This is a genomic window from Bradyrhizobium sp. HKCCYLRH2047 (assembly GCF_051168175.1).
In the GTDB taxonomy this organism is placed as follows: domain Bacteria; phylum Pseudomonadota; class Alphaproteobacteria; order Rhizobiales; family Xanthobacteraceae; genus Bradyrhizobium.
Map to the genome: position 1 here is coordinate 732,961 of NZ_JBNPUM010000001.1, position 57,671 is coordinate 790,631.

At 63.3% G+C, this 57,671-nt stretch carries 37 protein-coding genes and 1 pseudogene (1 of these 38 running past the window's edge); 21 read left to right on the forward strand and 17 right to left on the reverse strand.

The window, feature by feature from the left end; genetic code table 11:
- Window positions 1-35: 35 nt before the first annotated feature.
- Entirely contained in the window at window positions 36-545 is a 510-nt protein-coding gene (tnpA, locus tag ACQR1D_RS03285; protein ID WP_316215252.1) for an IS66 family insertion sequence element accessory protein TnpA, read from the reverse strand.
- Window positions 546-1,787: 1,242 nt separating this feature from the next.
- Here tnpA and ACQR1D_RS03290 point away from each other — a divergent pair.
- Both ACQR1D_RS03290 and ACQR1D_RS03295 read left to right on the forward strand, forming a co-directional pair.
- A complete protein-coding gene (locus ACQR1D_RS03290; RefSeq protein WP_316215251.1) occupies window positions 1,788-3,914 on the forward strand; it encodes a type I secretion system permease/ATPase in 2,127 nt (708 codons plus the stop codon).
- Entirely contained in the window at window positions 3,901-5,355 is a 1,455-nt protein-coding gene (locus ACQR1D_RS03295; RefSeq protein WP_434838187.1) for an HlyD family type I secretion periplasmic adaptor subunit, read from the forward strand. The genes ACQR1D_RS03290 and ACQR1D_RS03295 overlap by 14 nt, the downstream gene beginning before the upstream one ends.
- Before the next feature lie 38 nt (window positions 5,356-5,393).
- Here ACQR1D_RS03295 and ACQR1D_RS03300 read toward each other — a convergent pair whose 3' ends face one another.
- Window positions 5,394-6,338 carry a sulfotransferase domain-containing protein gene (locus ACQR1D_RS03300; protein ID WP_434838186.1) on the reverse strand — a complete coding sequence of 315 codons (945 nt, stop codon included), beginning with the start codon at window positions 6,336-6,338 and terminating at the stop codon, window positions 5,394-5,396.
- 593 nt (window positions 6,339-6,931) lie between these two features.
- On the opposite strand from ACQR1D_RS03300, the gene ACQR1D_RS03305 reads away from it, so the two are divergent.
- The 3 genes from ACQR1D_RS03305 (at window position 6,932) to ACQR1D_RS03315 (ending at window position 21,520) form a co-directional block, all read left to right on the forward strand.
- Window positions 6,932-7,180: a response regulator transcription factor gene (locus ACQR1D_RS03305; protein WP_434838185.1), complete on the forward strand. Its 249-nt coding sequence runs from the start codon at window positions 6,932-6,934 to the stop codon at window positions 7,178-7,180.
- A 1,099-nt stretch (window positions 7,181-8,279) separates the two neighbouring features.
- The gene (locus ACQR1D_RS03310; RefSeq protein WP_434838184.1) at window positions 8,280-8,660 is read left to right on the forward strand and encodes a hypothetical protein; all 381 of its coding nucleotides are present in this window, start codon (window positions 8,280-8,282) and stop codon (window positions 8,658-8,660) included.
- 707 nt (window positions 8,661-9,367) lie between these two features.
- Window positions 9,368-21,520, forward strand: a complete 12,153-nt coding sequence (locus tag ACQR1D_RS03315; protein WP_434838183.1) for an FG-GAP-like repeat-containing protein — start codon at window positions 9,368-9,370, stop codon at window positions 21,518-21,520.
- 776 nt (window positions 21,521-22,296) lie between these two features.
- On the opposite strand, the gene ACQR1D_RS03320 is transcribed toward ACQR1D_RS03315, so the two are convergent.
- From ACQR1D_RS03320 to ACQR1D_RS03330, 3 genes are all read right to left on the reverse strand, one after another.
- Window positions 22,297-22,530: a hypothetical protein gene (locus ACQR1D_RS03320; RefSeq protein WP_316238044.1), complete on the reverse strand. Its 234-nt coding sequence runs from the start codon at window positions 22,528-22,530 to the stop codon at window positions 22,297-22,299.
- A 447-nt stretch (window positions 22,531-22,977) separates the two neighbouring features.
- On the reverse strand, window positions 22,978-24,852 hold the full coding sequence (locus tag ACQR1D_RS03325) for a chloride channel protein (RefSeq protein WP_434838182.1): 1,875 nt from the start codon (window positions 24,850-24,852) through the stop codon (window positions 22,978-22,980).
- A gap of 80 nt (window positions 24,853-24,932) precedes the next feature.
- The gene (locus ACQR1D_RS03330) at window positions 24,933-26,129 is read right to left on the reverse strand and encodes an FAD-binding domain (RefSeq protein WP_434838181.1); all 1,197 of its coding nucleotides are present in this window, start codon (window positions 26,127-26,129) and stop codon (window positions 24,933-24,935) included.
- A gap of 209 nt (window positions 26,130-26,338) precedes the next feature.
- On the opposite strand from ACQR1D_RS03330, the pseudogene ACQR1D_RS03335 reads away from it, so the two are divergent.
- The 3 genes and pseudogenes from ACQR1D_RS03335 to ACQR1D_RS03345 form a co-directional block, all read left to right on the forward strand.
- Window positions 26,339-26,616: pseudogene (locus ACQR1D_RS03335) on the forward strand (MFS transporter); the annotation flags it as partial.
- A 104-nt stretch (window positions 26,617-26,720) separates the two neighbouring features.
- The gene (locus ACQR1D_RS03340) at window positions 26,721-27,926 is read left to right on the forward strand and encodes an MFS transporter (protein ID WP_434838180.1); all 1,206 of its coding nucleotides are present in this window, start codon (window positions 26,721-26,723) and stop codon (window positions 27,924-27,926) included.
- An 844-nt stretch (window positions 27,927-28,770) separates the two neighbouring features.
- Window positions 28,771-30,468, forward strand: coding sequence for a methyl-accepting chemotaxis protein (locus ACQR1D_RS03345; protein WP_316215243.1), 1,698 nt, complete (start codon window positions 28,771-28,773; stop codon window positions 30,466-30,468).
- Window positions 30,469-30,491: 23 nt separating this feature from the next.
- On the opposite strand, the gene ACQR1D_RS03350 is transcribed toward ACQR1D_RS03345, so the two are convergent.
- The 5 genes from ACQR1D_RS03350 to ACQR1D_RS03370 all read right to left on the reverse strand — a co-directional run bounded on the left by ACQR1D_RS03350 (window position 30,492) and on the right by ACQR1D_RS03370 (window position 35,691).
- Window positions 30,492-30,953 (reverse strand): NUDIX domain-containing protein, encoded by a 462-nt coding sequence (locus ACQR1D_RS03350; RefSeq protein ID WP_434838179.1) that lies wholly within the window; start codon window positions 30,951-30,953, stop codon window positions 30,492-30,494.
- Window positions 30,954-30,957: 4 nt separating this feature from the next.
- Window positions 30,958-32,199 carry a DUF763 domain-containing protein gene (locus tag ACQR1D_RS03355; protein ID WP_434838178.1) on the reverse strand — a complete coding sequence of 414 codons (1,242 nt, stop codon included), beginning with the start codon at window positions 32,197-32,199 and terminating at the stop codon, window positions 30,958-30,960.
- 87 nt (window positions 32,200-32,286) lie between these two features.
- Entirely contained in the window at window positions 32,287-33,267 is a 981-nt protein-coding gene (gene metA, locus ACQR1D_RS03360; protein WP_434838177.1) for a homoserine O-succinyltransferase MetA, read from the reverse strand.
- Between the two features lie 12 nt (window positions 33,268-33,279).
- Entirely contained in the window at window positions 33,280-34,584 is a 1,305-nt protein-coding gene (locus ACQR1D_RS03365; RefSeq protein WP_434838176.1) for an O-acetylhomoserine aminocarboxypropyltransferase/cysteine synthase family protein, read from the reverse strand.
- 150 nt (window positions 34,585-34,734) lie between these two features.
- Window positions 34,735-35,691 (reverse strand): alpha/beta hydrolase, encoded by a 957-nt coding sequence (locus ACQR1D_RS03370; RefSeq protein ID WP_434838175.1) that lies wholly within the window; start codon window positions 35,689-35,691, stop codon window positions 34,735-34,737.
- 141 nt (window positions 35,692-35,832) lie between these two features.
- Between ACQR1D_RS03370 and ACQR1D_RS03375 the strand changes: the two genes are divergently transcribed.
- Window positions 35,833-36,720, forward strand: coding sequence for a branched-chain amino acid aminotransferase (locus tag ACQR1D_RS03375; protein WP_434838174.1), 888 nt, complete (start codon window positions 35,833-35,835; stop codon window positions 36,718-36,720).
- A 1-nt stretch (window position 36,721) separates the two neighbouring features.
- On the opposite strand, the gene ACQR1D_RS03380 is transcribed toward ACQR1D_RS03375, so the two are convergent.
- From ACQR1D_RS03380 to ACQR1D_RS03390, 3 genes are read right to left on the reverse strand one after another with little or no spacing between them, the layout of a single operon-like run.
- Window positions 36,722-37,603, reverse strand: a complete 882-nt coding sequence (locus tag ACQR1D_RS03380) for an acyl-CoA acyltransferase (protein WP_434838173.1) — start codon at window positions 37,601-37,603, stop codon at window positions 36,722-36,724.
- Window positions 37,604-37,642: 39 nt separating this feature from the next.
- On the reverse strand, window positions 37,643-38,605 hold the full coding sequence (locus tag ACQR1D_RS03385; protein ID WP_316179339.1) for an amino acid--[acyl-carrier-protein] ligase: 963 nt from the start codon (window positions 38,603-38,605) through the stop codon (window positions 37,643-37,645).
- 42 nt (window positions 38,606-38,647) lie between these two features.
- The gene (locus ACQR1D_RS03390) at window positions 38,648-39,874 is read right to left on the reverse strand and encodes an acyl-CoA dehydrogenase family protein (RefSeq protein ID WP_434838172.1); all 1,227 of its coding nucleotides are present in this window, start codon (window positions 39,872-39,874) and stop codon (window positions 38,648-38,650) included.
- 345 nt (window positions 39,875-40,219) lie between these two features.
- On the opposite strand from ACQR1D_RS03390, the gene ACQR1D_RS03395 reads away from it, so the two are divergent.
- The 3 genes from ACQR1D_RS03395 to mtnA all read left to right on the forward strand — a co-directional run bounded on the left by ACQR1D_RS03395 (window position 40,220) and on the right by mtnA (window position 42,578).
- The gene (locus ACQR1D_RS03395; RefSeq protein WP_315801779.1) at window positions 40,220-40,492 is read left to right on the forward strand and encodes a phosphopantetheine-binding protein; all 273 of its coding nucleotides are present in this window, start codon (window positions 40,220-40,222) and stop codon (window positions 40,490-40,492) included.
- A gap of 90 nt (window positions 40,493-40,582) precedes the next feature.
- A complete protein-coding gene (locus ACQR1D_RS03400; RefSeq protein WP_434838171.1) occupies window positions 40,583-41,458 on the forward strand; it encodes an S-methyl-5'-thioadenosine phosphorylase in 876 nt (291 codons plus the stop codon).
- 13 nt (window positions 41,459-41,471) lie between these two features.
- Complete coding sequence (gene mtnA / locus ACQR1D_RS03405) at window positions 41,472-42,578, forward strand: S-methyl-5-thioribose-1-phosphate isomerase (RefSeq protein ID WP_434838170.1); 1,107 nt, start codon at window positions 41,472-41,474, stop codon at window positions 42,576-42,578.
- Window positions 42,579-42,667: 89 nt separating this feature from the next.
- On the opposite strand, the gene ACQR1D_RS03410 is transcribed toward mtnA, so the two are convergent.
- Window positions 42,668-43,303 (reverse strand): HAD-IA family hydrolase, encoded by a 636-nt coding sequence (locus ACQR1D_RS03410; protein ID WP_434838169.1) that lies wholly within the window; start codon window positions 43,301-43,303, stop codon window positions 42,668-42,670.
- A gap of 109 nt (window positions 43,304-43,412) precedes the next feature.
- Between ACQR1D_RS03410 and ACQR1D_RS03415 the strand changes: the two genes are divergently transcribed.
- The gene (locus ACQR1D_RS03415; protein WP_434838168.1) at window positions 43,413-44,183 is read left to right on the forward strand and encodes a S1 family peptidase; all 771 of its coding nucleotides are present in this window, start codon (window positions 43,413-43,415) and stop codon (window positions 44,181-44,183) included.
- 108 nt (window positions 44,184-44,291) lie between these two features.
- Window positions 44,292-45,794 carry a flavin-containing monooxygenase gene (locus ACQR1D_RS03420; protein WP_434838167.1) on the forward strand — a complete coding sequence of 501 codons (1,503 nt, stop codon included), beginning with the start codon at window positions 44,292-44,294 and terminating at the stop codon, window positions 45,792-45,794.
- Window positions 45,795-46,024: 230 nt separating this feature from the next.
- Here the strand turns inward: ACQR1D_RS03420 and ACQR1D_RS03425 are convergent, their stop codons facing one another.
- The gene (locus ACQR1D_RS03425) at window positions 46,025-46,936 is read right to left on the reverse strand and encodes a response regulator transcription factor (protein WP_316179431.1); all 912 of its coding nucleotides are present in this window, start codon (window positions 46,934-46,936) and stop codon (window positions 46,025-46,027) included.
- Window positions 46,926-50,300, reverse strand: a complete 3,375-nt coding sequence (locus ACQR1D_RS03430; RefSeq protein WP_434838166.1) for a hybrid sensor histidine kinase/response regulator — start codon at window positions 50,298-50,300, stop codon at window positions 46,926-46,928. The genes ACQR1D_RS03425 and ACQR1D_RS03430 overlap by 11 nt, the downstream gene beginning before the upstream one ends.
- A gap of 183 nt (window positions 50,301-50,483) precedes the next feature.
- On the opposite strand from ACQR1D_RS03430, the gene urtA reads away from it, so the two are divergent.
- The 7 genes from urtA (at window position 50,484) to ACQR1D_RS03465 (ending at window position 57,463) form a co-directional block, all read left to right on the forward strand.
- Window positions 50,484-51,746, forward strand: a complete 1,263-nt coding sequence (gene urtA, locus ACQR1D_RS03435) for an urea ABC transporter substrate-binding protein (protein ID WP_315801686.1) — start codon at window positions 50,484-50,486, stop codon at window positions 51,744-51,746.
- 249 nt (window positions 51,747-51,995) lie between these two features.
- The gene (gene urtB, locus ACQR1D_RS03440) at window positions 51,996-52,922 is read left to right on the forward strand and encodes an urea ABC transporter permease subunit UrtB (RefSeq protein ID WP_434838165.1); all 927 of its coding nucleotides are present in this window, start codon (window positions 51,996-51,998) and stop codon (window positions 52,920-52,922) included.
- Window positions 52,923-52,960: 38 nt separating this feature from the next.
- Complete coding sequence (gene urtC, locus ACQR1D_RS03445) at window positions 52,961-54,100, forward strand: urea ABC transporter permease subunit UrtC (RefSeq protein ID WP_316215233.1); 1,140 nt, start codon at window positions 52,961-52,963, stop codon at window positions 54,098-54,100.
- A gap of 10 nt (window positions 54,101-54,110) precedes the next feature.
- Entirely contained in the window at window positions 54,111-54,866 is a 756-nt protein-coding gene (gene urtD, locus ACQR1D_RS03450; protein WP_315801683.1) for an urea ABC transporter ATP-binding protein UrtD, read from the forward strand.
- A 200-nt stretch (window positions 54,867-55,066) separates the two neighbouring features.
- Complete coding sequence (gene urtE / locus ACQR1D_RS03455; protein WP_316179352.1) at window positions 55,067-55,756, forward strand: urea ABC transporter ATP-binding subunit UrtE; 690 nt, start codon at window positions 55,067-55,069, stop codon at window positions 55,754-55,756.
- Between the two features lie 36 nt (window positions 55,757-55,792).
- Window positions 55,793-57,022 carry a formamidase gene (fmdA, locus tag ACQR1D_RS03460; protein ID WP_009031409.1) on the forward strand — a complete coding sequence of 410 codons (1,230 nt, stop codon included), beginning with the start codon at window positions 55,793-55,795 and terminating at the stop codon, window positions 57,020-57,022.
- 99 nt (window positions 57,023-57,121) lie between these two features.
- Window positions 57,122-57,463 carry an FmdB family zinc ribbon protein gene (locus ACQR1D_RS03465; RefSeq protein ID WP_434838163.1) on the forward strand — a complete coding sequence of 114 codons (342 nt, stop codon included), beginning with the start codon at window positions 57,122-57,124 and terminating at the stop codon, window positions 57,461-57,463.
- Window positions 57,464-57,492: 29 nt separating this feature from the next.
- Here the strand turns inward: ACQR1D_RS03465 and ACQR1D_RS03470 are convergent, their stop codons facing one another.
- A protein-coding gene (locus tag ACQR1D_RS03470) for an MlaD family protein (protein WP_316215232.1) crosses the window boundary here: on the reverse strand, window positions 57,493-57,671 show its 3' portion. The gene runs 643 nt beyond the window's last position; 179 of the gene's 822 nt are visible here — the last part of the coding sequence; the start codon falls outside the window, past its right edge; its stop codon occupies window positions 57,493-57,495.

The window sequence follows — 57,671 nt, forward strand, 5'->3', positions numbered from 1 at the left end:
TTTGGGCGCCGCCGGATCGCCGACTTCGGCAGCTGTCAAGCGGCGTTCGGGCTGTGAGTTCCTAGCACTAGTGCTAACGGCCGGACGGGCGGAGGGATGAAGATGGGCGCGCCAGTCGATTGTGACCTCGCCGGCCGCCAATCGGTCGCGCCATTTGCGCAGCGAATGCGGCGACAGCTGCATCGCCGCGGCATAGGGAGCTCTATCCCGCTCCAGTTCAGCGCCTCGACATGCATCGACCAGAACGCCTGAGAAGCTCGATTGCGCACGTCCGCGGTGACTATGAACCTGCGCTGCTTCTGCTTTCGGAGCATCTTTTCTCGCTCGTCCCGGGCGCGCTCGCGGCGCAATTCCGTCTGATATTTCTTGAGCTTAAGCGCGGTCTCCTCGCCGGCAAGCCGCTTCAGCCAACGCCGCAACGTGTTCTCGGTCAGACGTTGTTGTTGGCAGTATTTGCGGATTCCGAGGCCGCTTCGACGCCATGCCTCGATGTGCAGCGACCACCATTCGCGTCGGGCTTTGTTCTCGAAATGTTTGGGTCCCACCGGAGAATCTCCACAGCAGCAGAGAGCCCGAAATGGAACGACAACACACGAGGGGGAAGGTGTGCAGGAACCGGACGGTTACATCCGGCCGATTAAAGCGGCAAGATAAAAGCGGCTCGCCGGTTGAACTCCAAGTCATTGACATGACTTGAGTTCAACCGTGCCGGTCGGCCGAGTCGCGTGCCGCGCTCAGTGCTTTCCTTACTGAAATCAATGTTGTTTTCGGCACCATTGCGAAATTCGCTGCTGTGAGGCGCCGCGCACGAGGCTCGTGCGAGCTGGAGTTTCGTATTTGCCCGGGCGCATTGGTCAGGGCGTAGCACGAGTGGCCTTGTCACCGCGTGTGCTGCGTGCCGCGAATGCGGCCGGCCCGGCGCTCCCTTGTCAGCCATCATGGGCTAGGCGCGGACACGTCCGATCTTCCCGAGGGGCCGGTCAGCAGTACGTGAGCTGCCGTTCGTCCAAGTGCGTGCCGTGACTGCGCAGGAGCATCGCAAGGCGCTACGTGCTTTCTTCGGCGCCCTTCTTCGTGCTCGCCGGCGTCACCTGCAATGGTGAGCCAATACGACCTTCGGAGTGGTGGTGACTACAGTGCGCTGCGTGGGAGGCTGGGGCAAAGTGAGCGGCATCATTTCCGGTCCAAGTCTCACCCGAGGTTTCGGCCGACACGATCGACTTCCCGGCATTTGTCCACAGTCTGATGCGCCAGAAGAGGGCGGCTCTCTCGACTTGCGTGCGACGTTATCGACGCGCTGGAATGCGGACGACCCGCAGATGCTTGTGGTGGCCCGCAGGTCGACGAAAGGGGAAGCGCCGCCTCCGCCTCCGCCTGTGCTCTCGCTCCGAGGAGTTCGTTGTGCAGGACGTCAAACCCGTATTCCGCGATGTCCACCTCACGAGCGTCCGCCGGCACCAGGGATGCCTTCCACAGCGAGGCGTGCTGCGCGGAATGCAGCTGACCCAAGAACCAGGCGCGATTGTAGACTTGGGTCATTCCCACGATGGTCGCCGAATCAGCCGACTGTGGCGTCGTTGCTGAGCTGACGGTCGGCACAATGAAGCTTTCTGTGAAAGAACTGCGACACTCCTTTCGGGATAGGCGCAAAACACGAGCACTACCCCTGGTAGTTAATTTGTTGCGCTTCAGATACAGTTCCGATTTCTGAATGCCAACGTGCGACAAAGCTTGTCGATTCTTGTCTGCTGCGCGCTATTGTCGCACCACTTGGGGTGGTGCTGGCAATGGACGCGGGGCAGAGGGATACGGGGCTTGACTGCCTGACATTGCTGCTGCGTTTTCATCAGATCGCTATCGATCCGGCGCAGATTGCACATCAGTTGGCGGGAGAGCCGGTCGGCGTGACCGAGATGCTTCGCTGCGCCAAGCAGCTGAAGCTGAAGGCGCGTGCGGTCAGGCGGACCTGGGACAGTCTCGTCAAGCTGCCGCTACCGGCCATCGCCGCGCGGTCGGATGGCTCATTCGTCATCCTCGGGCAGGTCACGGCCGAGGCGGCGCTGATCCAGGATCCTCTCGTGAACCGGCCGCAGAGCATCAAGCGCGCCGAGTTCGAGGCCAACTGGACGGGGACGGTGGTGCTGATGGCGCGCCGTGCCTCGCTGTCCGATCTGGCGCGGCGCTTCGACATCACCTGGTTTCTTCAGGCGATGCAGAAATATCGCCGGCTGCTCGGCGAGGTGCTGCTGGCGTCGTTCTTTCTGCAGCTGTTCGGCCTGGTCACCCCGCTGTTCTTCCAGGTCGTCACCGACAAGGTGTTGACGCATCGCGGCTACACCACGCTCGACGTGCTAGTGTTCGGCCTTGTGACCGTCACGATCTTCGAGACCGTGCTCGGCGGACTTCGCACTTACGTCTTCTCTCACACCACCAACCGCATCGACGTCGAACTCGGCGCGCGGCTGTTTCGGCATCTGGTGGCGCTGCCGATCGCCTATTTCGAGGCGCGACGCGCCGGCGATTCGGTGGCGCGGGTACGCGAGCTCGAGAACATCAGGAACTTCATCACCAGCTCGGCGCTGACCCTGGTGATCGATCTCGCCTTCACCTTCGTGTTCCTCGGCGTGATGTTCTACTACTCGCCGTTCCTCTCCTGGATCGTTGTCGGCTCGTTCCCGTTCTACATCGCGCTGTCGGCTGGCGTGACGCCGATCTTCAAGAAGCGGCTCGACCTCAAGTTCGATCGCGGCGCCGAGAACCAGGCCTTCCTGGTCGAGACCGTCACCGCGATCCAGACCCTGAAGGCGATGGCGATCGAGCCGCAGATGCAGCGGCGCTGGGAGGAGCAGCTCGCAGGTTACGTCGGCGCCAGCTTCGACGTGCTGTCGCTCGGCAATTGGGCGAGCCAGTCTGTGCAGTTCATCAGCAAGATCGTCACCGCGCTGACGCTGTATTTCGGCGCCCATCTGGTGATCGCAGGAGACTTGAGCGTCGGCGAGCTCATCGCCTTCAACATGCTGGCCGGACGGGTGGCGCAGCCGGTGCTGCGGCTGGCGCAGCTGTGGCAGGACTTTCACCAGGCGCGGCTGTCGGTCGCCCGCCTCGGCGACATCCTCAACACCACGCCGGAGCCCGCCTTCAATCCCAGCCGCGCCGCGCTGCCGCCGGTGCGCGGCGAGGTGGTGTTCGATCACGTCTCTTTCCGCTACCGCGTCGATGGCCCGCTGGCGCTGCACGATGTCAGCCTGAAGGTGCCGGTAGGCCAAGTGGTCGGCATCGTCGGCCCCTCCGGCTCCGGCAAGTCGACGCTGACCAAGCTGATCCAGCGGCTCTACGTGCCGGAGGCCGGCCGCATCCTGATCGACGGCGTCGATCTCACCGTCGCCGACGTCACCTGGCTGCGGCGGCAGATCGGCGCGGTGCTGCAGGAGAACGTGCTGTTCAACCGCTCGATCCGCGACAACATCGCGCTCGCCGATCCCGGCATGGCGGTGGAGCGGGTGATTCAGGCGGCCGAGCTCGCCGGCGCGCATGAGTTCATCCTCGGCCTGCCCGACGGCTACGACACCGTGGTCGGCGAGCGCGGCGCGAGCCTGTCCGGCGGCCAGCGCCAACGCATCGCGATCGCGCGTGCGCTGGTCACAAATCCGCGCATCCTCATCTTCGACGAGGCGACCTCGGCGCTCGATTATGAAAGTGAGAACATCATCCAGCGCAACATGCGCAAGATCTGCGCCGGCCGCACCGTCTTCATCATCGCACACCGGCTGTCGGCGGTGCGCAACGCCGACCGCATCATCACCATCGAGGGCGGCCGCCTGGTCGAGGACGGCACCCATGACGAGCTGATCAAGCGCGCCGGCCGCTACGCGACCCTGCACCAGATCCAGGCGGGGCTCCATGTCGTCGGCTGAGGCGCACAAGCAGGACAACGCGCCGATCTCGCTGGATGCGCACCGCAAGCGCCGCAATGATGCTCGCGAATTTCTCCCCGCCGCGTTGGAGATCGTCGAGACGCCGGCCTCGCCGGCGGGCCGCGCGATCGCCGGCAGCATCATGCTGTTCTTTGCCATCGCGATCGCCTGGTCGATCATGGGCCGTGTCGACATCATCGCCTCGGCGCAGGGCAAGATCGTGCCGACCGGCCGCACCAAGACGATCCAGCCGCTCGAAGCCGGCGTCGTCGCGGCGATCCACGTCCAGGACGGCGACAAGGTCCGTGCCGGCGACGTGCTGGTCGAGCTCGACCGCACCGTCACCGAGGCCGAACGTCGCCGCGTCGCACAGGGCCTGATGCAGGCGAGGCTCGATGTCACCCGACTCAGCGTGCTGCGCGATAGCTTTGCTGATCTCGCCGCGCTGCGGCCGCTCAACGTGCCCGAAGGCGCGGCGCCCACTGACGTCGCGCGCACCCGCGCCGCACTGCAGGCGCAGGCCGCCGAGCAACTGTCGAAGCTTGCCTCGAACCAGCAGCAGATCGCGCAGAAGCGCGCCGAGGCGCAGTCGGTCGAGGCCGCCATCGCCAAGATCGACGCCACCCTGCCTTTCCTGCAGGAGACCGCCGAGATCCGCCGCAACGCCAAGGAGATCCAGTACGGCAACCAGATCGCCTATATCGACGCGCAGTCGCGCCTGATCGACCAGCAAAACGAGCGCATCGTGCAGACGCGCCGTCTGGTCGAGATCGAGGCCGCGCGGCTGGCGCTGGAGCAACAGCTGGCGCAGACCCGCTCCGGGTTCGAGCGCCAAGTGCTGTCGGATCTTGCCGACGCCGAGAAGAAGGCCGAGGAGCTGACGCAGGACTTGGTTAAGGCAGAACGCAAGACGACCGAGCAGGTGCTGCGCGCCCCGATCGACGGCACGGTGCAGCAGCTCGCGCTGCACACCGTCGGCGGCGTCGTCACACCGGCGCAACAACTGATGCTCATCGTGCCCGCCGAAAGCCAGCTCGAGGCCGAAGCCATGATCTCCAACCGCGACATCGGCTTCGTCAATGTCGGCCAGGCGGCCGAAATCAAGATCGACACCTTCAACTTCACCCGCTACGGCCTTGTCCATGGCAAGGTGCTGAGCGTCTCGCAGGACTCCATCGTCCGCGAGAAACCGGCCGACAAGCAGAATGGCGGCAAGACCGCCGGCGCGCTCACCGAGACCAGTGAGCCGGCTGGACAGGAGTTCATCTACTCGGCGCGGGTGTCGCTCGACGAGAAGCAGATGCAGGTCGAGGACAAGATGGTCGCGCTGGCGCCGGGCATGGCGGTGACGGTGGAGATCAAAACAGGGACGCGACGGATCATCGAATATGTGATGTCGCCACTGCTGCGCTACCGGCAAGAAAGCCTGCGGGAGCGATGACAATGCCACTCGCCCGCGCATGTAAATCGGATCGATTGTCACGACGTGCCGGACGTCGGTCGCCGGATCGCGATGTTGCCCCCACAGTCGCCTTGCAGGTATCCGAAGCGCTGCATCATAGGCGCATGCGCCCGAACTACCTCTTGAATTTGGGCAGGCGACAGGACCTTGGCCCATTGCCCGCTGGTGCCTTCGCGAAAAAAGCGCTCGGCCGCCGGAGGCTTCTCCCGGAAGCCCGACTCGTTCTCCTGGCGCTGCAGCTCGGCAAACGAGGATTTCTGGATCGCCGCATTCAGCTGCGCCTCCGTCGGCTTCAAACGCAGAAACCTCGCAAGCGCGCCGAAGGTCCGGACCGGTTGGGCCAACATGTCTTCGTAGCGCATGATGTGCACCGGCCGGCTGTAGATGCCGATCCAGCTCGCGACATGCTGGCTCCACGAACCCATCGTCTCGTAGATGTGCTGAACCCGATTCGGGCTCGTGAAATTCGGCGTGGCCATCTTGGCGATCGTCTCATCGATCGACTCGTTGGAGTGGTGAGCGAAGGAGATGGCGATGTCGAGAGGGTTGCGCACGACATAGACGGCTGCCAGCGTTGCATCGAGATTGATGGTCGGAATGCCACAATCTTCGCCGACGCAGAGATGCGTCTTGGCAAAGAATGGACCGGCGCAGTTCTGCGCCATCCAGGCCTGCGCTTGAGGGCGTGCTTCGGCAAGCTCGCGATGGCTCGCTTCGGTGAACGGCTTGCCGAGCACTGCTTCGAATTGCTTGGCGCCGAACTCCCACCAGGTCTGTTGGTGCAGCATATTGATATGATGGGGTGGCTGTTGAGGACTAGCGATCTCGCCGAGCAGATTATGCAGGAGTGCTCGTGTCCAGGTATTGCCCGACTTTGGGAACGAGGCGATCCAAACGATGTTTTGCGCGAAAGCCCCTTTCCTGTCCGAGCTATGGCTATGGCTTGTCGTTGTTGGCGTCATATATTTCAATTCCGTTCAGGCGCCTCTAGGCAAAAAAAATCCATTGTCCGCTGGCTATTGTACCTAGGCTTGCGCAACTTTCCCAGAAAGAAGCGCGAACTAGCTAGTAAGTTCGCTTCAGTCGAGCGGATCGGAAGTAGCCGGCCGTTGCGAGCTTTAATGACGCGGCCACGGCGTCTCGGCCGATATCAAAATCGACGCCAACATCAACCTCTATGGGGTGGCCCACCGCAAGTCGATCGTTGTCTTGGAGAAGTCAATCTCGCGCGAGGAGCCAGGCGGCTCAATAGCTTATGTGCGTGCCGAGGCCAACAAGCCGGCAGCCCTGGACCGCGCTTATTCGTTGGGGGTTCGGCGGGGCGAGAATTGGATGTACGTCGAGGAAAAGACGGTCGCTCTCGCACCGGCATGGCCGTATTGGTGACGATCGAGGCGGTCATCAACTGTGCGGTGTCTTCGCGGTTGTATTACAATCAGAGGAAATCTGTACCGTTAAGAACGATCGAAATCATCGGAGCGGCTTGGAAGGTCGTTGGGTACGATGGTCTTAGTCGGCGGCCGATCCATTAAAGTTCAACTTCGGGAGACTATGCATGTTCGGCGAACTGTCTGATCGAGAGAAAGCGTGCCTAAGCTGGGCCGCTTCGGGAAAGTCGTCGTGGGAAGTTGGCCGGATCCTTTCTATCAGCGAGAGCACTGTCGTGTTCCACATTAAGAACGCGATGCGAAAGCTTGGCGCAGCAAATCGCACGCTCGCCGCCGTGAAAGCCATCGAACTCGGCCTTATTCAGCCAGCCATCGAGAGGCAGCGGTCAGTCCCGGTCGGTGTTGAAAGCAGATAAGAGTACCTCGCTGACGTGACGCTCGGATCTGGTAGGCGGCGAACCCGACGGTTGGAATCATCTATCGTGTTGGGCGCCGTGGATTCTTGCATTGTGCCTATGGTTCCACGAAGTGATTGGTCGCCGGATCTTGATCGGAGTGGTTGCCCCCAATGCTGGGCACCGAATATGGCTGAGGGTTCACATGCAAAGGCGTGGTTCGAACGCCGTGCGCATCCGGAAAGACGACGCCTGACGTCAACCTGGACGCGGTAGATGTCCCGTCAAAGGTCTTTTGATTGGATTCGGGGGGGCTCGCCAAGTCCGGGGCGTTGGGCCGCGGGAGACTTGAAGCACTGCGGTCATCGCTAGGCACGGGCGGCGTTAGTACCTTCGGTGGCTTGAGCGATAACGCGAGCGGGGCGTCCGGTGATCTCGGCGATTCGATGCGGTAGGTGCGCACCTTGTTGGGTGAGATCGGATCGGCAATCGAGGGTTTGTCGAATTCGAGAATCAGCGCAGGTCCCACGCACAAGCAAATCAGCGATACCAGATATCGACAAAACATCTTCATGTGGTCGTCCAATAGGAGTCGCGCTTGGGTCAATGGCGTCGAACGCCGTGTCGGCGTTCATCTTCATGTGCAACGGCGAGTCGCGGGCCAAAGAACTCGTGAGGGTACCCATCCAGCTAGAGCCAAGGGCTCACGCGAAGACTCGCGCTCGCGTTTGATGTATCAAGTAGATCACCGAATTTACAGATTGCAACTCTCAGGCCTGATAGGTGACTAAATAGTGAAGCAGCAGGTATCGTCAACGACTGAAACAATGTGTTGGAATTCACTAATATGAGAATATCGCATGCGGCCCCTGGTTGTATAGCCTCCTACTTTCGGCCTCGGCATGCGTCGCATGCGATTAATGCCATTCTCTCGCAATACGACCTGTTTCGGCGGGCGTGTATAAGCTTAGCTCGGCGGTGATTTGCGGTAGTGCGAATACAGTAAAGCGATTGGGAGTCAGAGCAATTCAGGTATCCGATGATGCTCGAAACTCAATCCGGTGAATGAATCTAGATCTGGTTGCATGCATTTGATCGTCTCGGATGGGCTTCAGTTCCAATGATACCGATCATTGCTATTATCGCGGCCGTCGCGGCGCTCTGGTCCGTTTACAAATACCAGGCGACCTACCTCGCAGTGATCGATCTGTTGCCCGCGCAATTCCAGGACGGATTGAGTTCGCGGTCTGCGTTCCCTGAATATGTACTTCGGCCATCGACGCCGTCGAGGCTGCAGGCAGGGTATGTACAGTCGCAGGCAGGCTTTTGTGTCGCTGCACTTTGCTTTTCCTTGCTTGGCTTCTTATTCCAAAAGCCTGTCATCGGCTTCATTGTGCTCGCAATGTTTTCTGGCTTTGCGGCGATGACATTCCAATCATGGAAAACTTACCACACCAACCGGCGACGGATGTCGACTGCTGACGGGGAGGGCGGGGCATGACTTCGGGATTCTATACTGGGGGGACTTTCGGGTTTCCAACACCCATTGGTGGCGTCGGAGGTGGAGTATACGTAGATTCGAATGGAAACTACTATCCGCAGCTCTATTACGGTACTCCCGGCGCGGGGACTTCTACGGGCTACTCGCCTGATCTTGAAAACTTTCTGACGGGGACTGCATTCTCGGCTTCAATGGGAGAGGCCGCAGCGCGATATAACTTCAACGTTGGAACTAGCCCTGGAACGTTTGACCAGCCCGGCGGTCCCTTGGGAGTCGGCGTCGGTACTCCCGGAGTTGGCGTGACTTATGGTTTTGGGCCGTATTCGACTCAGGGAGCCGTGAGCGCCTTCAACGGATTCTTAAATGACGTTGCTCAATTCGCGCGGGATCCATCAGGATATTCTCGGGATACTGGGGGATTGCCTCTTGAGCTAGGAGGTGGAGGACAAGTCTCGTCTGTCACCGGTCAAGAACCCGGTGGAGCGACGCAGAACGGTAACCCGTATCTGTCGTCCGGTTCCTTTGCAGACAACGGCGGATTTGCGGTCACCCCCTCGACGGGGGATAATTTGCTCAGTCCCACGCCAACGGCGTTCGATACTTCGGGTCTCGGCGGTTTTGGCCGCAATGGTTCATTCGACTACTTGTCGCCCGGTTCGGTTTCGGACAACGCGGGATTTGCTGGTGCGCCTAGGGCTGGAGACAATATGCTCAGTCCGACGTCAGGTGCGTACGATGCGACGGGTCTGAGCGGATTCAATCGCAATGGATCGTTCGATTACTTGTCCCCCGGGTCGGTTTCGAACAGCGCGGGTTTCGTTGCCGCGCCAACGGCGGGGAGCAATCTGCTCAGTCCGACGTCGGCGGCGAACGATACAACAGGCCTCGGCGGTTTCGGTGCCGCCCGCGATCCATTTAGTAAGGCCGCAAACGATGCAAACTTCCGAAATGCAAATAATGGGGCCATTGATACCGATTTTGCCGATATTCCAAAACTGCAAGGCAACGAGAAACTATCGGAATTCGCCGGCAGCCAGCTCGAACAGGAGCTGCAAGGAGCAATAAACGATATCCAAAGCGTCAACGACGTCATCGCCAAATATTATGACGGCATCTCCAATTCATCCCAGATTGATCCTTGGGAAACCTCGACTCGGTTGACTTTCGACAATGGCCTGGATGGCCGGGCTCCAGACATCATCGACTGGCAAGAGTCGTCTCCCATCTACGTCGGCGGCGCGGGTGGCTTCGACTGGCCGGGTGGCGGTGCATCGGGCTGGCCGGGCGGCGGTGGGTCGGGGTGGCCCGGCGGAGGTGGCTCCGGATGGCCGGGCTCGGGCGGCGGTTCGGGATGGCCGGGCAGTGGCGGCTCGGGATGGCCAGGGAGTGGCGGTTCGTGGGGATGGAGCGGCGGTTATCCCGTCGTTCTCGATCTGACCGGGCAGGGCATCCATGTCACCCCGCGAGGGGCGTCGAATCAATATTTCAACATGGCGGGCGACGGCTACCAGCATGCGACGGCGTGGGCCGGCGCGGGCAATGGCGTGCTGGTGCTCGACCTCAACGGCAATGGCGTGATCGACCAGGCCAACCAGGTCAACTTCACGCTGTGGGATCCGACAGCGACCTCCGACATGGAGGCGCTGCTCGACGTGTTCGACACCAACCACGATGGCAAGCTCAACGCCGGAGATGCCGATTGGACCAAGTTCAAGGTCCTGGTCACGAACGCCGACGGTACAACGCAGCTCGAGACCTTGCAGAAGCTCGGGATCGCCTCGATCGATCTCACTGCCGACAATCAAACGCGGCAGCTGTCTGACGGCTCGTCGATTAACGGCACGACTAGCTACACGCGGACGGACGGTACCACAGGCACGGCCGCCGATGTAACCTTTGCCTACGATGCGAACGGCTACCGAGTCGTCAAGACGGTGACCACAGGTGCCGATGGCTCGACGACGATTGACAACAAGGCCTACAGCGGTGCCGGCTCGTTGGCGCAGGAGACCATAAGCACGACCAGCGCCGATGGAACGTCGGTTGAGATCCGTCATGACAACAACGGTGACGGTGTCGTTGATGCGACCGAGACCGATGTCACGGCTCGGAATGCAGACGGTAGCGCGACGCTCACGGTTACCAATCTCCAGGGTGCCGGTGCTCGCGTTCTGAGCAGAACGGTCACGACCACGAGCGCTGACCTCAAGACGATCACGATCAATCGGGATACGACCGGGAGCGGGACGTTCGACCAGATCGAGAGTGATGTCTGGAATGCCGCCGGCGATCTCACCGTCACGGTCTCGAATCTCAACTCGGACGGAAGCATTCGTGCAAGAACTGTTTCGATGACGAGTGCCGATGGCCTGTCAAAGACGGTGCGGGTCGATTCGGCCGGGCGCGGAATCTTTGATCTGATCGAGACTGATATCACCGTCATCGGCTCCGACCGGAGCAGGACGGAGACGGTCACGGATAGCAACACCGATGGATCGCTGCGCCAGCAGACCGTCACGCTCACGAGCTCTGACCACCGAACCAAGACGAAACAGATCGATGCTGACGGCGACGGAACGATCGACCTTGTGAGGCTTGATGCCATCGTCGTGAACGCCGATGGGAGCACCGTTTCGACCCAGCGTGAATCGAATGGTAATGGCTCGCTGCGAGACCAGGTTCTGACGACGCAGAGCGCGGACGGTCTGTCCAAGGTCACTCAGACCGATGCCGATGGCAATGGGGTGTTCGAAAAGACGACGACGGATGTCACCGTCGTCAATAGCGACGGCAGCCGCACGGAGACTGTGACCAGCCGAAGCGCGGACAGCTCCCTGCGCGCCAAGACGGTGACGACCCGCAGTCAGGATAGCAAGACGTTTACCGCCCAGGCCGACACCAATGGTGACGGTGCTTGGGACGCGATTGAGACTGTTGCCCTGAACGCGAGCGGGGCGAGCGTCGATACGGCGTCATTGTACAATCATGACGGCTCTCTCCGGTCTCGGACGGTGACGACGACGAGCGCGGATGGCCGGTCGGTCACCACGCTGGCCGATGTGGATGGAGATGGAGCCACGGATCGCACCCGCACCGACGTAACGGTGCTCAATGGGGGAGGTGGCAGCACCGAGACGATTGCGGATCTCAGCGCCAATGGCACCTTGCTCGATCGTACCGTCATCACGATGAGCGCCGATGGCTTGTCCAAAACCACGCAGTCCGATCCGACGGGAGCGGGCTCTTTCCTTCGCACCGAGGCTGATGTCACGGTGGTGGGGGCGGACGGCAGCAGCTCGGAGACCGTCACGACAACGAATAGCAACGGCTCGTTGCGCGCCAAGACGGTGACGGCCACGAGCTCGGATCGGCGCACAATCTCCCAGCAGATCGATGCGGACGGTGACGGCCATGTCGACCAGACGGTCACCAAGGTTTTGAATGCCGACGGCAGCTCGACAGCGACCGTTGCCGACTACGCTGCGACGGGTGCGCTGCTCGATCGAACAGTGGTGACAACGAGTGCGAACGGCCTGTCGGTGACCACGCAGAAGGACTCGACCGGTACGGGCGCATTCAACCAGAGCCGCACCGACGTCACGGTCTTGAACAGCGACGGCAGCAGGACGGAGACGGTCAGCGACTTCAGTGCGAACGGCACACTCATTGACAAGACCGTCGTCACAAAGAGCGCGAACGGTCTGTCGACGACCACCCAGCAGGACAGCACGGGAAGCGGGACCTTCGACCGGCGGCGTACTGATGTCGTCACGTTGAACGCCGATGGCAGCACCACGGAGACGATCGCCGATTTCACGGCAAACGGAACGCTGCTGGACAAGGCGGTGGTGACCAAGAGCGCGAGCGGATTGTCCGTCACGACCAAGACGGATAGGGCGGGATCCGGAATCTTCGACCAAAGCCGCATGGATGTCACGGTGCTGAACGCCGACGGCAGCAGGACCGAGACCGTGAGCGACTTCAGCGCGAGCGGCGCGCTGCTCGACAAGCGGGTGGTGACCACGTCCGCCGACGGCAGTTCGGTCACGACATCGTTTGATGCCAACAACGACGGACGATGGGATTCGGTTGAGACAGTTGCCCTGAACGCGAGCGGGGCGAGCGTCGATACGGCGTCATTGTACAATCATGACGGCTCTCTGCGGTCTCGGACGGTGACGACGACGAGCGCGGTTGGCCGGTCGGTCACCACGCTGGCCGATGTGGACGGCGATGGACCCACGGATCGTACCCGCACCGACGTGACGGTGCTCAACGCCGGAGGGGGCAGCACCGAGACGATTGCCGACTTCAGCGCCAGCGGCACCTTGCTCGATCGCGCCGTCATCACGATCAGTGCCGACGGCTTGTCCAAGACTACGCAGTCCGATCCGACGGGGGCGGGCTCTTTCCTTCGCACCGAGGCTGATGTCACGGTGGTGGGAGCGGACGGCAGCAGCACGGAGACCGTGACGACAGCGAATGGCAACAGCTCGTTGCGTGCCAAAATGGTGACGACCACGAGCTCGGATCGGCGCACGATCTCCCAGCAGATCGATGCGGACGGTGACGGCCATGTCGACCAGACGGTCACGAAGGTTCTGAATGCCGACGGCAGCTCGACAGCGACCGTTGCCGACTACGCTGCGACGGGTGCGCTGCTCGATCGAACAGTGGTGACAACGAGTGCGAACGGCCTGTCGGTGACCACGCAGCAGGACTCGACCGGTACGGGCACATTCAACCAGAGCCGCACCGATGTCACGGTCTTGAACGACGACGGCAGCAGGACGGAGACGGTCAGCGATTTCAGTGCGAACGGCACACTCATTGACAGGACCGTCGTCACGAAGAGCGCGAACGGCCTGTCGACGACCACCCAGCAGGACAGCACGGGAAGCGGGGCCTTCGACCGGCGGCGTACTGATGTCGTCACGTTGAACGCCGATGGCAGCACCACGGAGACGATCACCGATTTCGCGGCAAACGGAACGCTGCTGGACAAGGCGGTGGTGACCAAGAGCGCGAGCGGATTGTCCGTCACGACCAAGACGGATGGGGCGGGATCCGGAATCTTCGACCAAACCCGCACGGATGTCACGGTGCTGAACGCCGACGGCGGCAGGACCGAGACCGTGAGCGACTTCAGCGCGAGCGGCGCGCTGCTCGACAAGAGGGTGGTGACCACGTCCGCAGACGGGAGTTCGGTCACGACATCGTTTGATACCGACGGTGATGGCAGGGCGGACCAGACCGAGGTCGATCTCCGCGCGGCGAACGGCGCCGTGGTCAAGACCTTGTCGGATTACGCGGCCAATGGCGTGCTAAAGGACCGCTTGACCGTGACGACCAGCGCCAGTGGCCTGTCTGTAACATCGCAGTACGACAGCAACGGCGATGGGATCGTCGACAAGACTAGGACCGATGTCACGGTGCTGAATGCCGACGGCAGCCGGACCGAGACCATCACCAATCTGAACGCCAGCGGCGGCCTGATTGACAGGGCGGTCATCACGACGAGTGCCAACGGCCTGTCCAAGACGACACAGGAGGACGTGACAGGGTCAGGAACCGTCAGCCTGATCGAGACCGATGTAACGGTGTTGGGTGCCGACGGCAGCAGCACGGAAACGGTGACCGATACGACCGGGACCGGCGTGCCTCGCCACAAGATTATCACGACGGTCAGTTCGGACGGACGAACAAAGTCGGTCAGCCGAGATGTCGACGGCGACGGAGTGACCGATCAATCCGTGACGACGGTCGTCAATGCCGATGGGAGCACCGTCTCGACGGTCGCCGACTTCAAATCCAACAATCTGTTGAAAGATCGCGCGGTTATCACGACCAGCGCAAACGGACTTTCGGTTACCACTCAGCGAGACTCGTCCGGGACCAATTCATTCGACCAAACCACGACTGATGTTACGGTCCTGAACGCAGACGGCAGCAAAACGGAAACCACGAGCAACTTCTCGGGCGCGACCTTGAAGGATCGCGTCATCACGTCATCGAGCGCCAACGGGCTGAGTAAACTTACGCAATGGGATCTCAACGGCGACGGAACCGTGGACGAATCGCAAAGCAGCACCACCGTTCTGAATGCAGATGGCAGCCGGGTCCAGACAACCTCCACTTTTGATGTTCATGGCGCGCTCGTGGAAAGCTTCGTCGAAACGACGAGCGCCAACGGCCTGTCAAAAACCACGCAGTGGAACTCCGCCGGGGCAACTGGGAGCCAGACGCTGTCTGATGTCACTGTCCTCAACACCGATGGCAGCACTACGGAAACGGTGACCGCATCGGGCGAATCCGTCGTCGTTACGACGACGAGCGCGAACGGGCAGCAGCAGACGATTTCCTACGATACCAATGCCGATGGTGTCGTCGATAAGACGCGGTCGATCATCGCCGTCAGCAACGCCGACGGCAGCAGCATTGAAACCGTCATGGAGAAGGACGGTCATGGCAATCTAATCGACCGCTCGATCAAGACCACGAGCGCAGATCACCGCACCGTCACGACGCTGCGAGACGTCGACGGCGACGGGGTCGTCGATCAGGCGGAGACTGACACGACGGCGGTCGACGGGAGCGTCAACAAGTCAATCACGGATCTCAGTTCGTCCGGTGCCGTCCTTGACCGCACTATCATTGATGTCAGCGCCGATGGTCTGACGACCACCACCCGCTGGCAGTTCACCGGCTCGGGCGTCGTGGACCGGACCCGGACCGATGTGATGGTCAAGAACGCGGACGGAAGCACGACCGAAACCGTGACGGATCGCAACAGCGACAATACCCTGTATCAACAAGGCGTCACGACGACGAGCGCGGATGGCAGATCGAAGACTCTGCAGGAGCAGACGCCCGGCCACTCTTATATGGATCGAACGGAGCAGACCACAATCAATGCAGACGGGAGTTCGGTCACGCTCGTCCAGAACCGAGATTCGGCCAACAATCTCGTGAGTCAGACCAGGACTTCGGTGAGCGCCGACGGCTTGACTAAGACCGTCGACGAAGACACGACCGGAACCAACAACTTCAACGGACACGCGACGACCGTTCGGAGAATCGACGGAAGCTCGGTGACAGATGCGACATCCGTAGATCCGACTACGCATGTCACGAAGCATGTCGTGACCTCGATCAGTGCGGACGGACTGACCAAGACCATCAAGACGGACAGCACGAATTCGGGTTGGTTCGACTCGGTGGCAACTGAGGTGACGCGTATCGACGGTAGTGTCGTTACGACGACCGCCGAATTCGATTCGACTGGCACGGTCAAATCGAAAGCCGTGGCTGAGACGAGCGCGAACGGGGCGGAAAAAGCCGCGCGCGTCAAGAACTACCAGGACGGGACAGAAACCTTAACGGTGTGGGACGAGAGCGGTACACAGAATTGGAGCTCCGTCTCGACTACCTACGCAGCCAATGGGAACCTAAAGGCCCAGGCCGTCAAATATCGGGATGGAAGGTCGACGGCAACCATCTATGATACGGTGGGAGATCAGGCGTGGTCGATGCGTTCGGCAACGTATGGTGCAGCCGGGGAAGTATTAAGCGCCTACACGCTGAATGACAATGGAACGGGTACGCGCGTCTTCTATGATCCGCAAAATGTTGCTGACTTCTCAACCGTAACCAACACATATAACGCTCAAGGAGCGCTAACGTACCAGCAGGGGACCTACGACAACGGATCGGGGTGGACTAATAATTATGGGAGCCCTGCCAGCGATGGCGGCACTCAGATAAATAGCGTAACGCCGGTTGGTGCGCCGATATATTCGATGTATGGTCAAATTACGGCGACTTCTGGTTCAACCTGGAAGGCCGGATCAGCTTGGGTCGGCTATTCGGACGACTACGGCCACTGGACGTATATTTGGCAGGGTACGCTCGATCCGGTAGGCTTTCTCCAAGAGTTGGGAAGCATATGGGACTATGCGCGGGGAATCATCTACAGCGCGTCATCCTGGGCTCTTCCTGCCAACCTAAACTGGCAGTCCAGTTCGCCGGCATTGAATGATGCTGCAGCCGAAATCTCGCAGTTGCTTGGGCAGGCGGTTCCAGTGTCTGCGGTCGGCGTTAAGTTGCCGGCGCAGACCGGAAGCATGGGTGCTGAGTGGCGTCTTCTCCAGGCGGCCGACTATTCCGGAGATGGCACCGCTGATCTCCTATGGGTGCAGAACGGAGTCGGAAATGCCGCCCTCTGGACGATGGGCAACGGGTCTCTCGTCAGTTCAGCTGCGACCCAAGGGCACATGGGTGCGGAGTGGACACCCCTTGCCGCAAATGCCGACTTCAATCACGACGGCAAGGCCGACATCGTTTGGACGAGCGCAGGTAGCGTCGCCATCTGGGAGATGGACGGGACGTCGTTGGCGACGTTCGCGACGCCGAGCGGAAAGATGGGTGCCGAATGGACGCTCAAGGGCCTTGGTGATTTCAATCGAGACGGAAACGCCGATCTCATGTGGGTCAATACGTCGAACCAGGTAGCGATGTGGTTCATGAATGGCGCTACGCTCGGAAATGCCGTCGTGTCGAGTGGCCAAATGGGGGCCGAGTGGAGTTTCGCCGGCGTCGGTAATTTTGAAGGGAGCGGGAAGAACGACATTCTCTGGGTTAGTAAATCGGGAGCCGTTTCGACTTGGTCGATGAACGGGGCCGCTGTCACATCGGTGAAATCAATCGGCCAGATGCTTCCGACCTGGCGTGTTGCTGGAATTGGCGACATCAACAAGGACGGCAGTGACGATATTGTGTGGGTCGATCCGTCTAATAACGTCAAGATCTGGGAGATGAAGGGGGGGCAGATTGTCCAAGAGCTCCAGGTCACCGGGGAGATGGGGGCGGAATGGACGCTTGCCAGCGTGGGGGATGTTACGGGCGATGGCCGCGCGGATCTTGTTTGGGTCACTAATGGTACAACCTCCGTTTGGGATCTGAGTGGCTCGGGGACAGGCGTCGCATCCGGCATCGGTACCGCTAATGTTGTTGCGAACGCACTTACCGTTATTCAGACGGATGGGGCCACCAGTCTGACGCAGGTGGGAACCCACTACTTCTTGTATGATCGCGGCAATGGACCGGAGCTTAAGTATCAGGGTGCCGCGGTCTCGGTCGGCCAATTTGGCGCGACCGCAAATCCGATCGGGGCGACCGCTGTCAGCGGCGGTTATGACGTCGTCTGGAAGGATCTCAGCACCGGGCAGTATAACGGGTGGCTGGTGGACGGCTCTGGAAACTATGTGTCCCAGCTCACGCCTGGCTGGGTCGCAGGGACCAGTCGTGAGCTGCAACAGCTAGAGCTGGTCCTTCGTCAGGATCTCAATGGCGACGGGCAGATCTCACAGCCGTCTCAGACCATCCGCGCGAATGGGTCCACGCTTCTGGCGCAAGTTGGAAATCTATTCTTCCTCGACGATGCGAACTTCAACGGACTTCTGCTGCGCTATCAAGGCAACGCGGTCACGTCCGATCAGTTCGGTGCCGTCGCGCCGACAAATGTCGCAAAGGTCGCTGGCGGCTACGACGTCCTTTGGAAGCATACGGACACCGGAGCCTATGAGGTCTGGTCCGTGGATGGTGGCGGCAACTATGTATCGACGTTGACCGGGAGCGCAGCCTTGGCTCCCACCAATCCTCTGATTCAGGAATACGAAAAGCTTTTCAACCAGGATATCGATGGCGACGGCCGTGTCGGGCCAGTCGCAACCACCGTCGAGGCGCTGGGATCAACGGCGCTGTTGAAGGTCGGTGACAACTTCATCCTCGAGTCGAACTCCGGAGCATCGCCAAATATTCTAAAATTCTCAGGCTCTCCGGCGAGCGCAAGCTACTTCGCTGGCCAGGGCTGGACTATCGTCGGCGCCGAGGCGATCGCAGGGGGGTACGAGGTCGCCTGGCGAAATGTGGGCGCCGGGCTGATCAACATCTGGAGCGTCGATAGCAGTGGCAACTACGTCGCTGGTCTGGCATCGGCGGCTCCCAGCAATGCCGCGGTCGAGCCGTACGAGTCTGTGTTTAATCAGGATCTCAATGGCGATGGTACGATCGGTCCGGTGGGGACGACAGTCGAGGCCCTCGGCTCGACCAAGTTGGTACAGGTTGGCGACAATTACGTCCTGACGTCGCTGTCGGGTGATGTGGCACGCGAGCTCATCTTCTCGGGTTCCGCGGCCAGTGCGAGCTACTTCACCAGTCAAGGCTGGGCGATCGTCGGTGCCGAGGCGATCACGGGCGGATATGAGGTGGCCTGGCGAAACGCTGGCGCCGGGTTCGTCAACATCTGGAAAGTCGACGGCGCCGGCAACTACGTCAGCGGTCTGGCATCAGCAGCTCCCAGCAATGCCGCCGTCGAGCAGTACGAGCCGGTTTTTCACCAGGACTTTAACGGAGATGGTGCGATCGGTGCGGTGGGGACGACGATCGAGTCCGTCGGGTCAACCAAGCTGGTGCAGGTCGGCGATAATTATGTCCTCACCTCCCCGTCCGGCGACGTGGCACGCGAGCTGGTTTACTCGGGCTCCGCAGTGAGTGCGAGCAATATGACCGGCCAGGGCTGGAGCGTTATCGGAGCCGAGGCGGTAACCGGCGGGTATCTCGTCGCGTGGCGAAACGCCGTCGCGGGGGTGATGACCATCTGGAGTGTTGACGGTAGCGGCAACTATGTCAGCAATCCCATTCCGGCGGTGGCTCCCAGTAATGTCGCCCTGGAGCAATATGAACCGGTCTTCCATCAGGATCTTAACGGAGATGGTACAGTTGGTCCGATAGGGACGACGATCGAGGCGATCGGGTCAACAAGGTTGGTGCAGGTTGGCGATAATTATGTCCTGACCTCCCCATCCGGCGACGTGGCACGCGAGCTGTTTTACTCAGGCTCCGCAGTGAGTGCGAGCAACATGACCGGTCAGGGGTGGAGCGTGACCGGAGCGGAAGCGGTGAACGGCGGGTATCTCGTCGCCTGGCGAAACGCCGGCGCGGGGGTGATGACGATCTGGGCCGTCGACGGTAGCGGCAACTATGTCAGCAATCCCATTCCGGCGGTGGCTCCCAGTAATGCCGCCCTGGAGCAATATGAACCGGTCTTCCATCAGGACCTCAACGGGGACGGTACAATTGGTCCGGTCGGCACAACAATAGAGGCTCTCGGCTCAACAAAGGTGGTACAGGTTGGCGACAATTACGTCATCCAGTCCAACGCTATCGACGCCGCTCGCGAATTGCAGTTCTCGGGAGCGCCAGCCAGCGCCAGCTACTTTGCTGGTCAAGGCTGGGCGCTGATCGGTGCCGAGGCGGTCGCCGGCGGGTACAAGGTTGCTTGGAAGAATGCCGGAGCAGGTCTCATCAATATCTGGGATGTCGACAGCAATGGCAGTTACGCCGGATCGCTGGTCTCGGCAGCTCCGAGCAGTATTGCGATCAAGTCGGCTGAAACAACCTTCCAGCAAGATCTCAACGGCGATGGTGCGATTGGCGCAACAGGGTCTGTGATCGAAGCACAAGGTGCAACGAGCCTCGTCCAGGTCGGCGACAACGTGCTGCTCAAATCCAACGCCACGAGCGCAACCCAGGTGCTTCAATTCTCGGGAACGGCCGCCAGCCTGAGCTACTTCGCAGGGCAGGGCTGGACATTGGTCGGAGCCGAGGCGGTCGCCGGCGGCTATGACGTGGTTTGGAAGAACGCGAACGCGGGGATCTATGACATCTGGAGCGTGGACTCGAACGGCAACTATGTCGGCGGCCTGTTGCCGATTGCTCAACCCAAGGATCCGCTGCTCGAAAGCTTCGAGGTGACCCTCCAGCAGGACATCAATGGCGACGGCATTGTCGGGCTCGACCCTGCCAAGTCGCTGTGGACTGGCGATGTCGTCTTGGCCCAGCTTGGGAACGGATACGGGCTCTACAACCTGACGGCTGCAGGGACGAACCCGAGCGGCATCACTCTTCGCTACCAAGGCGCGGCCGTTTCACTTGGCCAATTCGGAGCCAACGTCTCTGCGATAGGTGCCGTCGCCGTCGTAGGAGGCTATGAGGTTCTGTGGAAGGACAGCAGTGCCGGCACTTACGGAGCTTGGTATGTGGACAGCGGCGGCAACTATGTGTCGATGCTCAATGGCAATAGTTTGCTCTCTGGATCGAACCCGGAGATCGAGTCGTTCGAGCTGGTGTTCAGGCAAGATATCAACCAGGACGGAGTGCTGGGAACGGCGAACTCGGTGATTGAGGCCAGCACTTATCAGTATATTTCGCTGCCCCAGGTGATTCAGGCGGCCGTGATCGATCCTGGAGCATCCCTGGAGCTCTCTGGTGGCGACTCCAGCACCGTTGCGTTCAAAGCAGCGTCTGGCAGGTTGATCCTTGATCATTCGGACCAGTTCACCGGGCAAATTCTAGGCTTTAGCGGCGACGGAACGTTGGCGCATTCCAACGCTATCGATCTGCGCGACATGGCGTTCAGTTCGGCCGCCGAGACGTACAACGGAAACTCAGCCGGCGGAATCCTGACCGTCAGTGACGGAATCGGGCATGTGGCACAGCTATCGCTGATCGGCGACTATACGAGCTCCGCGTTCAACTTGATAAGCGACGGAGCCGGCGGGACGTTGGTCGTCGACCCTCCGATTGGTGCCGTGGCTGGCCCCTCTGCCTCGATCGGAGCGCAGATGACTGGAACAGTGTCTCAAGACTTTGGAGTTGAGGGAACGCTTGCTCGGCTGATCCAAGCTATGGCGACGATGTCAGGCCCATCCGCCGCGTTCGATAATCCATCGGGGGCTCAGATTGCCGATGCTGCCACGGTCCAGTCGAGCTTGGCGGCTGCTTGGCGCGGTCAGGTCTAGGCCCGGGAGGAGTTCAAGCCTGCGGAGGTCAATCGGCGTCATCGCAGTCAATCCAGCCACGAAAAATCGCAAGATCCCGGTCTTCCAACAATCGGGATCTTGCCTGGGTTCTTGGGCTCGCGCAGTGGTGGCCCGAGAGCGGGCTCGTCGGTCAGGCTTAGATCAGCAAGGGATCGGTAACCATCAGCCGGCGTAGCCGCGCAACTGCGTCGGCCTCCAATCCACGGTTCCAGAGGAACTCGTAGGACGCACCGTAGCTAACCTGATACGGACCGGCGAAGATCCTTATTCCTCAAAGGGGATTGACGGACACTCTCTCCGCCAGCTGCACGATTTTCTACGCCAAACTGCGCTATGGCGGGCCTTCGATAGGCGGCGTCCGCTCGTTGCATGGCGGAACTCGAACGTTCGGCTTGGGGCGAGCCAATTCCCGTCCTTTAACGGAAGGCTCAACTTCTCCTCGATCCAGACGGTCTTCCCCCAAGGTCGCCAACGGGATCGGATCATCCCGCACAACCTCATTGGAGTGGACCGAGCAGCCCCGGCCGTTTGGCACACGTCGGCGGGAGAAATCCAGGAGGTGAACTTCGCGATGCTCGCTCAAGCTCAGAGCGGTCTTGGCCGAACCGCGCGGCGTCGATGGGGCGAAAGCTGGCAGAGAGTCATCTTGTAGGTGCCCTTCGGCAGACTGCGCAGGGTTGCGCTCCCGTGGCTCTCCGTTTTTCCATGCCGAGGATGACAGTCTTCAGGATATTTCGCTCACCACGGGCGCATCTTCAGACGTCGAGCACTTCCTGGACTGCCTCAAATATGTCGTCTGCCGTCCCTTCGATCTTGCTATCGGCCCAGGCTTGGTAAGCCTTGGCGTAAACCAACTTTTCGGCCCCTGGATCGCTCGTCGAGATCATCTCATCTCTGGATGCGCTCAGAGCGAGGGCTTTCACCTCCATGGCAATGGCGGTGATGAACCTCACGCGATCTTCGTGCTCGTCGAAAACATTCGCGGTCATGAGCGCTTCTCCGTATGACGGTCGGCTTGGCGGCTCCTGCTCATGCTGCACGCCGAAATGATCGGCGCTGGTCTATTTTTGCAGTTGCGAGCTACGACCGCGGCTCTCTTGCGGTTGTTCCTTCGGCCGCTCGCTCTTGCATGCGAAACAGACCGAACGTGCAACTTGAGTTCCGTTGATGGCCAACCGTTCGTGGACGTGAGGAGTCCTCATCGTACAGAACTCGCAATATGCCTGCGGCAATCGCAACGCAATTTCTCTTGAAGTGTCCACGAATCATCCCCCGTTCCCACGACATTCACTTCCCTCCCCCTTGGGGCGACTTTGAAGACAACCAGCGCGAGGAGTCGTACGCTATCGTACGGACTTTGGACGTGGCGGGCCTGCGGCAGCACGACGTCGAGCGAAACGGCGCGGCGGCCGCCGTGCTTCAGATCCCCGCGCGGATCAGTCCTCGTAGCTGTCGATGACCGCGTCAGCAATCGTACGCTTGGTGACGATGCCGACGATGTCATTCACCCGCGGGCGGGAGCCGTCCTGGAAGACGATGGCGGCACCGGCGCCGTGGCGCTTGAGTCTCGCAAACACCAGGCTCAGGAGGTCCTGATCGCGACAAATGACCATCCGCCGTTCGGCAAAGGTTTCGACAAACAGGTCAGGGTTGGTTTGAGATTCCATCCACAGACCCGAACGTGGCGGAATCAGCCCCACGATCCGGCCATCCCGCTCGACGACGATGGCTCGAGCGTCATCGGTATCTTCCGCGGGCAAGGCTTGCTTCAGCGTTGTGCCGGCCCTGGCTACGATAAAGCGACGCTCCATGATGTCTTGCGCCTGCTTAACCAGGTAAAGATTGATATGCCGCTCCTTGGGGATACGGTGGCCGCGATGACGCAGCTTGACCGTGTAGATCGTCTCATTGACGAGCGCGCGCCTTACGCCGGCAGCCAGCGCCACCGCGACGATCACCGGCACAATGATCGCGTAGTCACGGGTCATCTCGAACACCATGACGATGGCCGTCATCACGCCGCCGGTTCCCGCGCCGACCATGGCCGCCATTCCAACGATAGCGGCCGAGGACGGCGTCAGCCCGGAATGAGGCAAGATCGAACTGGTCCCGGTCGCAAATGCCGCGCCAAGAGTGGCGCCAAGATAGAGCGAGGGAGAGAAGATCCCGCCTGAGGCCCCGCAGCCAAGGCTGACGGTGGTGGCGAGCAGCTTCAGCGCGAATAGCAGCGCAAGAAGACCCGTCGCGGTCATCTTGTGGTCTAGGATGTCCTGAATGACCGAATAGCCAACCCCATCGACGTAGGAATGGCCGAACGCGTGACTGAGTCCCACCATCATCAGGCCGATCACAGCCATGCCCACGATGTTCTGGACGTACTCGTTTCCGGACAGTTTCGGAAATCCATCCTCCATGAAAACGAGCAGCCGAATGAACGACCAGGCTGCTGCGCCGCACAGCACTCCAAGCAGGACGAACGCAACCGCCTCCTGCGGATTGAACGACGCAACCATGGGAAATTGAACGTCCGGCACCGCAAAGGCCGGGTCCGGGCCGATGAGAATTCGCCCGATCGTCGTCGCAGCGCCCGTCGCCACGACGACGGGAAGGAAGGTGCGGTTCGACACTTCCGGCAGGAGAATTTCGAGGGCGAACAGCACACCGCCAAGCGGCGTGTTGAACGTTGCGGCGATGCCCGCGCCAGCGCCCGCGGACAACAGCGTTATCTTCTGCCGCGTGGAGAGTCCGATGAATTGAGAGAAGGCCGAACCAAGCGCCGAGCCGATCTGGATGATCGGCCCCTCGCGCCCGACGGCGGCGCCGCTACCGATCGATATTGCGGAGGCCAGCGCCTTGATCACGGCGACCGTGCCGCGGATATTGCCGCGCTTGTAGAAGATCGCATCCATCACTTCGGGGACGCCGTGTCCCTTTGCTTCGGGAGCAAAGCGCCTGACGAGAAAAACGACAATCAGGCCCCCGACCATCGGGGACAACAGAACGAAGTCGCCAAAGCGGCTGGGACCCTCGCTGATATTGGCGTCGTAAACGAAACTGAGTCTGCCATTGTAAGAGACGTTGTGCACGAAGCCGATCAGGGCGCGGAACACAACCGCGCCTAGTCCAGTCATCACCCCGATAACCAAGGCGAGGCCACAAAGAACGAGCAGGCTCACCCGCCGTTCCTCCAGCAGCGATTTGCGGCCGCCGGCTGCGATCGCTTTGACATTGTCGGAAGTCAGTCCTGTGGGCATCCGGGTCACACGAAATGGCTCAAGGTGGGGATCGCAAGATACGGACTGGTCGGCCATAAAAGCGTTCCGGACGCCGTCCGCACTGGGCAACAGGGACTTGGACGGCTTTGACGCAGAGTGCAGCGTCAGGGCAAGTGCTAATCGATCGCCCTTCTGCTGGACAATGGCCAACTATACTGCGGAAGTTCCAAGGAATCTGTGATGTCACGCCCGATAGCGAGCCTGGCCAGGCCGGGAAGAGCAAACGCTTTGACCACCAAGTTGCGGAATCGCAGCCCGAACTCTGTCTTCGGTGCAAAAGCACCGGCAAAGCGCTCGGCTCCACGCTGCTTGGCATTGATGTAGCTTCGCAACAATGTTTCGTATCTCCGAAATGCGAGTTGATACTGCCCGTCTGCAGCTGCGAGTTCACCGGCAAGGACGTAAGCCGAGATCATTGCCAGCGCCGAGCCCTGCCCGGCCAGCAGCGAGACGCAGAATGCCGCGTCTCCCACCAGCGCGATGCGGCCGTGGGACCAGTTTTGCATCCGGATCTGACTGACGCTGTCGAAATAGAGCGACTCAGTTTGCTCGAGTTCGGCCAGAATCTTGCAGCATTCCCAGCCATCGTGCCGATAGAGGTCGTCGAGGAGCGCCTTCTGGGCATCCATCGTGGTGGGCAACTCCTCTCTCGTCGAAAGGAAAACAAACAGAAACAGCGTGCGATCGTCGCGCAACGTGAAACGACCGAGCATCCGGCCCGGTCGTCCGTACATCAGATAAATATCCTCGTCGCGAGGGCGATAGCCGCGCGCCTCGAACGCCGCGACGGCATAGCCCAGGTGCTTTTCGAACCTGGATTGCGGTCCGAAGGCGAGTGCGCGCGTACGCGAATGCAATCCGTCCGCGCCAATCACGAGATCGAATCGTCGTTCACGCTCGCGCTCGAACCGGACCCGGACGCAATCCGCCTGCTCTTCCAAGGCGACGATCGTATCGCCGAAGATGCTTTCGACCTGTCCCTGTGATCTCTCAAACAGCAGCCGGGAAAGGTCGCTTCGTTGGAGCGTCACATAGCGCCCGGCAGTCAATTCCGAGAATATCGGTGCGCCGAATCCGGCAACGGACCGGCCCCCGCCGTCTACAATGCGCATCTCCCGCATATGATAACCGACGCGATTGATGTCGCCGAGCAGACCCATGCGCTCCGCGAGATCATAGCCAAGCCCCCAAAAGTCGATGACATAGCCACCTTGGCGCAAGGCCGGGGCCCGCTCAACGAGCGTCGGCTCGAAATCGGCCGCCTTCAACCAATATGCGAGCGCAGGCCCCGCGATCCCGGCGCCGGAAATCAAGGCGGTTCTCATGAGGTGGACCAACTTCGCTGATCGAGCGTCCTGTTGCACGTTGGTAACGCATGGACAAATTTTACAGGCTATCAGCAACAGCGCTTATAGGATGCAAAGTGGAATATTCGGTACGCTATCGTACGCAGTACAGCGGAGCTTGGTGTGGTTGGCCGCTCCTAGCTCTGTTCTTCGATGGATCATCGAGATGGAGCAGCAGCGGCGCGCTGGCGGTGGCACGGGCGACCATGCCGCTCGTGTTCTACGACAAGGCGGCGTCTGCCAAAGCGTCGGCGCAGATCGCGTTGCCGCTCAATCTGCTGTCGGCCGTCTGGGCGCCTGTCCTGGCTGCGCTGCTCACCAGCTATGGCGGCAACGCGTCGCTGGGGTGACCTTCGCTTGCTCCTCCGCCGCCCCGCTCATGCTGTTGCTGCTTCGCCGGCGGCGACCGGCGCACGTCATGGCCGGCACGTGGTCCGAGCCCCCTCATCGGTGACAGGACGCAATTCCGAAACAGCGGGGCTCGTGCGGCTCGAATGCTCTAAAACCAGCACTGTGGCGCGTGTCGCGCGCCCCCTCCCGTAGTGCCCTCGCCCAGAAATGCCCCCCGTCATCGCCGATCCCTCCCTCCTGCGCGTCCTGATCGTCCTCGCCGTCACGCAGCTCATCGCCTGGGGCACGCTCAGCCTGCCGGCGGTGATCGGCCGGGCCATGGCAGGGGATCTGGAGATGGACCTCACGGCGATCTTCGCCAGCACGACCGTGCTGTACATGTCGATGGGGCTGTGCTCGCCGCTGCTGGCGCGGCCGTTCGTCAAGCAGGGCGGCCGACGCGTCATGATCGCTGGCACGGTGCTGGCCGCACCCGGCTATGCGCTGCTGTCGACCGCGCAGGGGCCGCTGACCTATTATGCGGCGTGGCTGCTGCTCGGCATCGCCGGCAGCGCCACGCTCTCGACCGCCTCCTACATCGTGCTCAACGAGATCGCGGGCCTGCGCGCGCGCAGCGCCATCGGCGCACTGATGCTGGTCACGGGGCTGTCGAGCAGCATCTTCTGGCCGGTGACCTCGGCCCTCTCGGCGCATATCGGCTGGCGCAGCACCTGTCTCGTCTATGCCGGTCTGCTGCTCTTGGTCTCGCTGCCGCTGTTCGTGTTCCTGCTGCCGCGGCGCGTCCATGATCATCTGCCGCCGTCCTCGGATGCGGCAGCGTCCGCCCCCGCATCGACGCCGACGCGTAGCACCTTCTATCTGCTGGTCGGCGCCTCCGGCCTCAACGCCTTCGTCGCGTTCGGGATGGGAGCCGTGCTGATCGAGCTCCTGAAGGCCGAAGGCCTGTCAGCGGCCGAGGCGGTCGGCTTCGGCTCGATGTTGGGCGTGATCCAGATCAGCGCCCGCGCCATCGACTTTCTCGGCGGCGGCCGCTGGGACGGCATCACCACCGCGATCGTCGCCGGACTGGCGCTGCCGGTGGCGATGCTGCTGCTGATGCTGAGCGACGGCTCGCACGCGGCGATCGGCGGCTTCATCCTGATCTACGGGCTCGGCAGCGGCGCGCTCGCCGTGGCGCGGGCCACCATGCCGCTGGTGTTCTACGACAAGGCGGCGTTCGCCAAGGCGTCCGCCCAGATCGGACTGCCGCTCAACCTATTGTCCGCGGTGTCGGCGCCCATCCTCGTCGAGCTTTTGACCCGCTACGGCAGCAACGCGCCGCTGGCGCTGAGCCTGGCCTGCTCCTGCGCGGCCGTGGTCATCCTGCTGCTGCTGCGGCAGCGCCGTCCGATGCGCGCGGCGGTCTCCTCCTGAGGCGTTCGACCGAGTCGCCCGTCGGGCCGGACTTGGGCTCGGCCGGGAGCGCCGGGCCGCGGGACAGGCCGCATCCGTCCTGCGCCAAAACACGAAATTCGTTCGTTGCTTCAACGACATCGCCGCAGCCGCGCCCGTCTGCGCAAATTTTGCTCTTTCGTTTTATCGGAATTCATGCTTCTCTATGGCTGTCCCGCCTCATCGACGAGGGGCGCTGCGCATCGTCAGGAGCGTTGGGGTGGGATGTGATGGACGGGCAGGCGCCGACTGACGAGCGGCGCCCGCACGGACGGTCAAGTCGCATGGTCCTGGCATCCCGACGCTGATGCCTGCGTGGCGTGCCTTTGGCGCGTCGTCGCAAACGGGGGCAAGAACGCCGGTCCCCGGGGAGAGTGCGAAGCAGCCGTAACACCATTGCGCAGGGAAGGCCGGGCAACCCGGCTGAACCTGTGGTTCCTGCCCCGTGCATTCCTTTCCGCACGGGGGCCGCAGGAATCAGCCGATGCCTGGTCTTCCCTGCGCCCTCGTGAGTCGAGGGGCTTCGCTGCACAAAGCTCGGGCGCCGAACGCGTCGCGACAACGCAACTCCGTGGGACTCGACACCTAATCCACGGGAACTTGGCCGGGAACCGGCCGGCCTTCGAGGATGCCTCTAATTATCGCATGTTAATTCGAGCGGTCGCCGCCCCAGGTCGTGCTGGTTGTTCTCTGGCTTGAGTTCGCGTGCGTGGACATGATCCGCCCAAAAACTAATTAGTTCGCCCGATGTTCGGACGGCACGGATAGCAAACCATTAATGTACGGTTGGTATCGTGCATACAGTCCACGCAACGAGAACCAGAAAATGCGACACCTGACTGTCTATCAGCGTCTCGCGGCGATCATCGCCGTGATGTCGATCGCACTGTTCGCCGTCTCCGCCATGCAGATCATGATGCTGCGCGGAACCGTTCTCGAGGAGCGGCAGACCATGGTCCGCAACCTCGTCGAGTCCGCCGTCAAGGTGCTGAGCTATTATGACGCCGCGGCGACAGCCGGCAAGATGGCGCCGGAGCAGGCGCGGCAGCAGGCCTACGCCGCGATCGGCGCCATGCGCTGGGGACAATACAACGACTATCTCGGCGTCTACGGAACCGGATCGTCGGATGCGGGCGTGACCTATGTCCACGCCAACCCGAAATACATCAACGTCAACCGCTGGGACTTCAAGGATTCCACCGGCAAGCTCCTGATCCAGGACATCGTCCGCATGGCCCGCGCCGGCGGTGGCTTCGTCGAGTACAAGGTGCCGCGTGCCGGGGGCACGACCGAGCTGCCGAAGATGTCCTATGTCGGCGCCTATGGCAGCGGCGAAAAGATGCTGGCGATCCAGGCCGGCGTGTATGTCGACGACGTCGATGCGGTCGTCTATCAGCGCGCGATGTGGGCCGGCTTCGGCGCGCTTGCCGGTCTGCTGGTCGCCGCGATCGTCGCCTTCTGGCTCGGACGCAGCGTCGTCGTTCCGCTCGACCGCACCTGCGCCGTGATGGACGAGCTGAGCAAGGGCAATCTGAGCTTCGAGGTGCCGTTCACCGATCGCCGGAACGAGATCGGCCGCATGGCGCGCAGCCTACAGATCTTCAAGGAGCATCTCGCTGAGAGCGAGCGGCTCCGGGCCGAGCAGGAGCAGTCCAAGCAGCAGGCCGCCGAGGAGCGCCGTACGGTGCTGGTGCGGATCGCCGACGAGTTCGAACGCTCGATCGGGGGCGTGATCCAGACCACCGCGACCGCCGCCGGCGAGCTGCAGACCTCGGCACAGTCGATGTCGAGCATCGTCTCCGGCACCACCGACCAGAGCGCGAAGGTGGCCGCGGCCGCCGAGCAGACCGCCAAGAACGTGCAGACGGTGTCGGCCTCCGCCGAGCAACTGTCGTCATCGATCCAGGAGATCGCCAAGCAGGTTACGCAGTCGTCGTCGATCGCCCAGAACGCGGTCGGGCAGGCGACGCGGACGGAGGCGATGGTCGACCGGCTGGTCCACGCCTCGCAGAAGATCGGCGAGGTCATGGCGCTGATCCAGACCATCGCCGGCCAGACCAACCTGCTGGCGCTGAACGCCACCATCGAATCGGCCCGTGCCGGCGAGGCCGGCAAGGGCTTCGCGGTGGTCGCCAACGAGGTCAAGGCGCTGTCGGCGCAGACCGCCAAGGCGACCGAGGAGATCACCAGCCAGATCGAAGCCATCCGCGACGCCACCGGCTCCACCGTCAACGCCATCCGCGAGATCGGCGCGACCATCGGCCAGATGAACGAGATCACCGACGCGATCGCGGCCGCGGTTGAGGAGCAGGGCGCGGCGACGAAGGAAATCGCCCGCAGCGTGCAGCAGGCGGCGCAGGGCACCCAGGGGGTCATGCAGCACATCGTCGGCGTGCGCGAGGCGTCCGGCCAGGTCGGCGCCGCGGCGGCGCAGGTGCTGAGCGCGGCCTCCCAGCTCGGCAGCCAGTCGGATCAGCTCAAGACCCAGACCGGGCGATTCCTCGGCAACGTCCGCGCGGCGTGACGCCGGCGGCGGATGGTGACAGCTCACCCTCCGCCGATCGCCACGAGACGGTCGAGCAGCGCGGCCTGGGCCGGATTGATCCGGACCCTCGCCTCGGCGAGGTCGAACCAGGCGGCGCGGTCGACCTCGGGAAAACGCTGGAGACGGCCGCTGCGCGGCGGCCATTCGAGCTCGAATGCGTTGCTGGTGATGCCGCCGGCATCGAGATCGGTCTCGGCGGCGAATGCCTCGACCACCTTGCCGCCGCGCTGCTTGATCTCGCCGAGCGGGACGAGCGGCACCGTCAGCGCGGTGCCAAGCTCCTCGGCGAATTCGCGCCGCGCCACCGCTTCGGCCGCCTCGCCGGCGCCGAATTCGCCCTTCGGGATCGACCAGGCGCCGAGATCCTTGTGGCGCCAGAACGGGCCGCCGGGATGCACCAGCAGTACTTCCAATCCGTCGGCGGTCCTGCGAAACGCGAGCACGCCCGCGCTGCGCGCCGGCATGCCGCTACGCCTCGCCGGTGCGCTGGATGAGATCGCGCTCCCAGCCGAACACCGAGCGGCCGTCGAGCTCGGGCGAGGCGGCGCGCTCGGTGGCGATGTAGGCCTCGAGCGAGGGGCCGGTCGCGCTGCGCTCCAGCCGGCGCGCCTGGTCGTCGAGCCGCTTCAGGGCCGACAGCGCCTCGTCGCGGCCGAGCCTGGCGTTGCCGACGGCTGATTTGAGCACGCGGATGGTCTCGTCATAGACCTTGATCGGCACCGGATAGGGATGACGATCCTTGCCGCCATGCGCCAGCGAGAACCGCGCCGGATCGCTGAATCGATACGGCGCGCCGTGCACGACCTCGGCGACCATGGCGAGCGAGCGCACGGTGCGGGCGCCGACGCCCGGCGTCAGCAGCAGGTCGGGGAAGTCGACGGGACCGCGCTCGGCTGCGGCCGCGAGCGTGCCGTGCAGCCGGCGGGCGAACACGTCCTTCGGCCTGACGTCGTGATGCGCAGGCATGACCAGATGCGGCAGGACGCCCTGCGCCGGCTGCGGCGTGCTCAGCCGTTCGAACTCGGTGACGACGCGGTCGGGGCCGAGCTCGGTGAGCAGTTCGAGCTGGGCGTTGCGCGACGGCGCGGCGCGCTTGTCGGTGAGGTTGACGATCTCGCCCTGGACGGGACCGTCGATGGCGCTGTGCGGCGCGTCGACGAAGCTCGCAAGCTCGCGCGAGTGCCAATGGTAGCGCCGGGCCTGGCGGGTGCCGCCATTCATGCCCTGCTGCACCACGGTCCATTTGCCGTCCGCAGTGACGACGAAGCCGTGCAGATAGAGGTCGAAGCCGTCCTGCACCGCGGCGCTGTCGACCTTGGCGACCAGCTTGCTGGTCCGCACCAGCTCCTCGCCGTCGAGGCCGAGCCGGTCGCTGAGCAGGCGCAACTCGTCGGGCGTCTTGCGCGAGTGTTCGCCGCGGCCGCCGCAGACGTAGATGCCGAGCTCGCCGGACAGCGGCTTCAGTCCGCGCTTCAGCGCGCCGATCACGCTGGTGGTGATGCCGGAGGAATGCCAGTCCATGCCCATCACGGCGCCGAACGACTGGAACCAGAACGGATGCGACATCCGCGCCAGGAATTCGTCGCGGCCGTAATGATGCACGATCGCCTGGGTGATGATGGCGCCAAGCGAGGCCATGCGCATGACGAGCCAGGCCGGCACGCGTCCGGAATGGAGCGGAAGATCGGCGCTGCCGGTACGTCGGGCCATCGGAACCTTGCAGAGGAGGCGTGTCGCACCAATCTAACAGAAGGCGCGCCGATGCGCGATCGATCCGATGTCGGGCGGACTTTGGCGTTAGCCGGTCTGCCCGAGATGGGCGATCCAGTTCCTGAACAGCGTCTGTGCAGCGCTTTCGGCGGCGAGGTCAGGCCGCAACGTCAACCCCGGAAGCTCGGCCGCCACCGTCGGGTCGCGCCTTTCCTTGGCCCGCCACTCGAACGCGTTGAGCACCGCCTCGCTCTCGGCGCTGAAGTAGGATTTCGGCAGCCGCGGATAGTCGTCGCGCTGACCGGCGAGAAACCGCGCGATGTCGCGCATGTATTCGCGCTGCAGGGAGAGCGCGTCATATTCGGGATGGCCCTGGAAGAACACGAACCGGCTTGGCATCGAGCGCGCGAAGATGTCGACGCCGACCTCGTCAGACCGGGTCAGGATGTCGTAGCCGCGCTCCGCCAGCAGCGGCTCGTTGACGGCGTTGAGGCGGGAGTGCGGCACTTGGAGCGGCAAATGGATGCCGTGCGTGAGCCAGTCGTCCTGGACCTTCTCGCAGTCGAAGATGCCGGAGCATTTGCTCGCCAGCCGCTGTCGCTCGATGTCGTCGAGATGCAGCACGGCCGCGTGGGCCGCGAGACAGGACCAGATCGTCGAGCGGGTGTTGGTTCTGGCCCAGTCGATGACCGAGGTGAGGTCCGACCAATAAGGCTCGTCGCGCAAGGCCGCCGCGACGGGCTCGGCGCCGGTCACGATCAGGCCGTCGATGCCGAGCCGGTCGAGCGACCCGATGTCGGCGTAGGACTGGGCGACGTGGTGCCTCGCCGCCTGCGAGCGCATGATGGAGGGCAGCGAGAAGCAGTGCAGGCGGATGCGGACGTGCCGCGGCGCGCACTGTTGCAGCAGGCGGGCGATCTGGAGATCGGTCGCCTTCAAGGCGCTGTCCGGCATGTTGTTGACGAGGCCGATCGACAGCTCGACCGGGCGCCGTCCGCTGTCATCGAATTCGGCGGGCGCGAGGGCAGGGCTCGCGATCCTGCGATGTCGGTCGAACAGCAGGGTCATCGGCTGATCGCTCTACTCCGCCGCATCCAATTGACGCGGGCGAGGGCAGGCCTGGGCGAGCGCCTGGTCGAGATCCTCGATGATGTCGCTGACATGCTCGATGCCGATCGACAGCCGGATCGTCTCGGGAAGGACGCCCGCCTTGCGCTGGTCGTCCGGCGGCATCTGCCGATGCGTGGTCGATGCGGGATGGCAGGCCAGCGACTTCGCATCGCCGATATTGACCAGCCGCGTGACCAGCTTCAGGGCGTCGTAGAACGCCTTGCCGGCCTCCATGCCGCCGTTGATCCCGAACGTGAACAGCGACGACGCGCGACCGTCGAGATATTTCTGGACCAGCGGGTAATAGCGGCTGTCGGCGAAGCCCGCGTAGTTGACCCATGCCACGCGCGGATCGTTGCGGAGGAATTCGGCGACCTTGCGCGCATTCTCGACGTGACGCTCCATGCGCAGCGCGACGGTCTCGATGCCCTGCAGCAGCAGGAAGGCATTGAACGGCGACAGCACCGCGCCCATCGTGCGCTGATAGACGCTGCGCGCGCGCTGGATATAGGCGCTGCGGCCGAAATGATCAGTGTAGACCATTCCGTGATAGGACGCGTCGGGCTGCGTGAAGGCGGGAAAGCGGTCGGCGTGATCCTTCCAGGGAAAGTTGCCGCTGTCGACCAGCATGCCGCCCAGGGTCGTGCCGTGACCGCCGAGAAACTTGGTCAGCGAATGCACCGCGATGTCGGCGCCGTAGTCGAACGGCCGCAGCAGGATCGGCGTTGCGACGGTGTTGTCGACGATCAGTGGCACGCCGTTGCGATGTGCGACCTTCGCCAACGCTTCGATGTCGCAGACATTGCCGGCGGGGTTGCCGATCGTTTCGGCAAACACGGCCTTGGTGTTGTCATCGATGAGACGCTCGATGGCGTCGGGCGCATCGCTGTCGGCAAAGCGTCCAGTGATGCCCTGGCGCGGCAGGATGTGACCGAGCAGCGTGTGCGTGGTGCCGTAGAGCTGCGGCACCGAGACGATGTTGCCGCCGCCATCGGCGAGGTTGACGAATGCAAAGTGGAGCGCCGCCTGTCCGGTGCCGACGGCGAGCGCGCCGACGCCGCCCTCGAGCTCGCTGACACGCTTCTCGAGCACCGCCGTGGTCGGATTGGAGATCCGGCTGTAGCGATAGCCCTCGGCTTCGAGATTGAACAGCGCGGCGCCGTGGTCGGCGCTGTCGAAGGCGTAGGCGGCGGTCTGATAGATCGGAACCGCGACGGCCTTGGTGGTCGCCTCCGGCTCATAGCCGGCGTGGATTGCAATCGTCTCGTTGCGCATCGGCGATCTCCACGCTCGCTTCGATCAATGCGGCGAGCTGCTCGTATTCGGCGAGTGGTGCCGTTGTAGGAGCGCAGGCGTAAAGCGGGCAATAATTCGCGACAACAACGACGAAATAACCCTAACGAGATGTGGCCGAAGAACTTCGAATTAGCGCATAGAAGAAACCTGCAGGAACGACCGGATTTGCCACCCGACCAGATCCAGTGCGGCCTTGGCCTGCGGCAGGATCGCACCGAGCGCGTGGAAATTGTGGACCATGCCGTCGTGACAGACATGCGCGACCGTGACGCCGGCTTCCGCGAGCCGTGCCGCGTAGGCGTTGCCCTCGTCACGCATCGGATCGAACTCTGCGGTGTGGATCACGGCGGGCGGAAGCCCGGCCAGCGTCTCGCGGCACAGCGGCGATATCAGTGGATGCGCGACATCGGTCTTGCCGTCCAGATAGTCGCCGAGGTCGGCCTGCCAGGTCGCCCTGTTGATCAGGTAGCCGGTGCCGAACAGCTCGCGCGACGGCCAGGGGCTGGAAAAATCGAGCACCGGGCAGATCAGGCACTGCAGCGCGATTCTGAGAGGGCCGTCGCCGGCGGCCTGCTGACAAACGGCGGCCGCGAGCGTGGCGCCCGCGGAATCGCCGCCGAGCACAATGCGATTGCCGTCGATGCCGAGTGCGGCCGCGTGATCGATCGCGAAGTGAACGGCAGCGATCGCATCCTCGATCGCTGCCGGGAACGGGTGCTCGGGCGCGAGGCGGTAGTCGATCGAGAGCAGCCGGCAGCGCGAGGCGGCGGCAAGCGCAGCGGCGACCTTGTCGTGTGTGTCGATGCTGCCCGCCACGAGACCGCCGCCATGAAAGTATACGAAGCCAGGCGGCATCCCGAGATCGTCCGGGCCCGCTGCCGGCGTGTACAGGCGGTAGCGAAGCTGCCCGGAGGGACCGGAGAAATCGCCATCCCGCGTGATGACGGCGCCGCAGTCGTTCCGCGCGAACTGCATCAGCTTGGCCAGCGACTGCCGGCGTTGCCCGACACTCGGATGCTGCCGGCTTTCCGGCATAGCGGCAGCTACCATCGAAAGCAGGCGCTGGGCGCGAGGGTCGAGCGGCATGACAGCTCCAGTTAACCAAGGCAGCGACCATTGTGCCCATCAGCAGTGAATCGATCATGAGCGGCAGGCCGCGGCGGGGAAATCCTTAAAAGATTCACGCCAGAAGTGCAGATACGATCGATGCCGAACGGGAGCGCCGCCATGGCCCACATCGTCAAGCCAGTCAGCTACTCGCAGACCTGGACCTTCTTCGACGGCGAATGGCGCGAGGGCAATGCACCGATCATGGGCGTGCGGACCCACGCGACCTGGCTCGCATCGACCGTGTTCGACGGGGCGCGCGCGTTCGAAGGCGTGACGCCCGATCTCGATCGGCACTGCGCACGGGTGAATCAGTCCGCGATCAATTTTCGGCTCAAGCCCGTGGTGGACGTCGACACCTGGATGGGGCTGGCGCGGGAGGGGATCGCGCGGTTCGGAGCGGGTGCCGAGCTCTACATCCGCCCGATGTACTGGGCGCAGCATGGCGCCGGCGGCGGTGTCCTGTTCGATCCCGACACCACCAATTGGTGCCTGTGCATCTATGAGGCGCCGATGCCGCAGCCGACGGGCAACGCCATCACGCTGTCGCCGTTCCGAAGGCCGACGGCCGAATGCGCGCCGGTCGACGCCAAGGCGGCCTGCCTCTATCCGAACAATTCGCGCGCGCTGATCGAAGCGGCCTCGCGCGGCTTCAACAACTGCCTGATGCTGGATCTGCTCGGCAACGTCGCGGAGTTCGGCAATGCCAACGTGTTCATGGTCAAGGACGGCGTTGTCTTCACGCCGGTGCCGAACGGAACCTTCCTCAACGGGATCACGCGACAGCGCGTGATCGAATTGCTGCGAGGCGATGGTGTCAGTGTGGTCGAGACGACGCTCCGATATGACGATTTCCTGAACGCCGACGAGATCTTCTCGTCGGGCAACTTCGCCAAGGTCGCGCCGGTGATCCGCATCGACGACCGGACGCTGCCAATCGGTCCCGTCTTCAGCCGCGCACGCAGGCTGTACTGGGACTATGCCCACCGGGTCAGGGCCGCGGCATAGGTCAGGACCCATAGACGGGAAGTTCGGTATCGCTGAGCTCGCCGAGCCGCCCCGGCTCCGGTCCCTTGATGTATTTGCGGCCGCGGCGTTCGGTGTAGACGCCGTAGAGCCCGGCAATCGGCCCGTCGGCGTCGACGACGACGGACACGCGTCCGCGCGGCAGCAGGAAACGGCCCACGGCGCCGGCGCAGGCAACATAGTCGGAGGTGCCGCGGCAGTAGATCAGCTGCATTGCCGGCAATGCGAACCGTCCTTGCCGGACCCGGAGCTGCTGCAACACCAACGGAACCGGGCCATGCTTCGACCGGACCACGATGCTGAGGCAGCCATAGCGTGCGTGGCGGATCAGCAGGTCGGCCTCGCTGGGCGGAAGTCCATCGAGCGCCTGGGCGTCAGCGGCGACCTGCTCCACTTGCGCGCCGCGGCCGGCAAATGACATGGCGGGCACTGAAAAGAACAAGCCGTAACAATAGGGACGAAAGCCCTGCGCCTCGATGATCGGCCATGTCTGGCGCGCGGCGCTGATGTTGATGTAGGTCACCTCAGGCAAACGCTGTGCGATCCGGGTCAGCATCGTCGCATAGTTGCGAAACGACGGCTCGACATACCAGCTCGACAGGTTGCACCAGATCTGCGGCTGCGCGGGTGTGCCCCGGTTGCTGTAGATCAGCAACAACACGCCGACGGCCGCGCCGTCGTTCTCCAGCAGATAGCCATAGCGGGGATAGCCTCCGGGCGCCGGACGCGCGGTCTGTCGGTGCAGGCCAGTGGCCCAATACGCGCGGGACCGCCGCGGAAATCCGCGCGTGAGCAGATCGGCGACCGCGTCGAGATCGGGCTCCCCGATCTCCCGGCAGCGGATCAGCGGCTTGCGCGCGGTCATGAGATTGCCTGCCGATCTCCCGACGATGGCGGTAGGACGTCAGCCGACGACGTCGGGCTGACGCTCCACCAGCAGCGCGTCGCGCACGCGCGACGGCCAGCGCGTCGGATCGATGCCGTGCGTGTGGAACAGCGCGACCGCGAGGCGGTCCATGCCGAAGGCCACGCAACCGGTGTGCGCCGGCGCGCCGTCGGCGTCGTCGATGCCCCAGGTCGTGCCGAAATGCTCGCGGTGATAGTTGAAGCTCATGCAGGCGGTCGGCTGCTCTTCCGATCGCAACGGCACCAGGAGCTCGAATTTCAGCGCCTGCTGCTTCTGGCTGACCGCCTTCATCTGGCCGACGCGACCGAAGAACGGGTCGCTGGCGTGATCGACGCGGAACGACAGCCCGAGATCGTGGGCGATCGTTTGCGCCTTCACCATCCAACGGTCGCGGAAGGCCGAGACGTCGTCGGGTGTGCCGATGCAGACATATTCGCGCATACGGAACGACTGCAGGCGGTCGAGATGCCGCGACGGCTCGCGGCGGAAGCAATCGGCCGCGACGTCGAAGCGTAGGCCGCCGACCGGCAGTGCACCACGGCTCGCCGCGATCGGATACACCGGATAGCAGGCTGCGGGCGACAGCACGAGGTCGGCCGGCGACAACGAGGTGGTCCAGTCGCCGCCCTTGTCGAAACGTGCCACGGCTTCGTGGATGTCCCGCTCGGTGCCGTGCAGGCCACAGACGCAGCCGAGCAGATTTGGAAAGCTCTTGAGATAGCCGGACTTCTCAAGCTGCGTCCGGCTCATGACCGGCGGGAAGCGCATGACCTCCGTGCCGGGCTCACGATGCCGCGTGATGAGCGTCGTGAGCCGCTCCACAACACCTTCATACAGCGCGGTCCGTGCATAGACGCCATCCGCGCCCATGCGATGGAACAGGGCGTCGGTCAGATGATCGAGCGCGTCGGCCGGCTGGGGCGCAATCTCGGGCGACTGCGGGAGAACGGGGATCGTCATTGTGCAAATCCTGGGTGGAGGCAATGGCTGCGATCGGCGCGGTCATTCATGGAGCGAGGCCGGTACCGTGCTCATCAAATTGGCCGTGGCAATGTTCGTGAGAATACGGTCGTTGTTGATCATGATCGGCGCCGACAGAACATCGCGCAGGTGGCGGCCGATCGAGAACTCGCCGTCGTTGCGATAACCCGAGAGCCCGCAGGCGCGCATCGCATGCATCACGGTCTCAACGGCAAGCTCCGAGGCCTGCACCTTCAACAGCGTGATCGAGGATTGGAAGTCGAGCGAGCTCAGCGCCCGCTCGTCATATTCATGGGCGACGAAGGCATCCATGTTGGTGACGATCATTGCGCGCAGCCGGGCCAGCGCCATCTTAGCCGCGGTGTAATGTGCAGCTGCCGGCGGCATCTGTCCGCCGGCGCCGCGAGCGGCCTTGCGCAGGAAGCGCTGGGCGCGCTCCACCGCGGCCGCAGCAATGCCCGCCCAGGCCGATGACCAGCAGAGATGCGCGAACGGCGTCATCGTCTGGCCGTGGATGCGGTCATAGGATTCGGTGAACATGCGGTCGGACGGACAGCTCACCTCCAGCGCGAATCCTGTCGAGCAGGTGCCGCGCATGCCCAGCGTTTCCCAGCCAAGGGTGCGCGAGATCGTGTAATCGTCCGTCGTCAGCGCCAGCAAGACCTGATCAGAGGCGGCTGCGCTGTCGGCGCGGCGGGCAATGGTGACGAGGCCATCGGCTTCTGCGCCATAGGAGATCACCGTGGCGTCGCGCTTCAGCGAGATGCGGTCACCCTCGTGCCCGACGGCCGCGGCGCTCGCGCGGATGTTGCCGCCGTTCTGTCCCTCGGTGGTGGAAGAGGCCATCAGCAGCTGCTCGGATGCGATACGGCGCATCAGGGATTCCATGTAGGCGCTGCCGCGGCCGTGACGCACAAGGCAGGCGACCTTGGTCTGGTGCATGGCGAAGATCATGGCGCTGGAGGCGCAGGCGCGGCCGAGCGCATAGCAGACGTCGGCGATGTCGTGGATCGAGGCTCCGAAGCCGCCGAACTCGACCGGGATCTGCATCCCGAGCAGCTTGTGCTCGCGTGCCGCATCGATTGCGGCCTTGGGGAAGCGGCCGTCACTGTCGACCTCGTCGGCTTCCGCGGCGGCCTGCGCGGCAACAGCGGCGGTCCGCTGCAGGAACAAGGAGCTGCGATCGAGCAGAAGGCTCTCGCCATCATCGGGGATCGGGTTGCGAAGCGCGGTTCCCTGGAGAGTCATGACCGATCGATACTCCGGATTTTGTCTCGTTGAGAGATCGGCACGTGCGTCCTCGCAAGATCAGGACAGATGCACTGCGCCTTCTTTTTTGGGCTGCACGCAGGGTATGGATTTGATTCAAATACGTCGACGAAATTCAGGGTAAACGCTGTGCAATCGACGGGTGGGGGTTAATTCCTGGTTGTTTCGGTCCGAGAATTTCGGGCCAAGCCGTTAGCGTTAAGACGAGTTCAGACCTGGAACGGGGATGCGGCGTAACTCTTTCGCCGCCGGATTGCGTTATCTCCTGCGCGAGCGTCGATCAGATTCGACGTGCCGGAACAAGCCGCGAGTGAAGAGGTCCCCATGCCGAGTTTCGATGTCGATGTCAGTCACAGGATCGTGGCGCTCGTGCGCGATATCCTCGCGCAGAACGCCAGTTCTACCGACGTGACGGCGGATGCAAAGCTCGTCGACATCGGGCTGACGTCCATGGACATGGTCAACCTGATGCTGGCGCTCGAATCGGAGTTCGATTTCACCATTCCGCAGGAGCTGATCACGCCGGAGAACTTCCAGTCTGTCGCCACGCTGGAGCGTCTGGTGAGCGGTCAGCTTGCGGCAGCCAAGGCCGCCTGACCCGGCTGCCACGCCCCGCGGTTTCCCGCGTCGCTGTTTTCAATCCGTCGCAAAGCTGGCATTCTCGTCTCCGTTGGAGATGGGGACGTCATGACGAAGGCTGTGCTTGGCATTATCGGCGGCTCGGGCATCTATGATCTGCCGGGACTGGAAGATGCCCGCGAAGAGGTGATCGCGAGCCCCTGGGGCGAGCCGTCGGCGCCATTGCGCCGGGGAACGATCGCGGGGCTGCCGATCGTGTTCCTGCCGCGCCATGACAAGGGACACCGGCTGTCCCCGTCCGACATCAACTACCGCGCCAACATCGACGTGCTGAAGCGCGCTGGCGTCACCGACCTGGTGTCGCTGTCGGCCTGCGGCTCGTTCAAGGAAGAGCTGCCGCCGGGCACCTTCGTGCTGGTCGATCAGTTCGTCGATCGCACCTACAAGCGCGAGAGCTCGTTCTTCGGCAGGGGATGCGTCGCTCACGTCTCGATGGCGCACCCGGTTTCACCGCGGTTGCGCATTCACCTGGCGGCGGCGGCCGAGGCCGAAGGCATCGCGATCGCGCGCGGCGGCACCTATGTCTGCATGGAGGGACCGCAATTCTCGACCTATGCCGAGAGTATAACCTACAAGGCGTCGGGCTATTCGGTGATCGGCATGACCAACATGCCGGAGGCGAAGCTCGCTCGCGAGGCCGAGATCTGCTACGCGACGGTCGCGATGGTGACCGACTTCGACTGCTGGCATCCGGATCACGACGCCGTTACCGTGCAGGACATCATTCGCGTGCTCACCACCAACGCCGACAAGGCGAAATCACTGGTGGCGCGGCTCGCCCGCGAGTTTCCGCGCGAGCACGAACCGTGCCCGATCGGCTCCGATCGTGCTCTCGACACCGCCTTGATCACTGCGCCGGAGGCGCGCGATCCCGAGCTTCTGAACAAGCTCGATGCGGTCGCAGGCCGTATCTTGCGCGATTGAAGGGGGATCGAACATGAAGGTGGACGGCCGGCACTATCGCAGCATCTGGCTCGACTCCGACGGCTGGTCGGTCTGCGCGATCGATCAGCGCCGGTTGCCGCACGAGTTCGTGGTGGCGAAGATCACGACATGCGAGGAGGCGGCGGACGCGATCCGCGGCATGCTGGTTCGCGGCGCGCCGCTGATCGGCGCCACCGCCGCCTTCGGCATGGCGCTGGCGATGCGCGACGACCGCTCCGATCCCGGCATCGACCGCGCCTACGAGATGTTGATCGCGACGCGGCCGACGGCGATCAACCTGAAATGGGCGCTCGACACGATGGGCACGATGCTGCGCCGGCTGGCGCCGTCGGAGCGGCGAGATGCGGCGTATTCCCGCGCCGTCGACATTGCCGGCGAGGACGTCACGATCAACCAGGGCATCGCCGCGCATGGTCTCGCGCTGATCGAGGCGGCCGCGGCGCGCAAGAAGCCGGGCGAAATCGTGAACGTGCTGACCCACTGCAATGCCGGCTGGCTTGCGACCGTCGATTGGGGCACGGCGACCGCGCCGATCTATATCGCGCATGATCGCGGCATTCCGATCCATGTGTGGGTCGACGAGACCAGGCCGCGCAATCAGGGCGCGTCGCTGACCGCCTGGGAACTCGGGCACCATGGCGTGGCGCACACCGTCATCCCGGACAACACCGGCGGCCATCTCATGCAGCATGGGATGGTCGATCTCGCCATCGTCGGCACCGACCGCGTCGCCGCCAACGGCGATGTCTGTAACAAGATCGGCACCTATCTCAAGGCGCTCGCGGCGCACGACAATGGCGTGCCGTTCTATGTCGCGCTGCCGTCGCCGACGATCGATTTCGCGGTCGCCGAGGGACGACAGATCCCGATCGAGCAGCGCGGTGCGCAGGAAGTCACCGAGATGACCGGCCGCACCGCCGACGGCCGTATCGAGACGGTGCGCATCGTGCCGCCGGGATCGCCGGTCGCAAACTACGGCTTCGACGTCACGCCGGCGCGGCTGGTGAGCGGGCTGATCACCGAGCGCGGCGTGCTGCGGGCCGACGGCGCGGCACTGGCGGCGGCATTTCCGGATCGGGCCAAACAGACGAACGATTAGGATCAGCGCCGTTGCGAGGGCAGCGACGCAATCCAGAATCCCACGAAGCCTTCGGATTGCTTCGGCGCAAGGATGCCTCGCAATGACGATCAGCGCAGGCTCAGACCCGTCGCGGCTTCCAACTCGGCGATCGCCTGCGCTGCGCTGACCACCTTGATCGTCGTCATGCCCATCTCGCGCGCCGGCTTCAGGTTGATGCCGAGATCGTCGAGGTAGACGCAGTCCGCGGGGCTGACGCCGAGCGTCTCGGTCATCATCTGGTAGATCCGGGGATCGGGCTTGCGCAGGCCGATCTTGGCCGACTCGATCACGTGATCGAACAGCGCCATCACCTCCGCGACGTACAACGAGCGGCCGCCCTGGCTGCCGATTGCGTTCGCCGGCAGATTGTTGGTGATGCAGCCGATCTTGCACTCCGCCTTGATGCGGCGGAGCGCCTCGACCATGTCGGGACGGAGGTCGCCGGTGAGCAGTGGCAGCACCTCCCGCCCGCTGACCGCAGCGCCGCCCAGCGCCAGCGACTCCTCCGCGAACAGCCGGTCGAAAGTGTCGAGGTCGATCTCGGCCCGCTCGAATTTCGCCCAGGCGTTCTCGAGATGGTTGGCGGCATTGGTGTTGCGGATGATGTCGACAGGATAGCCGCGCTCCTTCTCGAACCGTGCGAATGCCTCGAACGGCGATGTCGTCAGCACGCCACCGAAATCGAAGATCACCGCCTCGACCATGTCAGTCCTGTCCTTCCTTGATCCCTGGATGATCGCTAGCATGGGATGCCGCACTTGGCGACCTCGGTCGCACTTGGCGACCTCGGCGTCAGCCGCTATTGCTGCCGCGATGAAGCCGTATCACGCAATCATTGCAGCCGCCGCTCTGCTGGCGCCGTCGCAGGCCCTGGCCATCGTCGGCAATGCGCCGGCGCTGAATGATGGCATCGGCCGCGCCGTGGTCACGATCGTCGGCTCGCGCGGCAATTTCTGCAGCGGCGCGCTGATTGCCCCGAAGCTGGTGCTGACCGCCGGGCATTGCGTGCAGCCGGGTCTCGATTACCGCATCGTGGAATACGATCGCGACCGCAGGCCGGTTCTCAAGACGGTCCGGCGGGTGGCGGTGCATCCCAGCTTCAGCGTGCAGGCCATCCTGGCGCATCGCGCCACCGCCGATGTCGCGCTGCTGGAATTGGAGGCGCCAGCGAAGGAGCGCGTGCCGGTGGCGCTCGGCGTGCCGCAGCCGCCGCTTGCCGCCGGCAACGCATTCACGGTCGCAGGCATCGGTGTCGCCGTCCCCGGCGACGGCAAGAGCGGGGGCGTGGTGCGCGGCGCGGCGCTGGTGGCCACAGGCAGGCCGGGCACGTTGCAGATCCGGCTGGTCGATCCGGCGACGCAAGGCGTGCGGTCCGGGCTCGGTGGCTGCACCGGGGATTCCGGCGGGCCTGCATTCGAGACGCAGGCGCAAGGACAGGTGCTGATCGGCGTCATCTCATGGTCGACCGGGCCAAATCTCGGCGATGGCTGCGGCGGCATGACCGGCGTCACGCCGCTCACGTTGTATCGCGATTGGGTCGTGCAGACCGCGCGGCAGTGGGGCATGCCGCTCGGCGGAAATTGAGGCGCAGCGTTCACGACGCCGCGCTTCGCGATGGGTTGACCGTCGCTGTGATCGGGTTCAGCCTGTCACGCGAGGAAACAACATCAAGACCAAAGCCCAGGGACTCCCATGAACGTCATCGCGCCCATCCGGGAGGCCGCGTCCTCTCACGCGACCGAACATTTCGACGTGCTCATCGTCGGCGCCGGCATCTCCGGTGTCGGCAGCGCCTATCAGTTGACCAGGCAGATGCCCGACAAGCGCTTCGTGATCCTGGAGAGCCAGGACGGCTTCGGCGGCACCTGGCGGACGCACCGCTATCCCGGCATCCGCTCCGACAGCGACCTGCACACGTTTGGATACAGCTTCAAGCCGTGGGTCGGGCCGCCGATCGCGACCGCGGAAGAAATCCTCAGCTACATGGGCGAGGTGATTGAAGAGAACGATCTCGGCCGCCACATCCGCTACGGCCATCGCATCGTGTCGGCCAGCTGGTCGAGCGCGACCAATCTCTGGACGGTCCAAGCCGTGAAGGGCAGCGATCAGCAGCCCGTCACCTTCACCACGAATTTCCTCTGGATGTGCCAGGGCTACTACCGCCACTCCAAGGGCTACACGCCGGAGTGGCCGGACATGGCGAAATTCAAGGGCCGCATCGTGCATCCGCAACTCTGGCCAGAGGATCTCGATCTCACCGGCAAGCAGGTCGTGGTCATCGGCTCCGGTGCGACGGCCGCGACCATCCTGCCGTCGATCGCCGGAAAATGCGCGCATGTGACGATGCTGCAGCGCTCGCCGACCTACTTCCGCATCGGCCGCAACGCGATCGAGCTGGCCGAGGAGTTGCGTCGGCTTGATGTCAAGGAGGAGTGGATCCACGAGATCGTCAGGCGCAAGATCCTGTTCGAGCAGGATTGGTTCACCAAGCGCTGCTTGACGGAGCCCGAGCAGGTCAAGAAGGAGCTGATCGGCCAGATCAGCGCCATCATCGGCCCCGAACAGGCGGCCAAGCATTTCACCCCGAGCTATCGGCCGTGGCGACAGCGCATCGCCTTCGTGCCGGATGCCGATCTGTTCGAGGGCATCAAGAGCGGCAAGGCCTCGGTCGTGACCGATGAGATCGAGCGCTTCACCGAAGGCGGCATCAAGCTGAAGTCCGGCGACGAGATCAAGGCCGACATCATCGTCACCGCGACCGGCTTCGATCTCTGCGTGCTCGGCGACATCGCGTTCACGATCGACGGCAAGCCGCTCGACTTCGCCGACACCGTGACCTATCGCGGCATGATGTTCACGGGTGTGCCGAACCTCGCCTGGGTGTTCGGCTATTTCCGCGCCAGCTGGACGTTGCGCACCGATCTGGTCGCGGATTTCGTGTGCCGCCTGCTCGCGCACATGAAGGAGAAGGGCGTGAGCAAGGTCGTGCCGGCGCTGCGCCCGGAGGATCACAACATGCCGCTGCTGCCATGGATCGATCCGGAGAACTTCAATCCCGGCTATATGATGCGCAACATGCATCTGCTGCCCAAGCGCGGCGACAAGCCGGAGTGGCAGCACAGCCAGGACTATTGGAGCGAGAAGGACCAGATTCCGGCGATCGATCTGGATGATCCGGCGTTCGTATATGGGTGAGCGCCGAGGGGTGGAGTACTCGCTGTCGCTCTAACCTCGGTGTCATCCCCGCGAACGCGGGGATCCAGAACCACAGCCGGATATGTGAGGCACGACGCCAGCTTACATCCTGCCCCAAGCGAGATCACGCGGTATGGGTCCCGGGTCGGCGCCCGTTGACGCTGTGCGTCAGCGGGCTTGCCCGGGACGACAGCGAGTTTCAGAGCGCGCATCTGAGTGCGCCGCCCGTCTCATCCCTCCCGCCGCGTCACCCCCGTCGCGATCGCCGCGGCGGCGGTTCGGTTCTCGACGCCGAGCTTGGCGTAGATCTGCTCGAGGTGCTTGTCGACGGTGCGCGGGCTCAGCCCCAGGATCTGCGCGATGTCGCGGTTGGTCTTGCCCTTGGACAGCCATGACAGCACTTCGCCCTCGCGCGTGGTGAGACCGAACTCGCTGGAGAATTCCTTGGGCAACTCACCGGAGGACTCCTTGGCGAGCCGCAGCAGGAACTCGTTGGGCCCGGCTCCGCCCATGTAATAGAGGCGCAATTCGGGATGATCGGGGATCGAAGCGGCGGCCTTCCCGCCGCCGTTCTGCGCCTGATCCAGCCAGAGCCGCAGCGCTTCGGGAAGAACGAGCTCCTCGGCGGTGCCAAAACTGTCCGACAGCAGCTTCTGCGCCTGCGGCGTTGCCCACATCAGCCGTCCCTCGCGGTTGACGGCGAGCAGGAAGCGGCCGGAAACGTCGAGCGCGGCGCGCGCACTCTGCGTCATCCGGGCGTTGGCGAGATGCACGCGGATGCGCGCCAGCATCTCCGAGACGGCGATCGGCTTGGTGACGTAGTCGACGCCGCCGGCCTCCAGTCCCTTCACGATATGCTCGGTATCGGCGAGCCCGGTCATGAAGATGACGGGGACGTTGGAGAGACCCGTCTCGCGCTTGAGCTTGCGGCACGTCTCGAAGCCGTCCATGCCGGGCATGACGGCGTCGAGCAGGATGATGTCCGGCGTGATCTGGTCGATGATGCGCATGGCCGCGGCGCCATCGAGTGCGACCATGACCGTCATGCCGGCACCATCCAGCGCGTCGGTGAGCAGCCGAAGCGTCTCCGGCGAGTCGTCCACCACCAGCGCGACGTCGCGCTTCCTGCTGTCAGTGCTCATAGGCATGCAAGGTCTTCAGAGTGGCCATGTACTGATCGAGATCGAAGCGGTCGATAAGCGTGCGCATCTGGGCGACGAAGTCGGCATGCTCCGGATGCGCGTTGCTGATGTCGTCGAGCTTGAGCTGAATGGCCCTGATATAGCCGATCTGGCCGAGGCTCATCAGCTCCTCGACATAGTTGAGCGGGGGCCGGGGCCCGGTGTCCGGCCGCCAGCGTGGCGGCGCCACTGGGATGTCGGTCTGGTAGCTCCATTCGAGCTTCAGCAATTGACGTATCGCCTCCAGCAGCCTTGGAATGTCGATCGGCTTCATCAGGTAGCTGTCGTGGAATGGTTGCGCCAGCGGCCGGCCATGAGCTTCGAGCGCACTCGCAGATGTCATCAGGATCCGGGCCTGATGATGACCGCTGTTGCGCAAGGTCTCGGCCACCGTCCAGCCGTCCATGCCGGGCATCGAGATGTCCAGAATGAACAGATCCGGCTGGCAGTGCTGTGCGAGCGCGAGGCAGGCGGGACCGTCGGGCGCGCTCAGCAGGATGAAGCCGAGCGGCGTCAGCACCTCGCGCAGGAGGTCGCGATGGACGGGATCGTCGTCGGTGATCAGAATCGTCCTGCGCGGTCCGAGATAGCCGGCGACCGGCGCCTTCACCGGCGCATGCCGCGTCGGGTTGGTGACCTCGGACAGGAGGATCTTGACCTTGAAGGTGCTGCCGGTGCCGACCCTGCTCTCGACCTTGATGTCGCCGCCCATCACCCCGGCGAGCAGGCGGCTGATCGTCAGGCCCAGTCCCGTGCCGGTCTGCGGTTGAGCGGCCCCGAGCGCGCCGCGCTCGAACGGCGCGAAGATGCGCTCGAGGTCGTCGGGCTGGATGCCGGGCCCGGTATCAATCACCTCGAACTCCGCGACCGGACTGCGATAATGCACGACGAACTGGACGCTGCCTTCCGCGGTGAATTTGATCGCATTCGACAGCAGGTTGATCAGGATCTGGCGCAGCCGTTTCTCGTCGGCGTAGACGACCAGCGGCAGCACCGCCGGCCGCTTGAACACGAAGTCGACGCCCTTGGCGGCGGCTTGCAATCGGAACATGCCCACAAGCTGGTCGAGGAATTCGCTGAGACGGACCTCGTCGCGCGACAGATACAGCCGCCCGGCTTCGATCTTGGAGATATCGAGGATGCCGTCGATCAGGCCGGACAGATGATCGGCGCTGCGGCGGACGACGCGGACCTGGTCCCGCGGCTTTGGTGCGAGGCTCGTGTCCTGCTCGAGCAGTTGCGCATAGCCGGAGATCGCGTTCAGCGGCGAGCGCAGCTCGTGGCTGAGGCCGACGACATAGCGGCTCTTGGCGAGGTTGGCGGACTCCGCAACCTCCTTGGCGCGCTGCAGCTCGGCGTCGGTGCGCTTGTGCGCCTCGATCTCCTGAATCAACAGCTGCGTCTGCCGGCGTGTCTCGGCCTCGGCGGCGCGACGGCTCTGCTGCGCCAGCACGAACAGCCAGGTCACGACGCCGATGATGATGGAGAGAGCGAAGAACACCTTCCACAGCACGTCGGAGATGATGCCCTTGAATCCTGGCAGCGCCGCCGAGGTCTCCAGATAGATCATGCCGAGCGTCAGCGCGACGAGTCCGGCCGATGTCAGAAAGACACCGACATAGTGACCGAGCTGCGAGTTGATCTTGGCGAGCACCGACCCCGGCAGCATGCCGCCAAGCGCCGCGGCGACCTGGGCTTGCGCCCGCGCGTGCGGTTTGCACAGATCGTGACAGCGAGCGTCGAGCGAGCAGCACAGCGAGCAGATCGGGCCGGCATAGGCTGGGCAGGAGGCGGTGTCCTCCGGCTCGAAATGATGCTCACAGATGCAGCATTGGATCTGCTCGATGTTCTGCCAGCTCCGCTTCGGCTTGCGCGCCAGATAGTACTTTCCGTCGGTCAGATAGGCGATCGCGGGCGCGGTGACGAGCGCGACGCCGAGCGCGACGAAAGTCGACAGCGCCTTTCCGGTCGGACCGAACAGGCCATAGAAGGCGCAGATCGAGACGATCGTGGCGATCGTCATCGCGCCGACGCCGACCGGATTGATGTCGTAGAGATGGGCGCGCTTGAACTCCATCTGCGGTGGGCGCAGGCCCAGCGGCTTGTTGATCACGAGGTCCGCGACCAGCGCGCCGACCCAGGAGATGGCGATGTTGGAGTACAGCGCCAGCGTCTGCTCCAGCGCCTTGTAGACGCCGATCTCCATCAGCAGCAGCGCGACAACGACGTTGAAGACGAGCCACACGACGCGTCCCGGATGACTGTGGGTCAGGCGGGAGAAGAAGTTCGACCAGGCGATCGAGCCGGCATAGGCATTGGTGACGTTGATCTTGATCTGGGACACGATCACGAAGGTACCTGTCAGCGCAAGCGCCAGGTCCGGCCGGGCCAGCACGTAGCGGAACGCCTCGAGATACATGTGTGCCGGTTCGGCGGCGCGGTCGGCCGAGACTCCATGGCTGAGCGCGAAGTAGGCCAGGAACGAGCCCGCCAGCAGCTTCAGCGCACCGAGCACGATCCAGCCGGGGCCTGCGGATAACAGCGCAATCCACCATGACCGTTTCGACGTGCGGCGATCGCGCGGCAGAAAGCGCAGGAAGTCGACCTGCTCGCCGATCTGGGCGACCAGCGAGAACACGACCGCCGCCGCGGTCCCGAACAGCGCCAGATCGAGATGGCCCATGGGATCGCCATGCTCGCCGGGAAACTGCAGCCAATCGGCGAAGGAGTGCGGGCTCGCATAGGCGATTGCGGCAAAGGGCAGGACGTGCAGCACGACCCACAGCGGCTGCGTCCATAGTTGGAAGCGGCTGATCAGCGTGATGCCGTAGGTCACGAGCGGGATGATGACGACGGCGCTGATGAGATAGCCGACCGGGCGCGGAATGCCGAAGCACATCTCGAGGGCGGAGGCGAGGATCACCGCCTCGATGGCGAAGAAGATGAAGGTGAAGGAGGCGTAGATCAGCGAGGTGATGGTGGAGCCGATGTAGCCGAAGCCGGCGCCACGCGTCAGCAGGTCGATGTCGATGCCGCATTTAGCTGCATGATAGGCGATCGGCAGGCCGCAGCAGAAGATGATCACGCTGGCGACCAGGATGGCGGCGGTCGCATTGGTCACGCCGTAGTTCAAGGTGATTGTGCCGCCGATGGCCTCCAGCGCCAGGAACGAGATTGCGCCCAGCGCGGTGTTGGCGACGCGGGCGGCCGACCAGCGCCGCGCGCTCTTGGCCGTGAAGCGGAGCGCATAGTCCTCCAACGTCTGGTTGGCGACCCACTGGTTGTACTGGCGCCTGACGCGGTCGATCCGCTGCCGCCCTGCCACTTTCGAACTCCTCACCCGCGGGCGCTTGTCCGCAACTCGCCTGCCCCTCGCAAGACCTACGCAGAGCCTACGTCGCGCTTTTGCGGTGCAGTATACGCAATCTTGCGTATCCGTGCGTTGCACAAACCGCGCCATCCTTCGTCTGACCCAACGCGTGTCCTCGAACCAATGAATGGGGTGCTCATGTCAGACGAAACCAAAAAGGGCCTGAAGTCGCCGCTTCGGCGCCAATTGCTGATGGGAATGGCCGCAATCCCGGCGCTGGCCATGATGCCGCGGCCATCCTTTGGCGCCGGTCCCGCAACCTCCGCTGTCAACACCACCGGACTTGCAGTCACCGATAGCGAAGTGACGGTCGGCATCCTGCATTCGGTCACCGGCACCATGGCGATCTCCGAGACAGGGTCGGTGCAGGCCGAGAAGCTCGCGATCGAGCAGATCAATGCCGCCGGCGGCGTGCTCGGCCGCAAGATCAAGTACATCCAGGAGGACGGCGCCTCGGATTGGCCGACCTTCGCGGAGAAGGCCAAGAAGCTCCTGGTCAACGACAAGTGCGCCGCCGTGATGGGCTGCTGGACCTCGGCCTCGCGCAAGGCGGTGCTGCCGGTGTTCGAGCAGTACAACGGCATGCTGTACTACCCGACCTTCTACGAAGGCCTCGAGCAGTCCAAGAACGTCATCTACACCGGCCAGGAAGCCACCCAGCAGATCATCGCCGGCCTCGACTGGGTCAACAAGACCAAGGGTGCGAAGACCTTCTACCTGCTCGGCTCCGACTACATCTGGCCGCGCACCTCGAACAAGATCGCGCGCAAGCACATCGAGGGCCATCTGCAGGGCTGCAAGGTCGTCGGCGAAGAGTACTTCCCGCTCGGCCACACCCAGTTCAACTCGGTCATCAACAAGATCAAGCTGACCAAGCCGGACGTGATCTACGCGATCATCGTCGGCGGCTCCAATGTCGCGTTCTACAAGCAGCTGAAAGCCGCCGGCATCGACATGTCGAAGCAGACCTTGCTCACCATCTCCGTGACCGAAGACGAGATCGACGGCATCGGCGGTGAGAACATCGCGGGCGCCTATGCCTGCATGAAGTACTTCCAGTCGCTCGACAACCCCAACAACAAGGCCTTCGTCGCCGATTTCAAGAAGATGTGGGGTGAGAAGACCGTGATCGGCGACGTGACGCAAGCCGCCTATCTCGGTCCGTGGCTGTGGAAGCTGACCGTCGAGAAGGCCGGCAGCTTCGACATCGACAAGGTCGCCGCCGCCTCGCCCGGCATCGAGTTCAAGGGCGCGCCGGAAGGCTATGTCCGGATCCACGAGAATCACCATCTCTGGTCCAAGACCCGCGTCGGCCGCGCCAAGGCGGACGGTCAATACGAGCTGATCTACGAGACCGCCGACCTGGTCGAGCCCGATCCGTTCCCGAAGGGCTATCAGTAAGTCGCGAGTCGCGCATTGCGACGGCCGATGAAGCGACGCCGTTGCCGCACAACCAGTGCGCTCCCTCCCCCCTTGTGGGGGAGGGTTGGGGAGGGGGGTACCCCACCCACAGTTCGTCGTGTGGACCCCCCTCCCTGGCCCTCCCCCACAAGGGGGGAGGGAACGACCTTACCGGCGGCAATGCTGCGGGCGCCAACGCGCATCGCAAGTCAGTGCGCACCGACACCACGCATCACGAGAGGACGGATCATGTTCGGTGACTATTCCATCGGCGACCTCGGGGCCATCTTCGCGATGCAGGGGTTCGCAGGCCTCATCCTGTTTTCGGTCTACGTGCTGATGGCGCTGGGGCTTGCCATCATCTTCGGCCAGATGGGCGTCATCAACATGGCGCATGGCGAGTTCATGATCCTCGGCGCCTACGTCACCTGGATGACCTCGAACGCCTTCCAGCATTTCCTGCCCTCGCTGTTTCCCGGCTACTTCTTCGTCGCGATGATGCTGGCCTTCATCGCCTCCGGATCGCTGGGCATGCTGGTCGAGTGGGCGATGATCCGCCGGCTCTACAAGCGGCCGCTCGATACGCTGCTCGCAACCTGGGGCCTCAGCCTCATCCTGCAGCAGGCCTACCGCTCGGTGTTCGGCGCGCGCGAGGTCGGCGTGGAGCTGCCGGACTGGATGATGGGCTCCTGGCAGGCGACCGACGCCATCCAGATTCCGATCAACGGTATGTTCGTGATGTGCCTGACCATTCTGATCACGATCGTGGTCGCCTATGTCCTCTTCCTGTCGCGCTGGGGCAAGCAGGTCCGCGCCGTCGTGCAGAACCGCGTGATGGCCGGCGCCGTCGGCATCAACACCGAGAAGGTCGACCGCTACACCTTCGGTCTCGGCTGCGGCATCGCCGGTGTCGCCGGCTCCGCCTTCACGATGATCGGCTCGACCGGCCCGACCGCCGGCCAGCTCTACATCGTCGACACCTTCCTGGTCGTCGTGTTCGGCGGCGCCGCCAGCCTGATCGGCACCATCGCCTCTGCCTTCACCATCTCCCAGGCGCAGTCGACGATGGAGTTCTTCATGTCCGGCTCGATGGCCAAGGTGCTCACTCTGCTGGCGATCGTCGCCATCCTGATGCTGCGGCCGCAGGGCCTGTTCGCCCTCAAGGTCCGCAAATAGCCGGAACGCGCAGGAATCGGGAATCAGAAAGCACCGTCATGATCATCAATACGCGCTTCTTCAATCGCTCCGAGCTCATCGGCTTCGTCTCTCTGCTGCTTCTGCTCGTGGTCATCCTGCCGCTGGCGGTCGACATCTTCCGCCTCAACCTGGTCGCGAAGTACCTGACGTACTCCTTCGTCGCCATCGGCCTGGTGCTGTGCTGGGGCTATGGCGGCATTCTGAGCCTGGGGCAGGGTGTGTTCTTCGGCCTCGGCGGCTACTGCATGGCAATGTTCCTCAAGCTTGAGGCCTCCAGCGTCGCCAACACCAAGATCCAGTCGACCCCTGGCATTCCCGACTTCATGGACTGGAATCAGCTGACGCAGCTGCCGTTCTTCTGGAAGCCGTTCCAGAGCTTCCCGTTCGCGCTCGCCGCGATCATCCTGGTGCCGGCGATCTTCGCCTTCATCATCGGCGCTGCGATGTTCAAGCGGCGTGTCGGCGGCGTCTACTTCGCCATCATCACCCAGGCGATCGCGGCCATCATGACCATCCTGATCGTGGGACAGCAGGGCTACACCGGCGGCATCAACGGCATCACCGACCTGCGCACCCTGCACGGCTGGGACATCCGCACCGATCACGCCAAATACATCCTCTACTTCGTCGAGGTGTTCTTCCTGTTCGCCGCCATCCTGGTCGCGCAGTTCATCCGTCTCACCAAGCTCGGCCGCATCCTGGTGGCGATGCGGGAGCAGGAGGACCGGGTCCGCTTCTCCGGCTACAGCGTCGCCAATTTCAAGATCTTCGCCTTCTGCGCCGCGGCGGTGTTCGCCGCGGTCGGCGGCGCGCTGTTCACGCTCGAGGTCGGCTTCATGTCGCCGTCCTTCGTCGGCATCGTGCCGTCGATCGAGATGGTGATCTACACGGCGGTCGGCGGCCGGCTCTCGATCTTCGGCGCGGTCTATGGCTCGCTCCTCGTCAACTTCGCCAAGACCAGCCTGTCGGAGACCTTCCCGCAGCTCTGGCTGTTCGGCTTGGGTGCCTTGTTCATCGCCGTGGTTCTCGCCTTCCCGAACGGATTGGCCGGAATCTGGGGTGACTACGTGCAGCCGCGCATCGACCGGCTGCTGGCGTCCCGCAGCAAGAAGCCCGGCAATGGCGGCCTGGTCGCCGACGGCGCCCCCGCAGAGTGAGGAGACAGCGATGCTCATCGGTCATCAGCCCAAGGAATTCCTGCTCGCGGTCGAAGCCCTCACCGTCTCGTTCGACGGCTTCAAGGCGGTCAACGATCTCTCCTTCTACGTCGAAGAGAACGAGATCCGCGTCATCATCGGCCCGAACGGCGCCGGCAAGACCACGGTGCTCGACCTGATCTGCGGCAAAACCAAAGCGACCTCGGGCTCGATCCAGTTCCGCGGCAAGGAGCTGACCAAGCTGCGCGAGAACGAGATCGTCAAGACCGGTGTTGGCCGCAAGTTCCAGACGCCATCGGTGTTCGAGGATCTCAGCGTGTTCGAGAATCTCGAGATATCCTTTCCGCGCGGCCGCACCGTGTTCGGCTCGCTGACCTTCCAGCGCGACGCGGTCGTCAAGGATCGCGTCGAGGAGGTCGCGGAGATGATCTTCCTGAAGGATCGTCTCAAGACCTCGGCGGCCGAGCTCAGCCATGGCCAGAAGCAGTGGCTCGAGATCGGCATGCTGCTGATCCAGAACCCGGACCTTCTGATGCTCGACGAGCCTGTGGCCGGCATGAGCGTCAGCGAGCGCGCCAAGACCGCCGAGCTGCTCAACCGCATCATCAAGGACCGTTCGGTGCTCGTCATCGAGCACGACATGAAGTTCGTCGAGGACATCGCCCACAAGGTCACCGTGCTGCACCAGGGACAGATCCTATCCGAAGGCACGATGGACAAGGTCAAGAACGACCCCAAGGTCGTCGAAGTCTATCTGGGGCACTGAGCGATGATCGCGATCTTGTTTGCTCCGAGTGACGCTGCGTTCCCCTCCCCCTTGTGGGGAGGGGCTAGGGGAGGGGGCCCACGGCGGCAGTATCGCTTGGGGCTACCCCCCTCCCCAACCCTCCCCCACAAGGGGGGAGGGAGCGCACTGCCGATGTTGCTGCAGCCTCGTCCCAATTCATCACTTTGCAGGAGCCATTGATGCTCGCAATCTCCGATCTCCATGTCGCCTATGGCCAGAGCGAGGTGCTGCATGGCCTGAATGTCAAGGTCGCGCCCAACGAGATCGTTGCGATCATGGGGCGCAACGGCATGGGCAAGACCACGCTGATGAAGTCGCTGATGGGCATCCTGCCGTCCAAGAGCGGCTCCATCGACATGAACGGCACCGAGCTGTCGGGCCTGAAGAGCTACGAGCGTGTCGCCAAGGGCCTCGCTTATGTGCCGCAGGGCCGCATGATTTTCTCGACCATGACAGTCAAGGAGAACATCGAGACCGGCCTCGTCGTCTCGGGCGAGTCCGAGGTGCCCGGCGACATCTACGAGCTGTTTCCGGTGTTGCTCGAGATGAAGGGCCGCCGCGGCGGTAATCTCTCCGGCGGCCAGCAGCAGCAGCTCGCGATCGCGCGCGCACTCGCCACCAAGCCGAAGGTGCTGCTGCTCGACGAGCCGACCGAGGGCATCCAGCCGTCGATCATCAAGGAGATGGCGCGCACCTTGAAGCGCATCCGTGACGAGAAGGGATTGTCGATCGTCGTCTCCGAGCAGGTGCTGAGCTTCGCGCTCGACATCGCCGACCGCGTGCTGGTGATCGAGAACGGTGAGATCGTCCGCGACGATCCGCGCGACTCCGTCGATGCCGCGCAGGTCTCGAAATATCTGTCCGTCTAACCACTCCGTCCAAGCAAAGGTAAAGGGGAGCTCTTGATGCCTGACACACTGATCAAGGTCGATCTGACCAAGTCGGCCTACGAGAACGACAAGGTGCACAATCGCTGGCACCCGGACATTCCGATGGTGGAGTGGGTCAACCCCGGTGACGACTTCATCATCGAGACTTACGACTGGACCGGCGGCTTCATCAAGAACAACGATTCCGCCGATGACGTCCGCGACATCGACCTGTCGATCGTGCACTTCCTGTCCGGCCCGATCGGCGTCAAGGGCGCCGAGCCCGGCGATCTCCTGGTCGTCGACCTGCTCGACGTCGGCCCGCTGAAGGAGAGTCTGTGGGGCTTCAACGGCTTCTTCTCCAAGCAGAATGGCGGCGGCTTCCTGACCGACCATTTCCCACTGGCGCAGAAGTCGATCTGGGACATCAAGGGCCTCTACACCTCTTCGCGTCACGTCCCTGGCGTGAACTTCGCCGGCCTGATCCATCCCGGCCTGATCGGCTGTCTGCCCGATCCGAAGCTGCTCGCGACCTGGAACGAGCGTGAGACGGCGCTGATCGCGACCAACCCGACCCGCGTGCCGGGCCTCGCCAATCCCCCGTTCGCGCCGACCGCGCATGCCGGCCAGGCCAAGGGTGACGTCAAGGCCAAGATCGGCGCCGAGGGCGCCCGCACCGTGCCGCCGCGCGAGCATGGCGGCAATTGCGACATCAAGGATTTGTCGCGCGGCTCGAAGATCTACTTCCCGGTCTACGTGCCCGGTGGCGGCCTCTCGATGGGCGATCTGCACTTCAGCCAGGGCGACGGCGAGATCACCTTCTGCGGCGCCATCGAGATGGCGGGCTGGCTGCACATCAAGGTCGACGTCATCAAGGACGGCGTCGCGAAGTACGGCATCAAGAACCCGATCTTCAAGCCGTCGCCGATCACGCCGAACTATCGTGACTACCTGATCTTCGAGGGCATCTCGGTCGACGAGGCCGGCAAGCAGCACTATCTCGACGTCCACATCGCCTATCGGCAGGCCTGTCTCAACGCGATCGAGTACCTGAAGAAGTTCGGCTACTCCGGCGCCCAGGCCTATTCGATCCTCGGCACCGCGCCGGTGCAGGGTCACATCTCCGGCGTGGTCGACGTGCCCAATGCCTGCGCGACCCTGTGGCTGCCGACCGAGATCTTCGACTTCGACGTGATGCCGTCGGCGGCGGGACCGATCAAGCACATCAAGGGCGACATCCAGATGCCGATCTCGCCGGATAAATAACCCTCTCCCTGTGCGACGGGATGCGGGACGGCCGCGTATTTGGCCGCCCCGCATCCGCCGCGCGGACGAGAGAGACGATGTTGCGCAGGAGACGAGACAATGCCGGTCTATGAATATCTCTGTGACGAATGCGGCCCCTTCACCGACATGCGCCCGATGTCGGAATGTGATGAGCCGCAGGTCTGTCCGCAATGCCAGGACATGGCGCCGCGGGCAATCCTCACCGCGCCCGCCTTCGCCTGCATGCCGGCGGAGCGGCGTACGGCGCACGCGACCAACGAGCGCAGCCGCCACGCGCCGCAGACGGTTGCCGAGTACAAGGCCAAGCATGGGCCGGCCTGCGGCTGCTGCTCGCCGAAGAAATCGCCGCGGCTGATGACCAAGACCAGGAGCGGCGCCAAGGGCTTTCCGACGGCGCGCCCCTGGATGATCAGCCACTGAACGAACGCGAGGGGCGGCGTGTCCGCCCCTCAGCGTGAGGCCGGCACCCGGCGTGGTCCCGGCGCGGGCTGGCCGCCGAACTTGACCGTCATCGCATTGGCGCCGTCGCTGATGTCGACCAGCGTCTTGCGGCTCTCGTCGATCACCTTGGCGGACTTGCGCTTGAAGCTGTCGACGAGCTCGCGCATGGACTTGATCTGATCGAACA

What these genes read in the sequence shown, in the direction of transcription:
- ACQR1D_RS03465 (WP_434838163.1), top strand. Translation starts at nt 57,122, where the DNA reads ATGCCGGTCTATGAATATCTCTGTGACGAATGCGGCCCCTTCACCGAC.
- urtD (WP_315801683.1), top strand. Translation starts at nt 54,111, where the DNA reads ATGCTCATCGGTCATCAGCCCAAGGAATTCCTGCTCGCGGTCGAAGCC.
- ACQR1D_RS03380 (WP_434838173.1), bottom strand. Translation starts at nt 37,603, where the DNA reads ATGACCGCGCGCAAGCCGCTGATCCGCTGCCGGGAGATCGGGGAGCCC.
- metA (WP_434838177.1), bottom strand. Translation starts at nt 33,267, where the DNA reads ATGACCCTGCTGTTCGACCGACATCGCAGGATCGCGAGCCCTGCCCTC.
- ACQR1D_RS03395 (WP_315801779.1), top strand. Translation starts at nt 40,220, where the DNA reads ATGCCGAGTTTCGATGTCGATGTCAGTCACAGGATCGTGGCGCTCGTG.
- ACQR1D_RS03415 (WP_434838168.1), top strand. Translation starts at nt 43,413, where the DNA reads ATGAAGCCGTATCACGCAATCATTGCAGCCGCCGCTCTGCTGGCGCCG.
- ACQR1D_RS03350 (WP_434838179.1), bottom strand. Translation starts at nt 30,953, where the DNA reads ATGCCGGCGCGCAGCGCGGGCGTGCTCGCGTTTCGCAGGACCGCCGAC.
- urtC (WP_316215233.1), top strand. Translation starts at nt 52,961, where the DNA reads ATGATCATCAATACGCGCTTCTTCAATCGCTCCGAGCTCATCGGCTTC.
- ACQR1D_RS03390 (WP_434838172.1), bottom strand. Translation starts at nt 39,874, where the DNA reads ATGACTCTCCAGGGAACCGCGCTTCGCAACCCGATCCCCGATGATGGC.
- urtB (WP_434838165.1), top strand. Translation starts at nt 51,996, where the DNA reads ATGTTCGGTGACTATTCCATCGGCGACCTCGGGGCCATCTTCGCGATG.
- ACQR1D_RS03400 (WP_434838171.1), top strand. Translation starts at nt 40,583, where the DNA reads ATGACGAAGGCTGTGCTTGGCATTATCGGCGGCTCGGGCATCTATGAT.
- fmdA (WP_009031409.1), top strand. Translation starts at nt 55,793, where the DNA reads ATGCCTGACACACTGATCAAGGTCGATCTGACCAAGTCGGCCTACGAG.
- ACQR1D_RS03355 (WP_434838178.1), bottom strand. Translation starts at nt 32,199, where the DNA reads ATGGCCCGACGTACCGGCAGCGCCGATCTTCCGCTCCATTCCGGACGC.
- ACQR1D_RS03375 (WP_434838174.1), top strand. Translation starts at nt 35,833, where the DNA reads ATGGCCCACATCGTCAAGCCAGTCAGCTACTCGCAGACCTGGACCTTC.
- ACQR1D_RS03410 (WP_434838169.1), bottom strand. Translation starts at nt 43,303, where the DNA reads ATGGTCGAGGCGGTGATCTTCGATTTCGGTGGCGTGCTGACGACATCG.
- ACQR1D_RS03325 (WP_434838182.1), bottom strand. Translation starts at nt 24,852, where the DNA reads ATGGCCGACCAGTCCGTATCTTGCGATCCCCACCTTGAGCCATTTCGT.
- ACQR1D_RS03385 (WP_316179339.1), bottom strand. Translation starts at nt 38,605, where the DNA reads ATGACGATCCCCGTTCTCCCGCAGTCGCCCGAGATTGCGCCCCAGCCG.
- ACQR1D_RS03305 (WP_434838185.1), top strand. Translation starts at nt 6,932, where the DNA reads ATGTTCGGCGAACTGTCTGATCGAGAGAAAGCGTGCCTAAGCTGGGCC.
- urtE (WP_316179352.1), top strand. Translation starts at nt 55,067, where the DNA reads ATGCTCGCAATCTCCGATCTCCATGTCGCCTATGGCCAGAGCGAGGTG.
- ACQR1D_RS03300 (WP_434838186.1), bottom strand. Translation starts at nt 6,338, where the DNA reads ATGACGCCAACAACGACAAGCCATAGCCATAGCTCGGACAGGAAAGGG.
- mtnA (WP_434838170.1), top strand. Translation starts at nt 41,472, where the DNA reads ATGAAGGTGGACGGCCGGCACTATCGCAGCATCTGGCTCGACTCCGAC.
- ACQR1D_RS03315 (WP_434838183.1), top strand. Translation starts at nt 9,368, where the DNA reads ATGCTCAGTCCGACGTCAGGTGCGTACGATGCGACGGGTCTGAGCGGA.
- ACQR1D_RS03370 (WP_434838175.1), bottom strand. Translation starts at nt 35,691, where the DNA reads ATGCCGCTCGACCCTCGCGCCCAGCGCCTGCTTTCGATGGTAGCTGCC.
- ACQR1D_RS03290 (WP_316215251.1), top strand. Translation starts at nt 1,788, where the DNA reads ATGGACGCGGGGCAGAGGGATACGGGGCTTGACTGCCTGACATTGCTG.
- urtA (WP_315801686.1), top strand. Translation starts at nt 50,484, where the DNA reads ATGTCAGACGAAACCAAAAAGGGCCTGAAGTCGCCGCTTCGGCGCCAA.
- ACQR1D_RS03340 (WP_434838180.1), top strand. Translation starts at nt 26,721, where the DNA reads ATGCCCCCCGTCATCGCCGATCCCTCCCTCCTGCGCGTCCTGATCGTC.
- ACQR1D_RS03310 (WP_434838184.1), top strand. Translation starts at nt 8,280, where the DNA reads ATGATACCGATCATTGCTATTATCGCGGCCGTCGCGGCGCTCTGGTCC.
- ACQR1D_RS03365 (WP_434838176.1), bottom strand. Translation starts at nt 34,584, where the DNA reads ATGCGCAACGAGACGATTGCAATCCACGCCGGCTATGAGCCGGAGGCG.
- ACQR1D_RS03295 (WP_434838187.1), top strand. Translation starts at nt 3,901, where the DNA reads ATGTCGTCGGCTGAGGCGCACAAGCAGGACAACGCGCCGATCTCGCTG.
- ACQR1D_RS03420 (WP_434838167.1), top strand. Translation starts at nt 44,292, where the DNA reads ATGAACGTCATCGCGCCCATCCGGGAGGCCGCGTCCTCTCACGCGACC.
- ACQR1D_RS03320 (WP_316238044.1), bottom strand. Translation starts at nt 22,530, where the DNA reads ATGACCGCGAATGTTTTCGACGAGCACGAAGATCGCGTGAGGTTCATC.
- ACQR1D_RS03425 (WP_316179431.1), bottom strand. Translation starts at nt 46,936, where the DNA reads ATGAGCACTGACAGCAGGAAGCGCGACGTCGCGCTGGTGGTGGACGAC.
- ACQR1D_RS03345 (WP_316215243.1), top strand. Translation starts at nt 28,771, where the DNA reads ATGCGACACCTGACTGTCTATCAGCGTCTCGCGGCGATCATCGCCGTG.